57 protein-coding genes, 3 tRNA genes and 1 pseudogene (1 of these 61 only partly in view) are annotated in these 55,008 nt (G+C 69.0%); 36 read left to right on the forward strand and 25 right to left on the reverse strand.

All coding sequences use genetic code 11. From position 1 onward, the window contains the following. The 3 genes from NJ4_RS03815 to NJ4_RS03825 all read right to left on the reverse strand — a co-directional run. A partial coding sequence (locus NJ4_RS03815; protein ID WP_217996741.1) for a hypothetical protein occupies nt 1-332 on the reverse strand: 332 nt, incomplete at its 3' end. After that, nucleotides 329-922: an RNA polymerase sigma factor gene (locus NJ4_RS03820; protein WP_067430465.1), complete on the reverse strand. Its 594-nt coding sequence runs from the start codon at nt 920-922 to the stop codon at nt 329-331. The genes NJ4_RS03815 and NJ4_RS03820, both read right to left, overlap by 4 nt. A gap of 53 nt (nt 923-975) precedes the next feature. Continuing rightward, nucleotides 976-2,157: a benzoate/H(+) symporter BenE family transporter gene (locus tag NJ4_RS03825; RefSeq protein ID WP_067430642.1), complete on the reverse strand. Its 1,182-nt coding sequence runs from the start codon at nt 2,155-2,157 to the stop codon at nt 976-978. Nucleotides 2,158-2,232: 75 nt separating this feature from the next. Here NJ4_RS03825 and NJ4_RS03830 point away from each other — a divergent pair, with 75 nt between their 5' ends. Together NJ4_RS03830 and NJ4_RS03835 are read left to right on the forward strand one after the other, a co-directional pair. Continuing rightward, entirely contained in the window at nt 2,233-3,006 is a 774-nt protein-coding gene (locus NJ4_RS03830) for a glycerophosphodiester phosphodiesterase family protein (RefSeq protein WP_067430468.1), read from the forward strand. A gap of 10 nt (nt 3,007-3,016) precedes the next feature. After that, on the forward strand, nt 3,017-3,952 hold the full coding sequence (locus NJ4_RS03835) for a DUF5926 family protein (protein WP_067430470.1): 936 nt from the start codon (nt 3,017-3,019) through the stop codon (nt 3,950-3,952). A gap of 263 nt (nt 3,953-4,215) precedes the next feature. On the opposite strand, the gene NJ4_RS03840 is transcribed toward NJ4_RS03835, so the two are convergent. Continuing rightward, on the reverse strand, nt 4,216-5,451 hold the full coding sequence (locus tag NJ4_RS03840; RefSeq protein ID WP_067430473.1) for an arginine deiminase: 1,236 nt from the start codon (nt 5,449-5,451) through the stop codon (nt 4,216-4,218). Nucleotides 5,452-5,476: 25 nt separating this feature from the next. After that, a complete protein-coding gene (locus tag NJ4_RS03845) occupies nt 5,477-6,082 on the reverse strand; it encodes a TMEM165/GDT1 family protein (RefSeq protein WP_067430476.1) in 606 nt (201 codons plus the stop codon). A gap of 33 nt (nt 6,083-6,115) precedes the next feature. Between NJ4_RS03845 and pheA the strand changes: the two genes are divergently transcribed. Then, the gene (pheA, locus tag NJ4_RS03850; protein WP_067430479.1) at nt 6,116-7,051 is read left to right on the forward strand and encodes a prephenate dehydratase; all 936 of its coding nucleotides are present in this window, start codon (nt 6,116-6,118) and stop codon (nt 7,049-7,051) included. A 78-nt stretch (nt 7,052-7,129) separates the two neighbouring features. Beyond that, the gene (locus tag NJ4_RS03855) at nt 7,130-7,525 is read left to right on the forward strand and encodes a DUF4446 family protein (protein ID WP_067430481.1); all 396 of its coding nucleotides are present in this window, start codon (nt 7,130-7,132) and stop codon (nt 7,523-7,525) included. Between the two features lie 98 nt (nt 7,526-7,623). Here NJ4_RS03855 and NJ4_RS03860 read toward each other — a convergent pair whose 3' ends face one another. Both NJ4_RS03860 and NJ4_RS03865 read right to left on the reverse strand, forming a co-directional pair. After that, on the reverse strand, nt 7,624-8,109 hold the full coding sequence (locus NJ4_RS03860; protein ID WP_067430484.1) for a nitroreductase family deazaflavin-dependent oxidoreductase: 486 nt from the start codon (nt 8,107-8,109) through the stop codon (nt 7,624-7,626). A gap of 111 nt (nt 8,110-8,220) precedes the next feature. Next, nucleotides 8,221-9,804 carry a YegS/Rv2252/BmrU family lipid kinase gene (locus NJ4_RS03865; protein WP_067430486.1) on the reverse strand — a complete coding sequence of 528 codons (1,584 nt, stop codon included), beginning with the start codon at nt 9,802-9,804 and terminating at the stop codon, nt 8,221-8,223. A 114-nt stretch (nt 9,805-9,918) separates the two neighbouring features. Here NJ4_RS03865 and serS point away from each other — a divergent pair, with 114 nt between their 5' ends. The 5 genes from serS to NJ4_RS03890 are packed head-to-tail and all read left to right on the forward strand — an operon-like array spanning nt 9,919 to nt 14,153. Then, complete coding sequence (gene serS / locus NJ4_RS03870; RefSeq protein WP_067430489.1) at nt 9,919-11,196, forward strand: serine--tRNA ligase; 1,278 nt, start codon at nt 9,919-9,921, stop codon at nt 11,194-11,196. A gap of 55 nt (nt 11,197-11,251) precedes the next feature. Beyond that, nucleotides 11,252-12,055, forward strand: a complete 804-nt coding sequence (locus tag NJ4_RS03875) for an HAD family hydrolase (protein ID WP_407668042.1) — start codon at nt 11,252-11,254, stop codon at nt 12,053-12,055. Then, entirely contained in the window at nt 12,052-12,843 is a 792-nt protein-coding gene (locus NJ4_RS03880) for an HAD family hydrolase (protein WP_067430491.1), read from the forward strand. Before NJ4_RS03875 ends, NJ4_RS03880 begins: the two co-directional genes overlap by 4 nt. A 57-nt stretch (nt 12,844-12,900) precedes the next feature. Further along, nucleotides 12,901-13,494, forward strand: a complete 594-nt coding sequence (locus NJ4_RS03885; protein ID WP_067430493.1) for a hypothetical protein — start codon at nt 12,901-12,903, stop codon at nt 13,492-13,494. Continuing rightward, on the forward strand, nt 13,491-14,153 hold the full coding sequence (locus tag NJ4_RS03890; protein ID WP_067430496.1) for a hypothetical protein: 663 nt from the start codon (nt 13,491-13,493) through the stop codon (nt 14,151-14,153). The genes NJ4_RS03885 and NJ4_RS03890 overlap by 4 nt, the downstream gene beginning before the upstream one ends. Nucleotides 14,154-14,287: 134 nt before the next feature. On the opposite strand, the gene NJ4_RS03895 is transcribed toward NJ4_RS03890, so the two are convergent. The 4 genes from NJ4_RS03895 to mobA are packed head-to-tail and all read right to left on the reverse strand — an operon-like array spanning nt 14,288 to nt 16,876. Next, nucleotides 14,288-14,905, reverse strand: coding sequence for a bacterial proteasome activator family protein (locus NJ4_RS03895; protein WP_067430499.1), 618 nt, complete (start codon nt 14,903-14,905; stop codon nt 14,288-14,290). 23 nt (nt 14,906-14,928) lie between these two features. Next, on the reverse strand, nt 14,929-15,897 hold the full coding sequence (locus NJ4_RS03900) for an NAD(P)H-quinone oxidoreductase (RefSeq protein WP_067430502.1): 969 nt from the start codon (nt 15,895-15,897) through the stop codon (nt 14,929-14,931). A 17-nt stretch (nt 15,898-15,914) separates the two neighbouring features. Continuing rightward, nucleotides 15,915-16,247, reverse strand: a complete 333-nt coding sequence (locus NJ4_RS03905; protein ID WP_174524577.1) for a DUF6457 domain-containing protein — start codon at nt 16,245-16,247, stop codon at nt 15,915-15,917. A gap of 50 nt (nt 16,248-16,297) precedes the next feature. Then, nucleotides 16,298-16,876 carry a molybdenum cofactor guanylyltransferase gene (gene mobA / locus NJ4_RS03910; RefSeq protein ID WP_067430505.1) on the reverse strand — a complete coding sequence of 193 codons (579 nt, stop codon included), beginning with the start codon at nt 16,874-16,876 and terminating at the stop codon, nt 16,298-16,300. Nucleotides 16,877-16,915: 39 nt separating this feature from the next. Here mobA and NJ4_RS03915 point away from each other — a divergent pair, with 39 nt between their 5' ends. From NJ4_RS03915 to NJ4_RS03925, 3 genes are all read left to right on the forward strand, one after another. Continuing rightward, a complete protein-coding gene (locus tag NJ4_RS03915) occupies nt 16,916-17,701 on the forward strand; it encodes a carbon-nitrogen hydrolase family protein (RefSeq protein ID WP_067430509.1) in 786 nt (261 codons plus the stop codon). 10 nt (nt 17,702-17,711) lie between these two features. Then, the gene (locus NJ4_RS03920) at nt 17,712-18,752 is read left to right on the forward strand and encodes a hypothetical protein (protein WP_067430512.1); all 1,041 of its coding nucleotides are present in this window, start codon (nt 17,712-17,714) and stop codon (nt 18,750-18,752) included. A 67-nt stretch (nt 18,753-18,819) separates the two neighbouring features. Further along, complete coding sequence (locus NJ4_RS03925) at nt 18,820-19,056, forward strand: biotin/lipoyl-binding carrier protein (protein ID WP_067430515.1); 237 nt, start codon at nt 18,820-18,822, stop codon at nt 19,054-19,056. A gap of 53 nt (nt 19,057-19,109) precedes the next feature. Here NJ4_RS03925 and NJ4_RS03930 read toward each other — a convergent pair. Both NJ4_RS03930 and NJ4_RS03935 read right to left on the reverse strand, forming a co-directional pair. Next, nucleotides 19,110-19,197, reverse strand: a tRNA-Ser gene (locus NJ4_RS03930). A gap of 61 nt (nt 19,198-19,258) precedes the next feature. Next, complete coding sequence (locus NJ4_RS03935) at nt 19,259-19,633, reverse strand: hypothetical protein (protein ID WP_067430518.1); 375 nt, start codon at nt 19,631-19,633, stop codon at nt 19,259-19,261. A 101-nt stretch (nt 19,634-19,734) separates the two neighbouring features. Between NJ4_RS03935 and NJ4_RS03940 the strand changes: the two genes are divergently transcribed. The 3 genes from NJ4_RS03940 to NJ4_RS25505 all read left to right on the forward strand — a co-directional run bounded on the left by NJ4_RS03940 (nt 19,735) and on the right by NJ4_RS25505 (nt 20,721). Continuing rightward, nucleotides 19,735-20,181: a hypothetical protein gene (locus NJ4_RS03940; protein WP_245644438.1), complete on the forward strand. Its 447-nt coding sequence runs from the start codon at nt 19,735-19,737 to the stop codon at nt 20,179-20,181. Between the two features lie 61 nt (nt 20,182-20,242). Beyond that, nucleotides 20,243-20,333 (forward strand) — tRNA-Ser (locus NJ4_RS03945). Nucleotides 20,334-20,574: 241 nt separating this feature from the next. Next, complete coding sequence (locus NJ4_RS25505) at nt 20,575-20,721, forward strand: hypothetical protein (protein ID WP_157550677.1); 147 nt, start codon at nt 20,575-20,577, stop codon at nt 20,719-20,721. A 121-nt stretch (nt 20,722-20,842) separates the two neighbouring features. On the opposite strand, the gene NJ4_RS03950 is transcribed toward NJ4_RS25505, so the two are convergent. Further along, nucleotides 20,843-21,853, reverse strand: coding sequence for a helix-turn-helix domain-containing protein (locus tag NJ4_RS03950; protein ID WP_245644439.1), 1,011 nt, complete (start codon nt 21,851-21,853; stop codon nt 20,843-20,845). Nucleotides 21,854-21,942: 89 nt separating this feature from the next. Further along, nucleotides 21,943-23,778 carry a phosphoenolpyruvate carboxykinase (GTP) gene (locus NJ4_RS03955; RefSeq protein ID WP_067430524.1) on the reverse strand — a complete coding sequence of 612 codons (1,836 nt, stop codon included), beginning with the start codon at nt 23,776-23,778 and terminating at the stop codon, nt 21,943-21,945. A 143-nt stretch (nt 23,779-23,921) separates the two neighbouring features. Between NJ4_RS03955 and NJ4_RS03960 the strand changes: the two genes are divergently transcribed. The 4 genes and pseudogenes from NJ4_RS03960 to NJ4_RS03970 all read left to right on the forward strand — a co-directional run bounded on the left by NJ4_RS03960 (nt 23,922) and on the right by NJ4_RS03970 (nt 26,094). After that, nucleotides 23,922-24,257: an ArsR/SmtB family transcription factor gene (locus NJ4_RS03960; RefSeq protein ID WP_067430527.1), complete on the forward strand. Its 336-nt coding sequence runs from the start codon at nt 23,922-23,924 to the stop codon at nt 24,255-24,257. Between the two features lie 64 nt (nt 24,258-24,321). Beyond that, nucleotides 24,322-24,394, forward strand: a tRNA-Arg gene (locus NJ4_RS03965). Between the two features lie 238 nt (nt 24,395-24,632). Continuing rightward, nucleotides 24,633-24,818, forward strand: a pseudogene (locus NJ4_RS27125) (helix-turn-helix domain-containing protein); the annotation flags it as partial. A gap of 31 nt (nt 24,819-24,849) precedes the next feature. Then, nucleotides 24,850-26,094, forward strand: coding sequence for a tyrosine-type recombinase/integrase (locus NJ4_RS03970; RefSeq protein ID WP_067430530.1), 1,245 nt, complete (start codon nt 24,850-24,852; stop codon nt 26,092-26,094). Between the two features lie 72 nt (nt 26,095-26,166). Here NJ4_RS03970 and NJ4_RS03975 read toward each other — a convergent pair whose 3' ends face one another. From NJ4_RS03975 to NJ4_RS03990, 4 genes are all read right to left on the reverse strand, one after another. Then, nucleotides 26,167-27,432: an ATP-binding protein gene (locus NJ4_RS03975; protein WP_067430533.1), complete on the reverse strand. Its 1,266-nt coding sequence runs from the start codon at nt 27,430-27,432 to the stop codon at nt 26,167-26,169. Nucleotides 27,433-27,703: 271 nt separating this feature from the next. Continuing rightward, complete coding sequence (gene ppsA, locus NJ4_RS03980; RefSeq protein WP_067430538.1) at nt 27,704-30,079, reverse strand: phosphoenolpyruvate synthase; 2,376 nt, start codon at nt 30,077-30,079, stop codon at nt 27,704-27,706. Further along, entirely contained in the window at nt 30,076-30,966 is an 891-nt protein-coding gene (locus NJ4_RS03985; RefSeq protein WP_067430652.1) for a pyruvate, water dikinase regulatory protein, read from the reverse strand. The genes ppsA and NJ4_RS03985 overlap by 4 nt, the downstream gene beginning before the upstream one ends. Nucleotides 30,967-31,005: 39 nt before the next feature. Further along, a complete protein-coding gene (locus tag NJ4_RS03990; RefSeq protein WP_067430539.1) occupies nt 31,006-32,364 on the reverse strand; it encodes a TrpB-like pyridoxal phosphate-dependent enzyme in 1,359 nt (452 codons plus the stop codon). Between the two features lie 156 nt (nt 32,365-32,520). Here NJ4_RS03990 and NJ4_RS03995 point away from each other — a divergent pair, with 156 nt between their 5' ends. Beyond that, a complete protein-coding gene (locus NJ4_RS03995; RefSeq protein WP_067430541.1) occupies nt 32,521-32,958 on the forward strand; it encodes a universal stress protein in 438 nt (145 codons plus the stop codon). A 19-nt stretch (nt 32,959-32,977) separates the two neighbouring features. Here the strand turns inward: NJ4_RS03995 and NJ4_RS04000 are convergent, their stop codons facing one another. Continuing rightward, nucleotides 32,978-33,805 carry an SGNH/GDSL hydrolase family protein gene (locus NJ4_RS04000; protein WP_245644440.1) on the reverse strand — a complete coding sequence of 276 codons (828 nt, stop codon included), beginning with the start codon at nt 33,803-33,805 and terminating at the stop codon, nt 32,978-32,980. 282 nt (nt 33,806-34,087) lie between these two features. Here NJ4_RS04000 and NJ4_RS04005 point away from each other — a divergent pair, with 282 nt between their 5' ends. The 4 genes from NJ4_RS04005 to NJ4_RS04020 are packed head-to-tail and all read left to right on the forward strand — an operon-like array spanning nt 34,088 to nt 40,015. Continuing rightward, on the forward strand, nt 34,088-36,328 hold the full coding sequence (locus NJ4_RS04005; RefSeq protein ID WP_067430544.1) for a glycerol-3-phosphate 1-O-acyltransferase: 2,241 nt from the start codon (nt 34,088-34,090) through the stop codon (nt 36,326-36,328). Beyond that, entirely contained in the window at nt 36,328-37,785 is a 1,458-nt protein-coding gene (locus NJ4_RS04010; protein WP_157550680.1) for an HAD-IB family hydrolase, read from the forward strand. The genes NJ4_RS04005 and NJ4_RS04010 overlap by 1 nt, the downstream gene beginning before the upstream one ends. After that, nucleotides 37,782-39,215 (forward strand): wax ester/triacylglycerol synthase domain-containing protein, encoded by a 1,434-nt coding sequence (locus NJ4_RS04015; protein WP_217996742.1) that lies wholly within the window; start codon nt 37,782-37,784, stop codon nt 39,213-39,215. The genes NJ4_RS04010 and NJ4_RS04015 overlap by 4 nt, the downstream gene beginning before the upstream one ends. Then, on the forward strand, nt 39,203-40,015 hold the full coding sequence (locus NJ4_RS04020; RefSeq protein WP_082748153.1) for an alpha/beta fold hydrolase: 813 nt from the start codon (nt 39,203-39,205) through the stop codon (nt 40,013-40,015). Before NJ4_RS04015 ends, NJ4_RS04020 begins: the two co-directional genes overlap by 13 nt. Nucleotides 40,016-40,237: 222 nt before the next feature. Here NJ4_RS04020 and NJ4_RS04025 read toward each other — a convergent pair whose 3' ends face one another. The 5 genes from NJ4_RS04025 to NJ4_RS04040 form a co-directional block, all read right to left on the reverse strand. After that, nucleotides 40,238-40,612, reverse strand: coding sequence for a DMT family transporter (locus NJ4_RS04025; RefSeq protein ID WP_067430552.1), 375 nt, complete (start codon nt 40,610-40,612; stop codon nt 40,238-40,240). After that, nucleotides 40,609-40,773 (reverse strand): hypothetical protein, encoded by a 165-nt coding sequence (locus NJ4_RS25515; RefSeq protein WP_157550683.1) that lies wholly within the window; start codon nt 40,771-40,773, stop codon nt 40,609-40,611. Before NJ4_RS25515 ends, NJ4_RS04025 begins: the two co-directional genes overlap by 4 nt. After that, a complete protein-coding gene (locus NJ4_RS04030) occupies nt 40,770-40,979 on the reverse strand; it encodes a hypothetical protein (RefSeq protein ID WP_157550686.1) in 210 nt (69 codons plus the stop codon). The genes NJ4_RS25515 and NJ4_RS04030 overlap by 4 nt, the downstream gene beginning before the upstream one ends. 207 nt (nt 40,980-41,186) lie before the next feature. Continuing rightward, a complete protein-coding gene (locus NJ4_RS04035) occupies nt 41,187-42,422 on the reverse strand; it encodes an acyl-CoA dehydrogenase family protein (RefSeq protein ID WP_067430558.1) in 1,236 nt (411 codons plus the stop codon). A 47-nt stretch (nt 42,423-42,469) separates the two neighbouring features. Further along, nucleotides 42,470-42,883: an SCP2 sterol-binding domain-containing protein gene (locus tag NJ4_RS04040; protein WP_067430561.1), complete on the reverse strand. Its 414-nt coding sequence runs from the start codon at nt 42,881-42,883 to the stop codon at nt 42,470-42,472. A gap of 332 nt (nt 42,884-43,215) precedes the next feature. Here NJ4_RS04040 and NJ4_RS04045 point away from each other — a divergent pair, with 332 nt between their 5' ends. The 12 genes from NJ4_RS04045 to NJ4_RS04100 all read left to right on the forward strand — a co-directional run. Beyond that, entirely contained in the window at nt 43,216-43,677 is a 462-nt protein-coding gene (locus NJ4_RS04045; protein ID WP_056683609.1) for a nuclear transport factor 2 family protein, read from the forward strand. Between the two features lie 11 nt (nt 43,678-43,688). Continuing rightward, complete coding sequence (locus NJ4_RS04050; protein ID WP_067430564.1) at nt 43,689-44,174, forward strand: nuclear transport factor 2 family protein; 486 nt, start codon at nt 43,689-43,691, stop codon at nt 44,172-44,174. 122 nt (nt 44,175-44,296) lie between these two features. Further along, complete coding sequence (locus NJ4_RS04055) at nt 44,297-45,133, forward strand: hypothetical protein (protein ID WP_174524578.1); 837 nt, start codon at nt 44,297-44,299, stop codon at nt 45,131-45,133. A 175-nt stretch (nt 45,134-45,308) separates the two neighbouring features. Continuing rightward, nucleotides 45,309-46,856 carry an acyl-CoA synthetase gene (locus NJ4_RS04060; RefSeq protein WP_245644441.1) on the forward strand — a complete coding sequence of 516 codons (1,548 nt, stop codon included), beginning with the start codon at nt 45,309-45,311 and terminating at the stop codon, nt 46,854-46,856. A gap of 39 nt (nt 46,857-46,895) precedes the next feature. Next, nucleotides 46,896-48,401 carry an aldehyde dehydrogenase family protein gene (locus NJ4_RS04065; RefSeq protein ID WP_067430569.1) on the forward strand — a complete coding sequence of 502 codons (1,506 nt, stop codon included), beginning with the start codon at nt 46,896-46,898 and terminating at the stop codon, nt 48,399-48,401. A gap of 35 nt (nt 48,402-48,436) precedes the next feature. Beyond that, the gene (locus NJ4_RS04070; protein WP_067430571.1) at nt 48,437-49,693 is read left to right on the forward strand and encodes a bifunctional 3,4-dihydroxy-2-butanone-4-phosphate synthase/GTP cyclohydrolase II; all 1,257 of its coding nucleotides are present in this window, start codon (nt 48,437-48,439) and stop codon (nt 49,691-49,693) included. Next, nucleotides 49,690-50,205: a flavin reductase family protein gene (locus tag NJ4_RS04075; RefSeq protein ID WP_174524579.1), complete on the forward strand. Its 516-nt coding sequence runs from the start codon at nt 49,690-49,692 to the stop codon at nt 50,203-50,205. Before NJ4_RS04070 ends, NJ4_RS04075 begins: the two co-directional genes overlap by 4 nt. Continuing rightward, nucleotides 50,205-51,068, forward strand: a complete 864-nt coding sequence (locus NJ4_RS04080; protein WP_245644442.1) for an MlaE family ABC transporter permease — start codon at nt 50,205-50,207, stop codon at nt 51,066-51,068. Before NJ4_RS04075 ends, NJ4_RS04080 begins: the two co-directional genes overlap by 1 nt. Nucleotides 51,069-51,077: 9 nt before the next feature. After that, complete coding sequence (locus NJ4_RS04085; protein WP_067430573.1) at nt 51,078-51,944, forward strand: ABC transporter permease; 867 nt, start codon at nt 51,078-51,080, stop codon at nt 51,942-51,944. Nucleotides 51,945-51,981: 37 nt separating this feature from the next. After that, nucleotides 51,982-52,827, forward strand: coding sequence for an ABC transporter ATP-binding protein (locus tag NJ4_RS04090; protein WP_067430574.1), 846 nt, complete (start codon nt 51,982-51,984; stop codon nt 52,825-52,827). A gap of 5 nt (nt 52,828-52,832) precedes the next feature. After that, nucleotides 52,833-54,056 carry an MlaD family protein gene (locus NJ4_RS04095; RefSeq protein WP_067430577.1) on the forward strand — a complete coding sequence of 408 codons (1,224 nt, stop codon included), beginning with the start codon at nt 52,833-52,835 and terminating at the stop codon, nt 54,054-54,056. After that, on the forward strand, nt 54,053-55,008 hold the 5' portion of the coding sequence (locus NJ4_RS04100) for an MlaD family protein (protein WP_067430579.1). Its footprint extends 436 nt past the window's final position; only the first 956 of its 1,392 coding nucleotides appear in the window; it begins with the start codon at nt 54,053-54,055; its stop codon lies off the right edge, out of view. Before NJ4_RS04095 ends, NJ4_RS04100 begins: the two co-directional genes overlap by 4 nt.

Below are 55,008 nucleotides of genomic sequence, written 5' to 3' on the forward strand. Positions count from 1 at the left end.
GCTGCCGGGTTCGGCAGGTGACCGGTGGTCGCGGCGAGGGCGACCCCGCCCGCTCCGGAGACGGCGATGACGCCGATGGCGAGGGCCTTGGCGGTGAGCAGACGTGAGGTGGCGCGCTTCATGATCGTGAGTCTTCCCGTGGGGGTCGTGGACAGGAGACCAGCAGCGCGGAACGTCGCCAGGGCTGCAGCCTCGCCGGCGGCCTCGCCCGACGCGGGGGCGGCCGCGGCCCGCAGCAGGGCATCGAGCTGGGGAGCGCCGGTGCCGGCGTGCAGGTCGAGTGCCTTGTCGGCAGACCTGCGGCTGAGTCGGGATCCGTGTCGTGTGCTCATCTCACTCCATCAGCGTCGGGCGACTCAAAAGTGTTACTGGGCGTCTCGGTCAGCAGGTCCCGCAGCGTCTTCAGCCCCCGGTGGGCCGCCGTACGCACGGCGCCGGCTCGCCGGCCCAGCACCTCACCGGCGGTCCTCGCGTCGAGTCCCATCACGGCTCGCAGCATCACCGCCTCGGCCTGCTCGCGGGGCAGCTGCCTGATCAGGTGCAGTGCCGCGTCGGTCGACATCGCCTCCATCGCGCCGTGGTCAGCGTCGCCTCCGGGACGGGGTTCGGGCAGGTCCTCGTTGGGTGCGGAGATGGCCGGACGACGTCCCTGGGAGCGCAGGTGGTCGAGCGCCCGGTTGCGGGCGATGGTGGTGATCCAGCCACGGAAGCCGTCGATGCGTCCGTGGAACTTTCGCAGGTCGCGCACCGCCTGAGCCCAGCTCTCCGACGCGATGTCCTCCGCCTCGTCGAGGCCCACCAGCACGCCCAGATAGCGCAGCAGTGCCGGCTGCACGCTGCGGTAGACGAACCGGAATCCGTCATCGTCGCCGTCGAGCATCCGACCCAGGGCCGCCTCGAGCTCGTCCTCCGCGCTGGACATAGCCGGAGGTTCTATCAGATGCGTCCGAACTGCCCGGTCGGCCACCCGGGGACTCACCGCCCGATGCGGGCTCGCCACCCGGTGACCAGCAGGTACGCCGCCCCGGCGACCAGGCCCCAGAACGCGGCCCCGACACCGGCGATCGTCATCCCGGACGCGGCCACGACGATCGTCAACGCGGCCGCCTCCCGGTGCTCCGGGTCGCCCAGTGCAGCCGCTGCGGCACCGGCCAGGGTGCCCAGCAGGGCCAGCCCGGCAATCGTCTCGACGAGTCCGGCCGGAGCCGCCGAGGCGACCTCGGTCACCAGCGCTGAGAGCGGGCCGAAGGCCAGGTAGGTGAACCCGCAGGAGACCCCGGCGATCCAACGCCGGTCGGGGTCGGGGTGGGCCTCCGGGCCGGCCGCCAGAGCCGCTGAGATGGCGGCCAGGTTGATCGCGTGCCCGCCTCCCACGGCGCCGACGGTGGAGGCCGCGCCGGCGTACGCCAGCGGCGCTCGCATGTCGGGGCGGTAGCCGAACGAGGCCAGCACCGCGATCCCCGGGATGTTCTGCGAGGTCATCGTCACGATGAACAGCGGGACGGCGATCGCGATCAGGGCACCGCCGTGGAACGTGGGGGTGACCCACGTGATGGTCGGACTCGCGGCGCCGGCCGCGAGCTGGCCGAACACGCCGTCGACGGCCATCACCGCGATCGCCGCCACCAGGGCGCCCGGCACCGCCCACCGTCGGGCCCAGGCCGTCAACGCGAGCCAGACCAGCATCACCGGGAGGATGGCCGCGGGTTCGTCGACGACGGCCAGGAACGGGGCGGCGCACAGGGTGAGCAGCACCCCGGCCAGCATGCCGTTGGCCAGGGTCGGTGGAATCCGGGCGACCAGGTTGCCGAGTGGTCGGACCAGTCCGCACAGCGCGAGCAGCACCCCGCACACCATGAACGCGCCCACCGCGGCCGCGAAGCCCCCGTGCGGCACGGCGGCGGTGGCCAGCAGGGCCGCACCGGGCGTCGACCACGCCATCGTGATCGGGATCCGCAGCCGCCACGAGAACGCCACCGTGCCCAGACCCATGGCCAGGCACAGCACGAGCAGCGCCGAGGCCGCCTGGTCGGCCGACGCCCCGACCGCGTGCACGCCGGTCAGCACCACCGCGAACGAGCTGGTGAACCCGACGAAGCCGCAGATCACGCCGGCCAGCACTGCGTGCGTCGTACGGGCGGCCGATGTGGAGGTCACGACGCGCAGGCTATCGGCCGCGAAACGCTCGCCGAGGTGAATCGGCACGGCGGTGCGCACGAGTAGCGTCGACTCATGCAGGTCGTTGCCCACCGGGGCGCCAGCCACGAGATCGCCGAGCACACGCTCGGCGCCTACCTCGCCGCCATCGAGACAGGCGCCGACGGCCTCGAGTGCGACGTGCGCCTGACCGCCGACGGCCACCTGGTCTGCGTTCACGACCGCGACCTGCGGCGTACGGCGAGCAACCGCGGCGTGGTCTCGACCATGGACCTCGACGAGCTCAACGCCTTCGACTTCGCCTCGTGGAAGAAGCCGTGGTCGGAGCTCGACGACGAGGCGCCGGACATGGACCCCGAGCTGGGCAAGGTGCTCACGCTGCGCAAGCTGCTCGAGACCGTCGCCGACGCCGGTCGCCGCATCGAGGTGGCGATCGAGACCAAGCACCCCACGAGGTACGGCGGACTCGTGGAGCGACGACTCGTGGAGATGCTGGGAGAGTTCGGCTGGACCGCGCAGGACTCCCCGATCCGGGTGATGAGCTTCTCCTACACCGCGTTGCAGCGGGTGGAGCGCCTCGCCCCGGTCCTGCCGATCGTGATGCTCGTCGACCGGGCGCATCACTGGCCGATGCTGCGCCGTGTGGTCAGCAAGGAGTGGATCATCGGGCCGGGCATCGGAGAGCTGACCGACCACCCGGGCCTGGGTCGTCGCCTGCGCGAGGCCGGGCGGCGGATCCACGTGTGGACGGTGAACACCGACGAGCAGCTCGAGCTGTGCCGCCGGCTCGGCGTCGAAGCCATCATCACCGACCGGCCGGCGTACATGCTGGAGCGCGTGCGCGGGTAGCCTGCCCGCCATGGGAAAGAGCTCACGCAAGAAGACCCGCGACACCGCAGCCCCGGTCGACGGCGCCGTCGGTCCTCGTCAACCGTGCCCGTGTGGCTCGGGCCGTCGCTACAAGGCCTGTCACGGTGCCGCCGACGGTCCGCCGCAGGCCTTCGTGGCCCGGCCCTTCGAGGGCCTGGCCTCCGAGACCGATCTGATCGCGCTGCGTGAGCTGGTGCCCGCGGCCACTGCGCCGCTGAGGCTCAAGGACAGCGACCGCTCGGTGCGCCTGTGCACCCTGTTGCCCGGCGCCGCTCCCGCCATGGTGCGCGAGGACGGCGCGATCTGGCTCGGCCTCCAGGTGCAGCACAACTTCGGCGACCCGTCGCGCGACCTCGGTGCCGTGCTGGAGCAGGCCCTGACCGCCGAGGCCGGAGTGGTCGGCCTCACCGATGCCCCGGGTGAGGGCGCCCGCCTGCAGGACCTGCTCGACGACGCGCCGCTCGACATCACCGTGCACGACGGCTTCGGCTACTGGATCGATGACGTCGAGGAGCAGAGCCCGGCCATGCTGGCCGCGCTCGAGCAGGCCAACGGTGCGGTCAACCCGACCGCGCGACTGGCCGGCGTCGACGCGGCGTACTGGACCAACGTCGGCTCCAAGGAGCACCTGCGCTGGGCGATGCCCGAGCCCGAGGACGACCTGCTCTCCGCCCTGGCCAAGCTGCACGTGCAGGGCAAGGACGTGCTGGTCGAGGGTGCCCGCCTGGTCGGCATGTTCCGCGCGCACGGCCTGCTCGTCCCGGTCTGGGACCTGCCGGTCGGCACCGGACCCGAGGTGCTCGAGAAGCCGGCCGCCGCATTCGCGGCCGACCTCGCCGCCGCGCTCGACTCCGACCTCGAGCTGAGCGCCGAGGAGCGGTCGGCCCGATCGGGCCTCGCCAACCGGCAGGTCACCATCCGCTGAGAAGGCGTGACGAACAACACCGGACATTTCGTGCATCGAGTTGTGCGGTTGCAGTTGTGTTCCTGTCACTCTTGACGTAGGTTTTTCTTCGCCCGGTCGTTGTTGTATCCCCCGTCAACAGCGGCCGGGCTTTCACATTTCCTGACGCCGTCGCCCGTGCGTTGCCGCGTGTGAGGCGGGGTTGCGGTCGCTGAGCACGCGGTGTGACACCGCGCGAGCGACCACCGCACCGCACAAGTGCCGGAGTACGCCGCCCGTGCCCGTCAGTCGACCGGCAGCGGCTCACGCGTGATCGGGCACGACATGCAGCGCGGGCCACCGCGGCCGGAGCCGACCTCGGAACCCTCGATCGCGATGACCTCGATGCCGGACTCCTCGAGCCGGGCGTTGGTCTCGTCGTTGCGCACGTAGGCCACCGCCACCCGCGGCGCGATGGCCAGGGTGTTGTTGCCGTCGTCCCACTGCTCCCGCTCGGCGGTGACCGGGTCGAGTCCGGTGTCGATCTGGTGCAGCGTGTCGATCTCCATGGCCTTGGCGGCGGCGACCAGGAACGGCTCGGGCTCGGAGACGTGCAGTCGCAGGTCGGCGAAGTCCTCGGTCTCCGCGTGGTTGGAGGTCACCGTGAACGCCTGCAACGAGTCCGCGACGTTCGGGTACATCACGATCTTGTCGACATCGACCATCGTGCACACCGTGTCGAGGTGCATGGTGGCCCGCTCCTGCGCGATCGGGACGGCGAGGACCGTGTGCGCCAGGCCGGCGTGGAACACCTGGCGCGAGAGTCGCTCGACCCCCGCGGGCGTCGTACGCTCCCCGACGCCGACGGCGATGACGCCGGGAGCCAGAAGCAGCACGTCGCCGCCCTCGACGTGCTCGTGGTGCCACCCGTGGATCTTGCGGGTGCCGCCGGGGACGTCGCGGAAGCGCGGGTGCTCGGTGTAGATGAGCTCGGTCAGCTGGGTCTCGCGGGTGCGAGCCGGCATTGCGAGCGAGGTGATGGCGACCCGGTCCTTGATCCACACGCTCGAGTCACGGGTGAACAGCAGGTTCGGCAGTGGGTCGATCAGGAACTCGTCCTGGGGGAGCAGCGAGGTGACCAGACCGTGGCCGCCGCGCACCTCGTCGTTGCGGATACCGGCGGTGAGGTACTCGGTGAGCTGCACCGGCGTGCACTCGCGCAACGCGACGGCCAGGTAGTCGCGCAGGGTGTCGCCGAGATGCAGCCCCGAGAGCGCGGTGGTGATGGCATGGTTGCGAGCGTCCTCGCTGGCGAGCGTCTCGGTGAGAAGGTCGGTCAGGTAGAGCACCTCGACGCCGCGGTTGCGCAGAGCATCGGCGAACGCGTCGTGCTCCTCCTGGGCCCGGCTGACCCAGGGGATCCCGTCGAAGAGGAGCCGGTCATTGTTGCGCGGGGTGAGCCGCTTCAACTCCGGTCCGGGCCGGTGGAGCATGACTGTCTTGAGGGTTCCGACCTCGCTGTCGGCGCCGTGCGTGAACATGCCACGCACTCTAGTCCCGCCCGGGTCAGCGCAGCAGTTCGTAGATCGTCAGCCCAGCCAGCAGCAGGCAGACCGTGCCGCCGAGCAGGTGGAGCGCCTTGAGCGAGATGTACTTCATCAGCACCCGGCCGAGCAGCACGGCCAGGCCGCTGACCGCGAGCAACGCGCCCCAGGCACCCACGAACACGCTGACCGGGTCGTCGTACTTCGCGACCAACGAGAGGGTGAGCAGCTGTGACAGGTCGCCCCACTCGGCGGCGAACAGCACCAGGAAGCTGGCGCCGACCGCGGCCAGGCCCTGCTTGGGGGCGGTGCCGGCCTTCTCGGCGAACTCCTGCTCGGTCTCGTCCTCCTCGGCGTCGGCCTTGGCGGCCTCCCGATAGAGCAGTGTGGCCCCGATCAGGAACATCACCGCCGCCCCGATGTGTACGGCGTCCGTGGGCAACAGGCCGGCAGCCTTGCCCAGGAGTACGGCGATCAGGGTCTGCACGAGGAACGCCAGGCCGACCCCGATCCACACCAGCAGCGGCCGGAACTTCGTGCTGAGCACGAGGGTGGCGATGAAGGTCTTGTCGGGCAGCTCGACGACGAAGATGGCGCCGAAGGCGAGTGCGGCGACCACGAAGTCCATGCCCGAAATCTATCTGCTGTCTAGTCTTGGCCCATGCCCGGTGTGCCCCCTGCCCGTTTTGCCTACCTCGGCCCGGAGGGGACGTTCACCGAGCAGGCCGCCCGGTCGCTGCCGGCCGCCGACCGTTCCGAGCTGATCCCGTGCACCACCGTCACGGTCGCCCTCGACGCGGTGCGGGAGGGCGAGGCCGCGGGCGCCGTCGTACCGATCGAGAACTCCGTGGAGGGGTCGGTGCCGGTCACCCTCGACGAGTTGGCGACCGGTGATCCGCTGATGATCACCCGCGAGGTGACAGTGCCGATCGAGTTCTCCCTGCTGGCCGCCCGCGGCACCGCCGTCGAGGCGATCCGGCGGGTCGCGACACACCCGCACGCCGCGGCGCAGACCCGGCGATGGGTGGCCACGCACCTGCCCGGGGCCGAGGTGGTGCACACGACCTCCACTGCCGCGGCCGCGGCGGGGCTCGTGGAGGGTGCGGAGTGGGACGCGGCGATCACCGCTCCCTTGGCGGCCGCGCACTACCCGTTGGCCGTGCTGGCCACGCGGATCGCCGACACCGCCGATGCGGAGACCCGTTTCGTGCTGGTCACGCGGCCCGGCGCCCCTGCGCCGCCGACCGGTGCGGACAAGTCGTCGCTGGTCGCGTTCATCCGCGACGACCACCCCGGCGTGCTCCTCGAGCTGCTCGAGGAGTTCTCGTTGCGCGGCGTGAACCTCTCGCGCATCGAGTCGCGTCCGACCGGCCAGGGGCTGGGGCGCTACTGCTTCTCGATCGACTGCGAGGGACACATCGCCGAGGCCCGCGTCGGGGAGGCGTTGATGGGCCTGCACCGCATGTGTGACGACGTGCGCTTCCTCGGGTCCTACGCCCGGGTGGACGGCGTACGACCGGAGATCGTTGACGGCACCGGCGATGCGGACTTCCGGGACGCCGAGCGCTGGCTCGCCCGCCTGCGCGACGGCTACTGATCGTCGTCACCGGACGACATCGACGAACGGCCGTCGTGGCCCCGACGAACCTGTGTCGCTGACCACTAGGCTGCGCCCATGGAGATTGCCCTTGCGTGTCTAGCGATCGCTCTCGGCGCGATCGCACTTGCCGTGTCCCTGACGACCCGGAGTCGCGTGGCCGGTCATGGCGAGGGTGAGGCGGCTCTCCCGGAGGACGTGCACGGGCTCCGGCGCGAGGTTGCGGCCCTGCGACGCGAGGCCGCCGACGCGCTCAAGCACCTGGCCGTGGTGCGCTACGACGCGTTCGGTGACATGGGCGGTCACCTGAGCTGGTCGCTGGCGCTGCTCGACGACGGCGGACACGGCGTCGTGGTCACCTCGATCCACGGCCGCAGCGAGGCCCGCACCTACGCGAAGAGCATCGCGTCGTGGAAGTGCGAGCAGCAGCTCTCCCCGGAGGAAGTGGAAGCGATCGGGCACGCCCGCCCCTGACCTCCCTCGTTGCGAGGCGGGGTCACCGCCGCTCGACACGCGTTCTGTGACGGGTGCAAACCGTCACCACCACGCACAAGTCCCGGTGTGCGGTGAGGTCAGGCGACCGGGCGCAGGTGGAAGACCCGGATCGTGCGATCGGTGCGCTGCTCGTACTTTGCGTAGTTGGGCCAGGCGCGGTTCATCACCGTCCACAGCTCGTCGCGCTCGGGACCGATGGCCTCGCGCGGCACGACGGCGTACGAGCGGCCCTCGAAGTTGACCGACGCCTCGGATGCGGCGGCGATGTTGCCGACCCAGGCCGGCGGCTCGGGGGCGCCCCAGTTGGATCCGGCGATCAGCCACCCGCCGTCGTGGGGCACGCACAGCAAGGGCGTACGGCGGGTCACTCCGCTCTTCGCGCCGACGACCGTCACCATCAGCCCGGTGAGCCCGCCGAGCTTGACCAGCCCGATCCGGCCACGGGTGATCCGCTGGATGAACCGGTCGACCGCGACGATCTGCGTGTTGATGCGGGGCAGCCACGGCTGACTGCCCAGCAGGATCGTGAGCGGCCGGACCAGCCGGGCGTAGGCGTCGTACATGGCGGGCAGCCTAGTGCGGGGGTCACTTGTGCGGTGGCGGTGACGGTGTGTACGCGTCGCAGAACGTGTGGAGCGACCGTGACCTCGCGTTGCTCACGAGTGTGCGGGAGGTCAGCGGGGGACGCGAACCAGCAGGCGACCGTGGATGCACTCCATGACCAGCTCGCGACCCGGGCCGATGGAGTCGCCGTCGAGCTGGCGGGGGGTGTCGGTGGCCGCGCGGACCACGACCTTGCGGCCGGTGAAGCGCTCGATCGTCTCGTCGGTCTTGGAGCGCTTCGTCAGCACCCGGATCGCCAGCGGGATCCAGGAGAGGAACTTCTTCGGGTGCAGCAGTACGACGTCCAGCACGCCGTCGTCGATCAGTGCGTCGGGCAGCAACGGCATACCGGCCTGCAGGAAGCCCACGTTGCCGACCAGGATGGTGCGGGCACGGTGTACGGTGGCCGGCTGGTCGTCGACCGAGACCTCCACCTTCACGGCGGGGAACATCAGCGACTTCAAGGCGGACAGCACGTAGGCCAGCCAGCCGACCTTCTTCTTGATGTCCTCGTTGACGCCCTCCATGATCGCGGCGTCGAAGCCCATGCCGGCCATCACCATGAAGTGGGTGGTGCCGTCGAGGCCGTCGCCGGACACCTCGACCATGTCGATCGCCCGGTCCTGCCCGTTCAGGGCGACGTCGATCGCTGAGCGGATGTAGAGCGGGATGGCGAGGTTGCGGGCCAGCAGGTTGCCGGTGCCGGCCGGGATGATGCCGACCGGGATGCCGGTGCCGGCGAGCTCGGCGCAGACCTCGCGGACCGTGCCGTCGCCGCCGCACACGATCACCAGGTCGGCGCCGCTGACCGAGGCGGCGTGGGCCATGCCGGTGCCCGGGTCCTCGACGGTGGTGTAGTGCCACGACGGTTCCGACCAGCCGGCCTCACGTGCCATCGCGGAGACGATCGACCGGAACTGGCCGACGTCCTCGACCTTGATCGGGTTCAGCACGACGTGCAGGTCCCGGCTCGACGCCGGCACCGTGGTCACCAGTGGAGCGGTGGTCAGCACCGTGCTCCGGGGCAGGGGGGAGTAGAAGGCCAGGCCGAGCAGGACGAAACCCACTCCCAGCAGCAGCCCGGCGAGGAGGTCGGTCGGGAAGTGACGGCCGAGCAGGATCCGGTCGGCACAGATCACCAGGAACGCCAGCACCAGCAGCCAGCAGACCAGGTGCCGCAGCCCTCGACGACGCAGCAGCATGACCGAGACGACCAGCAGCACGCCGCCGAGCGCGGCGGCGTACGACGCGTGGCCGGACGGGAAGGAGCCGTTGGTCAGCTGCTCCTCGGGCACCCACCAGCGCGGGCGGTCCCGGTCGACGGCCCACTTGAGCAGGTGCACCGAAGCCATGGTCGCGACGACGACGCCGACCACGAAGACGGCCGCCCGCTGATACCCCTTTGCCCACAGCAGCACCCCGGTCAGCAGGGTGGCCGCCGCAGAGGCGATCGTGCCGGTGGCCAGCTCGAGTGCGTGGAGCGCGTCGGGCAGCCACCCGCGTTCGCGGGTCCACTCGGCCGCCGACCGGGTGACGTCGTGGTCGAAGTCGTGCAGGGGCCCCCAGGCGTTGGTGACCAGCACCGTGAGCAGCACGAACAGGGCGAAGCAGAGCGCGGACCAGCTCAGGACGATGGCGCGGGGGCGGTCGATCACAGGCAGGCCGTTTCGTGGGGTTACTGGGCGGTCAGCCCCAAAGTATGCCGTCCTGTCGTCGCCAACGGGGTAATCGACGCGACCGGTGGATCATGCGGCAGATAGCCTTGCCGCATGATCGATCCCCGCATCCTCCGAGACGAACCCGACCGCGTCCGAGCCGCCCAGGCCAAGCGCGGACTCTCCGACGACGTCGTGGATCGCGCCCTCTCCGCCGACACGGCCCGCCGTGAGGCGATCGCCTCGTTCGAGGCCAAGCGTGGTGAGCAGAAGAAGCTCGGAAAGCTGATCCCCCAGGCCCAGGGCGACGAGAAGCAGCAGCTCCTCGCTCAGACCAAGACGCTGGCCGCCGAGGTGAAGGCCGCCGAGGCCGCCCAGAGCGCGGCCGAGGCGGAGTGGCAGCTGGCCCTGCTCAGCATCCCGAACCTGGCCGCCGACGAGGCGCCGGCCGGTGGCGAGGACGACTTCGTCGTGCTCGAGACCATCGGCACCCCGCGCGACTTCGGCGCGGAGGGCTTCGAGCCGCGCGACCACATCGAGCTCGGCCGCCTGCTGGGCGCGATCGACCTCGAACGCGGCGCCAAGGTGTCGGGCAGCCGGTTCTACTTCCTCACCGGTGTCGGCGCCGAGCTCGAGTTCGCGCTGATCAACCTGGCCATGGAGCAGGCCCGGGAGGCCGGCTTCACCCAGATGATCGCCCCGGCCCTGGTCAAGCCCCGCGCGATGGAGGGCACCGGCTTCCTCGGCCAGGCCGCCGATGACGTCTATCAGATCGAGGGCGAGGAGATGTATCTCGTCGGCACCTCGGAGGTCGCCATGGCGGCGTACCACTCCGACGAGATCCTCGACGGCGAGACTTTGCCCCGGCGCTACGCCGCGTTCAGCCCCTGCTTCCGCAAGGAGGCAGGCTCGCACGGCAAGGACACGAAGGGCATCATCCGGGTGCACTGGTTCGACAAGGTGGAGATGTTCGTCTACACGACCCCCGACCAGGCCGAGGCCGAGCACCAACGGCTGCTCGACTGGGAGAAGCAGTTCCTCGACAAGCTCGAGCTGGCCTATCAGGTGATCGACACCGCCGCCGGCGACCTCGGCCTGAGCGCCAAGCGCAAGTTCGACTGCGAGGCGTGGATTCCCACCCAGGGCAAGTACCGAGAGCTCACCTCGACCTCGAACTGCACCGAGTTCCAGACTCGCCGCCTCGACATCCGTGGCCGGTACGACACGAAGATCGGGCCGGTGGCGACGTTGAACGGCACCCTGTGCGCGATCCCACGCACGATCGTGGCGATCCTCGAGACCCACCAGCAGGCTGACGGATCGGTGCGCGTGCCCAAGGCCCTGCAGCCGTTCCTGCAGGGCCGCGAAGTGCTGGAGCCAACCGGTGGTTGAGGAAGGCGCGCAGCGCCTGCCCCGAAACCACCCGCGCGACGGATGGACGCCGAAGCTGGTCGCCCTCGACATCGACGGCACGTTGCTGCGCTGGGTCGAGGGCTCCGGCACGGTGCACGGTGAGGTGAGTCCGACGGTCGTCGAGGCCGTACGCCGGGCAGCCGAGGCGGGCGCCCACGTGGTCCTGGCCAGTGGGCGGTCCCTGCACGGCATGACGCCGATCGCCGACCAGCTCGGCCTACCCCTCGAGGGCGGCGACCGCACCTGGATCGTGGCCTCCAACGGCGCGGTCGTCCTGCGCTACCCGCCGGCCGAGGTGGTCCACGAGGAGACCTTCGACGCCTCGGGCGCCGTGGCCGCGGTTCTCGAGCACCACCCGACCGCCCTCGTGGGCGTGGAGGAGCGCGGGGTGGGCTATCGCGTCAACCGGCTCTTTCCCGACGGGGAGCTGTCGGGGCAGATGACCATCACCGACGTCGCCGATCTCGTCGGTGAGCCGGTCAGTCGCGTGATCATCCGCGACCCCGACGCCACCGTCGACGACTTCCAGGAGCTGGCGAAGAAGCTCGGCCTGCACGGCACCGACTACGTGATCGGCTGGACGGCCTGGATGGACCTCGCCCCCCAGGGGATCTCCAAGGCCTCCGGCCTCGCCCATGTGGCCTCCGACCTCGGCATCGACGCGGCCGACACCCTCGCCATCGGCGACGGCCGCAACGATCTCGAGATGTTCGCCTGGGCCGGTCGCGCGGTCGCGATGGGGCAGGCCGTGCCCGAGGTGCAGGCCGCGGCAGACCACGTGACGCTGCCGGTCGACCAGGACGGTGCCGCGACCGAGCTCGACCTCTATTTCGGATGACGCCACGCCTGGTCGCCACCGATCTCGACGGCACGCTGCTCGGCCCGGACGGCACGGTCAGCGACCGCACGCGCGAGGTGCTGCTGGCCGTCGAGGCGCTCGGGGTGCCGGTCGTCTTCGTCACCGGTCGCCCGATCCGCTGGATGGACGACCTGTGGATCGACGTGGGCGGTCACGGCCTGGCCGTCTGCTCCAACGGCGGCATCGTCTACGACGTCGCGACCCACACGGTCCGCACCGCACTGACCGTGCCTCGAGACACCGCGCTGGCGGTGGCCACCACCCTGCGCAAGGCCGTGCCCGGCACGTTCTTCGCGCTCGAGAAGACCGGCGGTTTCGCTCGTGAGGAGGGGTTCATGGGCCGTCACCGGGAGCCCCTCGGCATCGAGATCGGTCCGCTGGAGGCGATCTTCGACGACACCGTGGTCAAGCTGCTGGCGCTCCACCACGAGATCGGCCCCGAGACCTACTGGCGGCAGGCCGAGGAGCTGGTCGGCACCCAGCTCGAGGTGACCTGGTCCTCGACGTTCTCCCTGCTGGAGATGTCGGCCCGTGGGGTCACCAAGGCGACCACGCTGGCCCGACTCTGCGACGAGCTCGCCATCGATGCCGTCGACGTCGTGGCCTTCGGCGACATGCCCAACGACGTGCCCATGCTCGCGTGGGCCGGCACGTCCTACGCGATGGCCAACGCGCATCCGGCCGTACGCCGGGTCGCGGACCACGTGGCACCGGGCAACGCCGAGGACGGTGTGGCTCACACGCTCGCCGACCTGTTCGGTCTGTGACCCGATGCCCACTACTCTGAGACGCTGGAGCAACCGACCCGACCTCTGGAGGTGGCCATGCGGCGCTTGATGGTGCTCGTCCTGCTCGCACTCGGGTGGGTGGCGCTCAGCCCCGCGACCGCCTACGCCTGCGAGACCCCTGCCGCACCCCGGGTCAAGCAGCTGACCAACGCCGAGGCGGTCTTCACCGGCACGGTCGCGCAGGTGACCGCGAATCCTGCCGACGCCGGCGTGACCACGCTGTACGTCGTCACGGTCGACCGGGTCTACAAGGGCACCCGGGTCAAGAGCCAGGTCACGGTCAGCTCACCCGCCAAGCGCGACCGCTGCGGACTGGTCGGGGTGAAGCAGGGCAACCGGTATCTCTTCGTTGCCGGCTCGGTGACCAAGGACGCCTACCAGGCGCGCAGCTTCCAGGGCACCCAGGCGATCTCACCGGAGGTTCGCGCCGACGTCGAGGGTGTGCTGGGCAAGGGCTCCGCCCCGGCCGATCAGCAGCCCGCCGACGACCTGTCCGTCGAGACCGAGCGGGTCGATGACTCCGCGCCGCCGAACGCGACCAAGGCGATTGCACCCGGCCTGCTGTTGGCCCTGGTCGGCGGACTCGTGCTGATCCTGGCCCGTTTCCTCGGCCGCACCCGACAAGCGTGAGCCTCACGGGGCTGGCCTCGTCCGTGGCCCGGCTCGTGGCCGTCATCGTCGCGGTCGGCGGCTCGATCGTCTTCTTCGGACCTCCCGCGCAGGCGTGCTCGTGCGCGATGCTCCCGACAGCACGACTCGTGCAGGGCGCCGATCAGGTGTTCACCGGAAGCGTCACCTCGGTCGACGAGTCGACGGAGTCCCAGCAGCGCGTGTTCAGGGTCCAGGTCGACCGGGCATTCAAGGGCGACGTGGCGCCGATGATGCAGGTGGCCACGGACGCGTCGTCCTCCTCGTGCGGCCTCGACGTCCCTCCGGAGACGCCGTGGGTGTTCCTGACCACCTCGCGAGCGACGTACGACGGCCGCGAGGCCGACGGTGCGCCCGGTGACGACGAGCTGGTGTTCACCGGACTGTGCAGCGGCTCCGCGCCCGCGGGAGCGCGGTTGGTCGCGAAGGTCGAGGCGACAGCGGGGCCGGGTCGGGCGCCGACGGTGCCGGACAGCTCCGAGCCGACCAGCGCCGGTCCCGACAGCGCCGATCCGGACAGCACCGACGCCGATCGTCAGGACGTCGAGAACGGGGACGGGGTGCCGGTCTGGCCGTTCGTCGGGGGCCTGCTGGTGATCGCGTCGATCGCCGCGGTCCGGACCGCCCGGCGCACGACCTGACCCTTCGCGCTGAGTGCACGATCCATGTCGTCCACGGCGTCGGAATCAGCAGGAACCGTGCACTCGACGACTCGAGACGCTCCCGGGGTGGAGCGCCGCCCGGCCGACACTCGCTCTGTCCGTGGATCCGAGGCTCAGAGATACATGCCGGACTGCGGGCCCTCGCCTTGCTGCTCCGGAGCGCCCTGGCCGGGCTGACCGTCGTCCTGGCCGGCAGCCTGCTGGAGCATGCCGGGCGGCAGGGCCCGGCGCATCTGCTCGAGCTGGGCGCGCGAGGCGACCTGCTGGGCGTAAATCGCGGTCTGGATGCCGTGGAAGAGGCCTTCGAGCCAGCCGACCAGCTGGGCCTGCGCGATGCGCAGCTCGCTCTCGCTGGGCGTGCCCTCGGCGAACGGGAGGGAGAGTCGCTCGAGCTCGTCGATCAGCTCGGGGGCGAGGCCGGCCTCCAGCTCCTTGATCGAGGACTGGTGGATCTCCTTGAGCCGGTTGCGACTGGCCTCGTCGAGGGGAGCCGACTTCACCTCCTCGAGAAGCTGACGGATCATGCTGCCGATGCGCATCACCTTGGCCGGCTGCTCGACCAGCTCGGTGATGTGGCGCTCGTCGTCCTCGTCGCCCTGCTCCTCGGCGGGGGCCTTGCCCGCGCTCTGGCTCATGGCCTCGGGGTTCAGGGCGTCGGCGGGGATGGAGCCGATCGGCTGGCCGTCCGGTCCGATCACGATGACGTGGTCCTCAGGCTGGTTCGCACTCATGACCCCAGCCTAGTAGGAGGGGGTTACAAGGTGATCAGGATCTTGCCGACGTGACTGCTGTCCTCCATCAGCTGGTGCGCCTCCACGATGCTCTCCAGCGGCAGCGTGGTGTGCACGATCGGCCGCACCTGCTCGTCCTCGATGAGGGGCCACACGTGCTCGACCACCGAGGCGCAGATGGCCGACTTCTCCTCGGTCGGACGGGCCCGCAGTGAGGTGGCGATCACCGCACCGCGCTTGCCCAGGAGCCGGGCGATGTCGAGCTCGCCCTTGACCCCGCCCTGCATGCCGATGATCACCAGGCGTCCCTCGGTGGCCAGCGCCTTGACGTTGTCCGGGAGGTATTTCGCGCCCATGTTGTCGAGGATCACGTCGGCGCCGCCGGCCTCGGTGAGCACGTCGAGGAAGCTCTCCTCGCGGTAGTTGATCGTCACGTCGGCGCCGAGCTCGGCGCAGACCGCGAGCTTCTCCCTCGAGCCGGCGGTGGTGAACACCTTCGCCGACATGGCCGAGGCGAGCTGGATCGCGAACGTGCCGATGCCACCGCCTCCGCCGTGCACCAGGAACTTCTCACCCGGCTGCAGGCCGGCGATCATGAACACGTTGGACCACACCGTGCAGGCCACCTCAGGGATGGCCGCGGCCTCGACGAGGGAGACCCCTTCAGGCACGGGCATCAACTGGCCGGCGGGGACGGCCACGAGCTCGGCGTACCCGCCGCCGGCGAGCAGGGCGCAGACCTGGTCGCCGACCTGCCAGTCGGTGACCCCTTCACCGAGCCCGGCAACGGTGCCGCTGCACTCGAGGCCGAGCACGTCGGAGGCACCGGGCGGCGGTGGGTAGAACCCCTGCCGCTGCAGGGTGTCGGCCCGGTTGATCGCCGTGGCGGCGACCTTCACCAGCACCTCGCCCGGGCCGGGCTCGGGGTCCGGCAGGTCGACGACGGTCAGGGCTTCGGGGCCACCTGGATCGGTGACGACAACGGCACGCATGGGGCCAGCCTAGGAGGTCAGTCCTCGAACTCCTCGATGCTGTCGCCGGTGTGGTCGACGGCGCTGTCGTCGGGGATGGGATCGTCGATGTCCACGGGGTCGGGAGCGTCGGCCGGACGCTCCCAGCTGGTGGCCAGCGTGCTGGCCTGACCAGCCAGCTGCTCGACCTTGCTCGGGTCGGCGCCGTGCACGGCCGCGGCATAGCCGAGCAGGTAGGTCGTGATCGGCGCGGCGGGGCGCTGCACGTTGTGCGCTGCGTCGCGGGCGAGGTCGAGCACCAACGCCTCGTCGACTTCATGCTCGATGTCGAGGACATCGCACAGTTCATCGATCCAGTCGTGGAGGTTCACCCCACCAGATTCGTGCCCCGGGGGCTTCAGCGCAAGCCCTTTCGGATACTTCAGGACCCTCCCAGGTCGCGCAGGTCCGCCCAACTGTCGATGTCACGCGCCTCGTCCTCCAGTGCCGGGACGTCGACGAGGTCGAGCCCGTCCAACAGGCGGTGCAGCGGCATGCCGAACTCGTCGCCGTACGGCGGACGCACGGCACGCAGCCGATCCGCGTCCACGACCATGGCAAGCTGTCGTCGCCCGGTCAGGTCGCACAGCACGGCGCCGTCGCGCCGGCCGACGCGCGATCGCAGGCGTGCGATCGTCGCCATCGACACCCGGGGCATGTCCACGGCCAGGATGACGACGTGGCGCGGTGACCGGGCGAAGGCATCGAGTCCGGTCAGGATCCCGGCCGCCGGCCCGCCCTGGTGGGGGTCCTCCCGGGTGAAGGTCACCGGGCGGTTGGTGGCCACCCAGTCTCCGAGTACGACGACCTCGCCGGCATCGATCACCGCATCGAGCGCATGGGTGAGCAGGGTGCGGCCGTGCAGCTCGATCGACGCCTTGTCGACTCCGCCCATGCGGGCCGCCGTCCCTCCGGCCAGGATGATCGCGCCGAGCGCGAGCGGGGGCATGGTCGTGGTCATGGCTGCATCCTTCCACCCGCGTCTGGCACGCTGGAGAGCATGGATGAGTTGACGGTGGCCCTGGTGCAGGAGATGGCGCTGCTCGATCCCGCGGCGAACCGGGCTGTCGTGGAGGCACTCGACGTGCAGGCCGACCTCGTCGTCCTGCCCGAGGCCTTCGCCCGCGACTTCGGCTCGCCGGGGGAGGACATCTCGGCCTTCGCCGAGTCCGTGGACGGGCCGTTCGGCACGGCCGTGTCGAAGGCGGCGTCGGCGCAACGCACGATCGTTGCCGGGATGTTCGAGACCGCCCCCGACCCGGGCCGCCCGTTCAACACACTGATCGTGCGGGGTGCGGTGAGTGCGGAGTACCGCAAGATCCATCTCTACGACTCCTTCGGCTACCAGGAGTCGGAGCGGCTGACTGCCGGCGAGTGGACGCCCACCGTGATTGACGTCCGAGGCTTCCGGGTCGGCCTGATGACCTGCTACGACCTCCGCTTCCCCGAGCTGGCGCGAGCCCTGGTCGACGAGGGGGCCGATGTCCTCGTGGTTCCGGCGGCCTGGGTGCCGGGACGCAGCGAGGCGGAGCACGCCCGCAAGATCGATCACTGGCAGACCCTGGTCCGGGCCCGCGCGATCGAGAACACGACGTACGTCCTCGCCGTCGGGCAGGCGGCGCCTCGCTACACCGGCCACTCGCTGGTCGTGGACCCCTTCGGAGACGTCGTGGCGTCCGCGGGGGCGGATCCGGCGTTGGTGACCGCGACCCTGCGCCGGCAGGTGATCGCCGACGCCCGCAAGACCAACCCCTCTCTGGCAAACCGTCGACACCTCGCGGGATAACCTGTGCGCCGTGTCCAGCCCACATGCCACCGGTCGCCGGGTCGCCCAGCGTATCCAGACCCGACCCGCGGTCTCCCGCGAGCGGGGGCGCACGACGGTGATCGCGGCCGCCGTCACGGCGGTCGTGCTGGCGGTCGCCGCCGCCCTGTGCTCGGTTCTCGGCGTCGGCCCCACCTGGCTCGACCAGGCCGCCGCGGTCACCTTGGCCTGCGTCTACACGGTGGCGCTGGCCGCGCGCACCGGGGGCCGGCCGGTCGTCTTCGGGGTTCTCGCGCTGGCCCTGGCGCTGGCCGCCGTCCTCTCGGACATGGAGCGGCTGCGCACCGGCGCCGCGACCCTGACCGCTGTCGTCGCCGCGGTGCTCGCGGTGATGGCCACCGTGCCGGCGCGCCGGTTCCGACTGGCCGCACGTGAGATCGCCATCGCCGTCGCGGTCTCGGCGATCGGGGCGCTGGGCGTGGTCGGCTTCCGGCCCACGGTGTCCCTCGAGCGCTACGACTACGTGTCCCTCGCCCTCTCGTTCCTTCTCGTCGGCGCGCTGGTCTACCGTCTCGGAGCCGGCCTTCACGGTTTGGGCCGCCGTGGCTTCGTGGTGGTGCTGGTCGGCGTGGTCGCCCTCACCGTGGCGCTGGCGTACGCCGAGCTGATCAAACGCTACGGCTCCCAAGAGTTCGTGGACGACATCCTCGACGGTGTGCGATGGATGCGGGCCAACCTGCGGGGAGTGCCCCGACCGATCCAGGTGCTGGTGGGGGTGCCGGCCCTGGTCTACGGCACGCACCTGCGTGCCCGGCGTCGTCAGGGCTGGTGGGTGTGCGCCTTCGGTGTCGCGTCGACCTGCTCGGTGGCCGGCATCCTGATGAACCCGATGACCGGCTGGCTCGAGGCCGCGTTGATCGTCACCTACTCCACGGTCCTGGGACTGGGTCTGGGCTACGTGGTGATCCGAGTCGACCTGGCCCTGACCGGCCCCCGCGGCAGCCGGGCCCGCCGCGAGGAGGAGCAGACCGCATCACGCCCGGAGTCGAGCCGGCTCCGGCCACTCCTCTGAGCCGCCTCGGGCTGACCCGAACCGGGGTACTTTCGGGTAACCCGAGCGGGCGAGTAGGTTCGCCGACATGACACGGGAGCAGACCACGGATGTCGTGGCCGAGATGGTGGCCAACGTGATGACGGTGTCGGTCGCGGTGGGTGACCCGGTGTCCACCGGCGACACGCTGCTGATGCTGGAGTCGATGAAGATGGAGATCCCCGTGCTCGCCGAGCGCGACGGCACGGTGACCCACGTGCGCGTCACGGACGGTGACGTCGTGCAGGAGGGCGACATCCTGATCACGCTCCGCGACGGCGCCTGACGAGCGCCGGTCCCGCGGAGCGCCGACGTGTTCGACGAGCTCGGCTCCCAACCTGGCAGAGGGGGCGGGATTCGAACCCGCGGTAGGTCTCCCTACGACCGCTTTCAAGGCGGTTCCGATAGGCCACTCCGGCACCCCTCCGTGCGCTCTCCGGAGAGAGTGCACGGGGAAGTCTAACGGGGAGACTGCTGACGCTCGCCGCCTACTCCGAACCGCCGAGCTCGAGCTCGACCTCGTCGTAGGCCAGGTCGTGCAGGCGCTGCCGGTGATGGCTGATGTCGGCGACCACGCGGCGCAGCTCGGCGCGGACGGCCGAGACGTCGGCGGACTCCAGGACGGCGGGCCCCAGAGCGGACAGTCGGGTCATCAGGGCACTGCGCTCGCGCAGCACCGACACCTCCCGGGCGACCAGCCAGCCGTCGGCCGCCTGCGCCGACTCCAGGGACAGCCCGTCGCGGACGGCGACCAGCCGCTGGCGAACCGTCCATCGCCAGTTGCCCAGTGCCGTGCCGCTCGCTTCGGGGGCGTCGAGCATCTGGGCGAGTGCCGCGAGTGCATGCTGCACCTGATCTCTCATGACCGACCTCCTGGGAGCCGAGACTTCGAGTGTGACCTGCATCACCCCCACAGACAAGGCCGGATTCGCCCCCGTCCGGCGCGTCGGGGAGAATTGGCGTCGTGTCGTCCGACTATCGCCTTGCCCCGCAGATCGCCGCCCGATTGTTGGGCGTTGCCCTGCTCGTCCTGGGCGGGCTCGTCTTCGTCACGACCGCGGTCGTGGTCCTGTTCGCGGCGCCGGTCGGGCTGCTCTCGGTTGCCGTGGTGCTGTGCCTGGTCGGGGTCTTCGGGATCGGCTGGCTGCTCAACCGGCGGGCGTGGATCCTGCGGTTGACCGCCGACGGCTACCGCATCCGGTTCGTGCGCGGTGCAGGCACTCGCCAGGCGCGCTGGAGCGATGTCGAGAAGGCGGTCACCGACACGATCGCCGGAGCGCCGTGCGTGGTGCTGCGGCTGCGCAACGGTCAGGCCACCACCATCCCTGTGGAACTGCTTGCCGTCGACCGGGAGCAGTTGGTGCGTGAGCTCCAGGACCACCTCGACGGGCGCCCCGGCGTACGCCGCTGAGGTGTGGCGTGACCCGATTCTGTGACCGGCACCCTCTTTGGGTACCCTAGGTGCGCATCTTGGAGGCGTCGCCTAGTCCGGTCTATGGCGCCCGCCTGCTAAGCGGGTTTGGAGCTAAAACTCCATCGAGGGTTCAAATCCCTCCGCCTCCGCGTTGTGATCTCGCACGAGATCGGAAAGATCCGGACCCGACGCGGTCCGGATCTTTCGTCATTTCGGGGACTCCCGGCAGCATCACCGCAGGTCATCCCCCATTTCGGGGACCCTGGACAGGGAAACATTTGCAAGTAGTTGCAATACCGATTTGTGCAGTTCGATTTGGTGGAGTTATGCAGTGAGGGTGGCGCACACTTGAGGAGCGGGGAAAAAGAAGACAGAAGTGGGGACATCGACATGAAGACTCTCGCTCGCCGACTGGCAGCGACAGTGATGGCAGCCGGGCTCGTGCTCGGGGCCAGCGCCGTCGCGACACCAGCGCAGGCCACCTCGGGTGACACCGGTTGGGGCACCATCGTGGCCCCCTCCTCGGTGCAGAAGTAGGCCGCCCCCTAGATCCTGAGACGAGGACCAACCAACCCCCCACATGTTCGGTCCCTCAGCCATCCCCCCGGCTCGTCTCAGAGCGAGGACAACGACTTAGGTCGTTGTCCTCGCTGCCATTTCAGGACTTCTTGCGCCGGCTCCCCTGCACGTCCTGCTGGCCCATGCGGTAGCCCAGCTGGTAGCGGGTCTGGGCGTCGTAGGCTTCCTTCAGCTCGGCGATGTAGCCGGCGTACGTGCGCGGACTGACGCCGAGTCGCTTGGCGCACGTGGCGTCGGAGTGGCCCTCCTTGAGCATCCGGATCGCCATCGCCCGCTGCTCCTCGGCGATGCTGGTGACCACACCGGCCTCGCTGCTGCTGAACGGGCGGCCCCGCTCCCAGAAGCGTTCGAAGATGTCGACCAGGTAGGCCACCAGGTCGGTGTCGCGGATCGCCAGGGCCACATTGAGGTCGTCCCCGGAGGGGATGATCGCCACCTGCCGGTCGACGACGATGAGCCGGTTGAAGAACTCGTCGAGTGTGCGGACCTCGCCCCCGGCGCCGGTGACACGGTCGACGTACGCCCGGGCGGCCCGGCTGCGTCGCGCCGCATGCTGATAGATCGTGCGCATGGACACGCCGCGTTGGAGGGCGGCCACGTCACGGTTGCCGGCGGCCTTCTGCGCGGCCAGGGAGTGCCCGGCCTGCGGCTGGGCGGTGAGCAGCTCGGACTGTGCGCTGGGCACCACGTCGGCGAGGAACAGCTCGATCTGGTCGCCACGGAGCCGGGTGATCGGCCCGTCGACGGTCGAGGAGGAGCGCCGGTAGGCCTGACCCAGCGCGCTGAAGGCCTGGGCCCAGTGGCTGGACTCCGCGATCATCTGGGCGCCCTGCTGGCCCAGGGGAGCGACGACAGCGGCCTGGGCGGAATGCGGGTCGACCACGACGTAGCGGGTGCCCTCGAGGCTGAGCAGACCGAGCTCGATCAGCAGGTCGGTGGCCGCGCGGTCACGTGAGAGCAGGGGGTCGTCGACCTGCACGCCGCCGGCCCCGGCAATGTCCTCGAACAACTTGCTCGCCGCGGTCTCGAAGAGTTCCCGGCGCTGTCGTCCACCATGTTGTTCCACGATCCAGCCCTCCACTCGATCCACGTGTGATTATGCAGGAGTTCGGGCCCGGCACGCAGAACGGCCCAGGACTCGCGATGAGTCCGGGGCCGTCCGTGACGTGCAGAAGGAGGTCAGGCCTCTTCGTTCTCCAGGTCGGCAGCCACGCGACGGTGGGCCTCCCAGATCGCCTCCGGCATGTTGTCGAACTGCTTGAGGTGCTCCTCGCGGTTGGCCATCTCTTCCTGCCAACGCGCCTTGTCGATCGACAGGATCGTCTTGAGGTCCTCGGGCTTGGTGTTCATGCCCTCGAGCTGGAGCTCCTCCTCGAGCGGGATGATGCCGACTGCGGTCTGGCGACCCTTCACCTCACCGTTCTTGAGCTGCAGGAGCCACAGCAGTGGACGCAGGTTGTCGCGGTAGCCGTTCCACAGGAAGTGGCCGTCTTCGGGGTCGCGCTGGAACCAGTTGACGTGCGCGAAGATCGGCTGCTCCTTGGCGGCACCGACGATGTCGAGGTAGTGCTGCGCGTAGTCGCCCTCGCCGTACGCCATGAACGGGCGGTTGGACATCGGGTCGTAGCGGAGCACGCCCTCCTTGCCCTCGGCCGCGGCGGTCGCCTCGGCGCCCAGGGTCAGGCCGTCGTAGACGCCCTCGGCGAGGTCGGTGATCGCGCGGATCAGCGGCTCGCGGTCACGGGTGCGGCCACCGAAGATGATCGCGTCGATCGGGACGCCGGTCGAGGCGTTGTAGTCCGCAGCGATGTTCGGGACGTTGTCGAGCGTCGTGGTGAAGCGGCTGTTCGGGTGGGCCCACGGCGAGGAGTCGCTGTCCTTGCGATCGGCGATCGGCGAGCCGGTCCAGTCGAGCCAGCCGTGCACGTCCTCGGGCGGGTTGGGCGTGCGGCCCTCCCACCAGACCTCTTCCGTGTTCGGGTTGTAGGCGACATTGGTGAAGATCGTGCCGGTGCCCGGGTCGACGGAGTGCAGGGCCGTGGGGTTGGTCTTCTCGTTCGTGTCCTTGGCGACACCGAAGACGCCGTACTCCGGGTTCATCCCGTAGAGCTTGCCGTCCTCCTCGTTCACCCAGAGCCACGCGATGTCGTCGCCGTAGAAGGACACGTGGTAGCGCTCGCCGAGGGAGTCGGGGGCCAGCATCATCGCGAGGTTGGTCTTGCCCGAGGCACTCGGGAAGCCACCGCAGATGTGGTAGTCCTTGCCGGTCTCCTTGTCGTGGATCCCGATCAGCATGTACTGCTCGGCGAGGAACTTCTTGCTCGCCCAGCCGTCGTACGCGCCCTGGCGCAGGCCGTGGGCGATCTTGCCCAGCAGCGCGTTGCCGCCGTACGACGAACCGAAGTGGAGGATGGTGCGCTCGTCGCCCACGGTCACGAAGTAGCGCATGTCGTCGTCGGTGCCCTGGCCGAGGTTCTCCAGGTCGCCGGTGACGTGGACGGCGCGGACGAAGTTGTCGCCGGCCTCGTTGACGTGCTCGATGCCGACGCGGGCCATGCGGATCATGTGCAGCACGACGGTGCGGGTGTCGGTGACCTGGACGCCGGTCGCCCACGGGGCGAGGTCGTTGCCGGGAGGCGACATCAGGTAGGGGATGACGTACATCGTCTTGCCGGCCGAGGCGCCACGCATGCGGTCCTCGAGCAGCGGCTTCATCTCCGAGGCGGGCTTCCAGTTGTTGTAGACGCCGCGGTCCTTCTCGTCGTTGGTCGCGACGATGGTGCGCTCCTCGGAGCGGGCGGTGTCCTTGTGGTAGCTGCGGGAGTAGTAGCGCCCCTCGCCGGCCGGGAACAGCTCGCCGGCGTCCAGGGCCTCCTGGATCAGGCGGGCGTCGTCTGCGGCGGTGACGACCTCGACGCGCTCCGCGCCGGTGAGCTCCGCGTAGTAACGGACATACTCACGAACGGCGGGGTTGGTGACCCCCGCCGCATCCAGTGTTGCCTCAACGTCAGCCATCGTGTGCCTTGACCCTCTCGGTGGAAGTGTCGGTATCGGTGGAGCTGCGTAAGCCCCACCCCGGTGCCATGCAGGGTGACATGGGTTGAAGACTTTTTCAACTCATGTAATCTTCATCTTCAGTCGAGCTCAGGGAGGTGAAGATGACGACCAGTATCCCCATCAATCAGGCTAAGGCAGACCTCTTCCGCACCTTGGGACACCCCGTGCGGATCCGGGTGCTCGAGATGTTGGTGGCGCGGCCCACGTCGGTGCGCGACCTGCTCGCCGAGATCGGCATCGAGTCCTCGAGCCTTTCCCAGCAGCTGGCGGTCCTTCGCCGCGCCGGGCTGGTCACCTCGTCCCGCGAGGGCTCCCTGGTGGTCTACGCGGTCACCACGAACGCCGTCGCGGACCTCCTCGTGGCGGGCCGCGGCATTCTCGACTCGTTGTGGAGCGACACCGAGGGTCTGCTCGCCGAACTGCGCGGCTCCTCCTGATTTCGCCGAACCCGATCGGGTCGGCTATTCTCTTCCAGTCCTCGCGCACCACGGCGAGAGATGGGCGCCTGTAGCTCAACGGATAGAGCATCTGACTACGGATCAGAAGGTTTGGGGTTCGAATCCCTACAGGCGCACAGATCGGATTCACCGCATGACCTGCGCAAACGCGTGGACGAGGGCCGCTTCCCACCAGGGGGTCGGCCCTTTTCCGTCTCAAAAACCGGCCCAAAAACTCCCGGCGGGCTGGCTGTCGCCCGGGGTCGTCTGTGGGCGTGATCGAGAGCAGCGTCCCCCCGAAATCGGGCCACGTCCCCCCCCACGTCCCCCCTTTTCGGTGATCGCACCGGCACCGTGACCGTCCCTTGGTGCCACATGGAGACCATCACACACACCAGCACCCCCACCACGCCCGAAGCCGACACCTTGCTGCTCACCCTGGACGAGGCCGCACGCGAGATGCGCTGCGCCCGACGCAGCGTCGAGCGCCAGATCGCCCGACACCGCCTGACCGTGGTCCACATCGGTCGCGCCGTCCGGGTGGAACGCCGCGAGCTCGAGCGCTTCATCGCCCTGATGCGGGACCCGCACGATGGGTATGCCACGGAAGACTGCAGAGCAGACCACCTCGACGACGTACCGCGGAGCCGACGGCAACTGGCACGCCCGGGTCACGATGGGACGACGGCCGGACGGCACGACCGAGCGCAAGCACGTCCAACGCCGCACCAAGACCGAGCTCCGCGAGGCGGTGCGAGAACTGGAGCGCAGCCGGGATGCCGGCACCTACGTCTGGACCCAGGACGACCTCACGCTCGACGACTGGCTCTCGCACTGGCTCGACAACGTGCTCCCGATGACGGCCCGGTGGAAGACGCTGTCCACCTACCGAAGCCAGATGAGTCGCCACGTCCTCCCGAGCCTCGGCAACTGGGGTATGAGCGAGATCCAGCCCGAGCACCTCGAATCGCACTACCGTCGGCTGCAGTCCGACGGGCATTCGGTTCACACCATCCGCGCCGTGCACCGGGTTCTGCGCTCCGCTCTCAACGAAGCGGTACGCCGCCGCCGGCTCGCATCCAACCCGGCCCTCATCGCGCGTCCCCCCAGAGCAGAGGACGTCGAGGTCGAACCCCTCTCGATCGAGGAGAGTCGCCGCATCCTCACCGCTGCCCAGACCAGCACCAGTCCCGCACGCTGGTCGATCGCCCTATCCCTCGGGCTGCGACAGGGCGAGGCGCTCGGGCTCGTGTGGGATGACGTCGATCTCGACGACGGCGTGCTGCGGGTGCGCCGGTCGGTGCAACGACGGACCTGGGAGCACGGCTGTCCCGTCGTCGACGGAGCGCCCTCGTGTGGTCGCAAACGAGGCGCGGAGTGCGACCATCGCACCAATGGCGGGCTGCTCCTCGTCGAGCCGAAGACGAAGGCATCCAAGCGGACCATCGTGCTGCCCCAGCCCCTGGTGGAGGAGCTGCGCTCCCACCGCGCCGGAGTGAACCGCCGCCGGCTGGCGGCCGGTGAGGCCTGGGACAACACGCACGACCTGGTCTTCCCGGCCGCAAGCGGAGGCTTGATCGACCCCGCGCGGGACCACGCTGAATGGAAGACCCTGCTGAAGCGGGCTGGCGTGCGCGACGCACGTCTGCACGACGCCATGCACACCGCCGCGACCCTGCTGCTCCTGCAGAACGTCGACATCCGCACCGTCATGTCCATCATGGGCTGGACCGAGATGGCCACCGCCCAGCGCTACACCCACGCCGTCGACGAGCTACGCCGGCGCGCAGCCCGCCAGATGGGGGCGCTGCTGTGGGACGAGCAGGTCGGCGGTTGATCGAAGTGATCCTTCTCCCTGGCGCGCAGGGAGATGTCCAGACGTCGCCCATGTCGCTGATCGCGCGGCGGGTCAGGGGCCGAGAGTGCCGATGGGAAGCACGGTGACGCCGTCGGGTCGGCGGTAGGCGAACCCGGTGGAGGTGACGACGCCCAACGCCGTCGGTGGCCCAACCTTGCTCTGGTCGACCTTCTCAGAGAAGGACAACAGTGCTGCCGCCGCTTTGTCCGTGTCGGCGGGGTTCAACTTGACCTCGAGCGCGCCCCATCGGCCGTCGGGCAAGGTGACGACGACGTCGACTTCGTTCTGGTTCTGGTCTCGCCAGTGTTGGACCCGACCCCCGAGTTTCTGGGCATAGACGCGTACGTCGCGTACCACCAGGTTCTCGAAGAAGAAGCCGGTGGCGTTGAGATCTCCCAGGAGCTGGGCGGGTCCTTGTCCGAGTGCTGCAATGGCGATGGACGGATCGACGAAGTAGCGGGTGGGTGACGACTGCAGCGGGGTGGCGGAGCGCATGTGCGGCGCCCACGCGGGCGAGTTCTCGATCAGACGCAACCGGGACAGCGAATCGAGGTATCCGTCGACGGTGGCCCGCGCAATCGGTCCCTCTGCTCCGCCGACGTCCTTGGCCAGCGCGGTGACCTTCGCGGAGGTGCCGACGTTACGGGCCAGTGAGTGCAGCAGCCGACGGAGGTTGTCAGGATCGCGTCGCCGTGCGCCAAGCTGTTGGATGTCGACCAGGACGATCTGGTCCAGGTAGTCGCGCAGCCACCGGCCGGCATCCTGGGGACTGGCATCCAGCAGGGCCGGCCAACCCCCGATGCAGAGCCGGTCGATGACGTCAGGAACTGTGAGGCCCGAGTCCTGCGCGGTGATCTTGTCGCCGGCCAGCACGGCTTTCAGTGACGCCTGCCCGGTGGAGTGCCCGGACTCCATCAGCGACATGGGGCGCATCTGGATCACCGCGATGCGGCCGGCCCCGGAGTGCCGGTTGATGTCCTCTCTGGGCGTCGCCGACCCGGTCAGGATGTACAGCCCCTTGGCAGGGGCGCGGTCGTCGACGGCGCGGCGGACCCGGTCCCACAAGGTGGGGACGACCTGCCATTCATCGAACAGCACCGGGCTGGGGTTATCGAGCAGCACGTCAGGAGCGACGCTGGCCGCGTTGCGGGCGTCCTGGTCCACGTCAAACCGGTAGGCAGTTGTTGCCTTCTGGCTCGCGGTCTCGGTCTTGCCGCACGCCTTCGGGCCCTCGATCAGGACAGCGCCGATTGCGCTCAGCCGTTCAGCGAGCTCGCCGTCCAGGACGCGCTGGCGGTACCTCTCGTCTGCTCCCATCACTTACGCTCCCTTCTCCCGGGGGAAGTCACGCACCGCTGGTGACTTCGTTTGGCAGAAACCCCAGCGTTAACTTTGCAGAAACCATAGCGCCGACATTGCAAAATCAATAACGTAAGGCTTTCGGTGGTGGCCAGCCAGCCACCGTGGATGCTGTGCTGTAACGCACGGTGCAGGTCCCGATCCGCTGAAGCTCGCAGTTCCCTCCAGAGTCAGACACGCCATGCAGGCGGCGAAGCGCCTTGAGGTGCGCGGCCCGGACCTCTCCGTGTCAGCCCATGTCCACCTTGGCGAGCGCCAGCCAGGTGTCGACGACGGTGTCCGGGTTCAACGACATCGACTCGATGCCCTGCTTGAGCAGCCACTCGGCGAGGTCGGGGTGGTCGCTCGGACCCTGACCGCAGATGCCGACGTACTTGCCGGCGGCCCGGCAGGCCGTGATCGCCCGCTCGAGCATGAAGAGCACGGCGGGATCGCGCTCGTCGAAGGAGCCCGCGACCAGTGAGGAGTCGCGGTCCAGGCCCAGGGTCAGCTGGGTCATGTCGTTGGAGCCGATGGAGAAGCCGTCGAAGTGCTCGAGGAACTGCTCGGCCAGGATCGCGTTGGACGGCACCTCGCACATCATCACGACCTGGAGGTCGTTCTCGGCGCGGACCAGGCCGTGCTCGCCGAGCAGGGAGATGACACCTTCGGCCTCGGCCACCGTGCGCACGAACGGGATCATGATCTTGACGTTGGTCAGCCCCATCTCGTCGCGCACGAACTTCAGCGCCTCGGCCTCCATCGCGAAGCACTCCGCGAAGTCCTCCGAGAGATACCGCGACGCACCGCGGTAGCCGATCATCGGGTTCTCCTCGTGCGGCTCGTAGAGGTCGCCGCCGACGAGGTTGGCGTACTCGTTGGACTTGAAGTCGCTCATCCGGACGATCACCGGCTCCGGCGCGAACGCGGCGGCCAGCATCGAGATGCCCTCGGCGACCCGCTGCACGAAGAACTCGCGGGGGCTGGCGTAGGCCTTCACGGTCTCGGCGATCTGTGAGCGCAGCGGCTCGTCCAAGGTGTCGAGGTCGAGCAGTGCCTTGGGGTGGATGCCGATCTGGCGGTTGATGATGAACTCGAGCCGGGCCAGGCCGACGCCGGCGTTGGGCAGTTGCGCGAACGCGAACGCCTGCTCCGGGGTGCCGACGTTCATCATGATCTTGGTGGGGATCTCGGGCATCGAGGCCAGCTCGGTCTCCTCGATGCTGAAGTCGAGCGTGCCGTCGTACACCAGGCCGGTGTCGCCCTCGGCGCACGAGACGGTGACCTCGCGCCCGTCGGCCAGCTCGCGGGTGCCGTGGCCGGTGCCCACGACGGCAGGGATGCCGAGCTCGCGGGCGATGATCGCCGCGTGGCAGGTGCGGCCGCCGCGGTTGGTGACGATCGCCGAGGCCCGCTTCATGATCGGCTCCCAGTCGGGGTCGGTCATGTCGGCGACGAGAACCTCGCCCTGGACGAACTCGTGCATCTGGTCGATCGAGGTCATCACCCGCACGGCACCGGCGCCGATCTTCTGGCCGATCGCGCGTCCCTCGACGACGACCGTGCCGTTCTTGGCGTTCATCTTGAAGCGCTGCTGCACACCGGCGCGAGACATCACCGTCTCCGGCCGGGCCTGGAGGATGTAGAGCTCACCGTCGAGGCCGTCCTTGCCCCACTCGATGTCCATCGGCCGGCCGTAGTGCTCCTCGATGGTCAGCGCGTGCCGGGCCAACTGCTCGACCTCGGCATCGGTCAGACTCAGCAGCCCGCGCTCGGCGGGATCGGTGTCGACGAACTCGGTGGTCCGCCCCACAGCCGGGTCATCGGTGTAGACCATCTTCGTGGCCTTGGACCCCACGCCGCGCTTGAGCACGGCCGGTCGGCCGGCGCGCAACGCCGGCTTGTAGACGTAGAACTCGTCGGGGTTCACCGCACCCTGCACCACGGCCTCGCCCAGGCCGTACGACGACGTCACGAACACCGCGTCGTCGAACCCGGACTCGGTGTCCATCGTGAACATGACCCCCGAGGCGCCGATGTCGGAGCGCACCATCTGTTGCACGCCGGCCGAGAGGGCGACGGCGTCGTGGTCGAAGTCGTGGTGCACACGGTAGGCGATGGCGCGGTCGTTGTAGAGCGAGGCGAACACCTCGCGGATCGCCTGCAGCACACCGTCGATGCCGACGATGTTGAGGAACGTCTCCTGCTGGCCGGCGAAGGAGGCGTCGGGAAGGTCCTCGGCGGTCGCACTGGAGCGCACCGCGAACGAGACGTCGTCGCGCGCGGCGACCAACGTCTCGTACGCCGTACGGATGTCGGCCTCGAGGTCGGAGGGGAACGGTCGGCTCGCGACCGCCTCACGGAGCGACCGGCCGACCTCGGCGAGCTTCTGGGTGTCGTCGGTGTCGAGGTCGCGCAGGGCCGCGGAGATCTCCTCGGCCAACCCGGTGTCACCGATGAAGCGCCGGAACGCGTCAGCGGTGGTCGCGAAGCCGTCGGGCACCCTGACCCCCAGTGACGCGAGGTTGCTCACCATCTCGCCCAGGGACGAGTTCTTGCCGCCGACCTGCTCGAGGTCGCTCAGGCCGAGCTCGGCGAAGGGACGGACGTTGGTGGACTCGCTCATCGTGTGCTCCTGGGGCGGACGTTCAGGTTGCGGGAAAGCAGGGGTGCATCGACTTCATCCTTCTTGAGCCGTTGCAGGATGATCGTCGAGATCTCCTCCACCGAGATGGTGGAGGAGTCGACGACCGGCAGGCCATACCGTGCGAACATCGCGGCGGTGCGACGCAGCTCGAAGGTGCACTGTTCCAGAGAGGCGTACGTCGACCCGGGCCGACGTTCCTCGCGGACGGCGGCGAGACGCTTGGGCGAGGTGGTCATGCCGAAGCACTTCTCCCTCAGATGACGGACCGGTCGTGGCAGCTCCTCCCCCTCGAGATCGTCCTCCACGATCGGGTAGTTGGCCACGAACAGGCCGTGCTGGAGCGCGAGGTACATCGACGTCGGCGTCTTCCCGCAGCGTGACGGAGCCAGCAGGATGACGTCGGCCTTCTCCAGGCCGCGAACGCTCTGGCCGTCGTCGTGCTCGATCGTGTACTCGATCGCCTGCATGCGGCTGTTGTAGCGCTTGATGTCGCCGAGACCGTGCAGTCGCGCCGGTATCCGGACACCACGGGTCTGCAGGATCGACTCCACCGGCCCCATGTGCAGCTCGAAGAAGTCGATCACCGGGCAGCGGGTGCGCTGCAGCTCATGGCGTACCTCGTCGCTGGCGGCGGTGATGAAGACCAGTGGCGTCCGGGCGCTCTGGTCCAGTGCCTCGTCCAGGCGGGCGACCACCTCGCGGGCCTCGTCGACGGAGGCGATGAACGGGATCACCGTGCGGTCGAAACGGAGGTCCGGGAACTGGATCAGCAGTGCGTTGCCCATCGTCTCCGCGCTGATGCCGGTGCTGTCGGACAGGAAGAAGACCGGCACCACGCCGTCGTTGTCGTCGTTCACCTCGTGCATCCCTCCTGTGGTCTCGGGGACCAGCATCGCGTACCGACGTCAGTCGGCCACCACGGGGACGGCGGCCAGCGCGGCCTGCAGCTCCTCCTCGGAGAGCGCGTCGTCCGACAGTCCGTCGCCGAGGAACGACGCGTAGGCGCCGAGCTCGAGCAGGCCGTGGCCGGAGAGCTGGATGACGATCACCTTCTCCTCGCCACTCTCCTTCGCGGCCATCGCCTCGCGCCGGGCCTGGGCCAGGGCGTGCGAGGACTCGGGCGCCGGCACGATGCCCTCGGTGCGGGCGAACTCGACGCCGGCCTCGAAGCACTCGTTCTGGTGCAGTGCGACCGCGTCGATCAGGCCCTCGTGGACCGCGTGCGAGACCAGCGGTGCCATGCCGTGGTAGCGCAGACCGCCGGCGTGGATCGGCGAGGGCACGAAGTCGTGGCCCAAGGTGTACATCTTGAACAACGGGGTGAGTCCGGCGGTGTCGCCGAAGTCGTAGCGGTACTCGCCGCGGGTCAGCGTCGGGCACGAGGTCGGCTCGACGGCCACGATCCTGGGCGACTGGTTGCCGGCCAGCTTCTCGCGCAGGAACGGGAAGGCCAGCCCGGCGAAGTTGGACCCGCCGCCGGCGCAGCCGATCACCAGGTCGACGTCGGTCTCACCGGCCTTCGCGAGCTGCTTGAGGGTCTCCTCGCCGGAGATGGTCTGGTGCAGCAGCACGTGGTTGAGCACCGACCCGAGCGCATACTTGGCGTTCGGGTCCTGGGCGGCCAGCTCGACCGCCTCCGAGATCGCGATGCCCAGCGAGCCCGGGTGACCCTCCTCGAACGCCCTGCCCGACTCAGTGAGCCGGCTGGGCGAGCGGTGCACGGTGCCGCCGAAGACCTCGATCAGGGTGCGTCGCTGCGGCTTCGAGTCGTACGACGCCCCGACCTGCCAGACCTCGCACGTCACGTCGAACAACGAGCACGCGTAGGCCAGCGCGGTCCCCCATTGGCCGGCACCGGTCTCGGTGGTGAGCCTCGTGATGCCGTTGAGCTGGTTGTAGTAGACCTGCGGCACCGACGTGTTCACCTTGTGCGAACCCGCGGGGGAGACCCCCTCGTACTTGTAGTAGATCCGGGCCGGCGTGCCGAGCTTCCTCTCCCACGTGTGCGCGCGGTACAGAGGGGCGGGGCGGTAGTGCCGGTAGACGTCGCGCACCGGCTCCGGGATCTCGACGTAGCGCTCGGTGGTCACCTCCTGGGCGATCAGCTCGGGCGGGAACAGCGGAGCCAGGTCTTCCGGGCCGACGGGTTGGTGGGTGCCCGGGTGCAGTGGCGGCGGGGGAGGAGTGGGCAGGTCGGCGACGATGTTGTACCAGTGCGTCGGCATCTCGGACTCGTCCAGCAGGAACGTGCGCGGTTCACTCATGGGATCTCCCGGAGGCAGTCAGGTCTGGGTCGGCTCTCCACATCCAACACCAGCCGCCGCCCTGCCGTCCCTGAATCCTGGAGGCTGTGGAGGCGCTGGTTCGAGACGCGGCCCTACGCTCGGGCATATGCTCTCGGCAGCGAAGGAGCGTGACCCATGACCAAGACCATCGTCACCGGCGTCGACGAGAGCGAGACCGCGGCTGCGGCCGCGACCAAGGCGGCCGAGCTCGCGCAGCTGATGGGCGCCTCCCTGCACGTGCTCTCGGCGTACGGCGAGTTCGAGTCGGAGCGGATCAGTCTCGGCAACGAGCAGATCCTGGTCAGCAACGAGCAGCTGGCCCAGAAGGGCGTGGAGGACCTGGTCTTCGGTCTCCGCAAGCGGTTCCCCGACCTCGAGATCACCCTGCAGGTCATGGAGGGACGGCCCGGCGATGCGCTGGTCAAGGCGGCGGAGACGCTGGGCGCCGAGCTGATCGTGGTGGGCAACAAGCGGGTCCAGGGCGTCGCCCGGGTGCTGGGCAGCATCGCCCGTGACGTCGCGGCACACGCGCCCTGCGACCTCTACGTCGTGAACACGCACCAGCGTCGCTGACCCGCCGGCTCGGTCCGCCTCAGGCCGCGAGCTGCCGCACCTCGTGCGGACTCACCGCACGGCGGGCTGTCGTCCGGGCGAGCGCACTCGAGACCGCCAGGCGCAGCGCCCACGGACCGAGGTCGCGGGCCCGTCGACCCAGCCATGGACCACCCTCGGTGAGCAGCCAACGGACCTCGCTGCGCCGTGTGGGCGCCGGCTCGCTGCAGAACGGCGACGGAGCCGGACACGGCAACCCGTGTTGGGTGAGCAGCGCTGCGAACGTGCGTGCCAGCAGGCGATGTCCCCGCTCGGAGGGATGCAGCCGGTCCACCGACCAGAAGGAACGCTCCTGGACCTCAGGGCGGTCGGACAGATCGATGCGCAGGCCCCCGAAGCTGGCATGCAGCTCGTCGTAGGCAGCGTTGAGCTCCTCGATGCGGCGGGTCATCGGGCGTGCCAGAGGGCCGGGGAGGCCGAGGACTGCGCCGTGGTCGTGGAAGCGCACGGTCATCAAGGTGGCTCCCTGCGCGGAGAGGGTCTCGCCACAGTGCAGCAGGTCATCGCGCACGCGTCGGGCATCCCATGACGATCGCAGGGTGTCGTTGAGTCCGACGATCAGTGACGCCACGTGGGGCCTGAGGGCGAGAGCGGAGTCGAGCTGGAGCCGGCGTACGTCCGAGACGGTGGCGCCGGGAACCGCCAGGTTGTCGAACTGGATCTGGTGACGATCGGCCAGCGAATCGGCCAGGATTCGTGCCCAGCCTCGCCACGTTCCGCCCACCTGGTCACCGACCCCGTGGGTGGCGGAGTCGCCCAGGGTGACGAAGCGGACCGGGGTCCTGTCGAGGTCGAACACGGTGCTCACCGCCTTGGTGAATCGTCGGAGCAACGACGCTACGCAGCATGGAGGTGATCCGAATCACCCCGAAGAGGGCTCTTCGACCTCCGATCGGGGATAGAAGCGGTGCGCAGCCACGCCCGACCGGAGGAGCGATCCTGTTCTGAGGGGTGATTCGGCGGACCTCCCGGTTGCGGAAGTCTGGCTGTGCTGCACCTGCCGGGAGGTTGCACGCGTCCGCTCTCCTCCGGCAGAACCGAGAGCGCCTGCCGGAGGAGAAGACGTGCACCCGAGAAGTTGGCTCCAGCCATGGTGACGCCCCAGCCGGTTGTCGTTCTCCACGACGTGCGCTCACGCACCGAACGACGCCTTGTCACCACGTGGGCGAGAGAGACGCATCCCGGTTCCTGCGTCCGCGGGGTTGACGACGGGTGGCTGGCGGACCAGTTCGACGACGACGCACTGCTGGTCCCCGCGAGAGTCGCCTGGGTGGCCGCACCCAGGAGCGACGGGACTCGCACCACCGACATGCTCGGCCACCTCACTCCGCGGCGCCCGTGGCCCCTTGCCCAGCCCCTGCTGGCCCGCCGCGCTCCCGGCGCGGTGACCATCGTCGTCGGCGAGGCGGCAACGCTGGCCGAGCTGCGGAGTCGGTTCGAGAAGGAGCCACCGGGCGGCGACTCCCTGGAGGAGTTCATCAGGCACGCGGCGATCCTGGCCAGTGACCGTGCCGAACGCCGCCTGGTCGGTGACCGCTACAAGGTGCCGCGCCGGGTGGCGGAGCAGATCGCCTCCTCGGCGCGCCTCCGCGACAAGGTCCGCGCCCTCGCAGCCGACACGGGTGCGACGTACGACGAGGTCTTCGGCGAGGTGCAGGACTGCCTCACCGAGCTGACCGCGGTCCAGAGCCCGGCCGTCATCGACGCCTACCGTGCGGTGCTCTCGCCGATGCATGCCCGCGCATGGAAGGTCAACGTCGACGAGAGCGGGCTCGAGTCACTACGGGCACTCAACAAGCACAGCGCGCTGGTCTTCCTGCCGGCGCACCGGTCGTACGCCGACCCGCTGGTGCTGGGGGAGGTGCTGCACACCCACGACTTCCCCCGCAACCACACGTTGGGGGGCTCGAACATGGCGATCTGGCCGATCGGCCCTCTCGGGAAGCGAGCCGGCATGGTCTTCATCCGCCGGGCCAACGCCGACGACCGCGCCTACAAGCTGGCCCTGCGGGAGTACCTTGCGCACCTGGCGGCCAAGCGGTTCAACCTCGAGTGGTACATCGAGGGAGGGCGCACCCGCACCGGGAAGCTGCGGCCGCCGAAGTTCGGCCTGCTCTCCTACCTGACCCGTGCCCTGCAGGAGAAGCGGACCGACGACGTCCAGCTGGTGCCGGTCTCGATCGTCTACGACCACATGCACGAGGTGCATGCCCTCTCCGACGAGCAGGGCGGCGCCACGAAGGCGGCCGAGGGCAGTCGGTGGTTGGCCCGCTACGTGCGCGGCCAGCTCAGCAACAGGGGCAATGCCTGGGTCCAGTTCGGTGAGCCCTTCTCGCTGCGCCAGGCGCTGGCGGATGCTGGGGAGGGCAGCACCCAGCTGGAGAAGGTCGCCTTCCAGATCTGCGACGGCATCAACCGGGCGACGCCGGTGACCCCGACCGCCCTGGTCACCTTCGCCCTGCTGGGAACTCACCACCGTGCCCTGACCCTGGCAGAGATCCGCCGGGTCTCCCACGCGCTGCTCGACTACCTGGACTCGCGGGGCATCACGGGACCGGCCGACGTACTGCGGTCGGACGACGCACTGGTCGCCACCCTCGAGCAGCTCGTGGCCTCCGGGGTCACCAGCCTCTGGTCCGGCGGACCCGAGCCGGTCTGGGCAGTCTCACCCGGCCAGCACCGGGTGGCGGCGTTCTATCGCAACGGTGCGATCCACCATCTCGTGACGAGGGCGATCGTCGAGCTCGCACTGCTCCACGTCGCCGACCGGGACGCCGACACGACTCCGCTCGACGCCGCGTACGCCGAGGCGCTGCGACTGCGCGACCTGCTGAAGTTCGAGTTCTTCTTCCCCACCACCCAGCAGTTCCGTGCCGACGTCGTCGCGGAGTGTGAGCTCATCGATCCCGACTGGTTCGACCGGGCACACACTGAGAGTGGACTGACCGATCTGCTCGCCTCCTCGACGATGCTGGTCGCCCACCGCGCGTTCCGGTCGTTCTTCGACGCCCAGCTCGTGGTGGCCGAAGCCCTGCGCGACAAGGAGCCCGGGAGGGAGCTGGACGAGGAGGCGCTGCTCGGAGAGTGCCTGGGCCTCGGCCAGCAGATGTGGCTGCAGGGACGACTGCACCGCGCGGACTCGGTCTCACGCGAGCTCTACGCGACGGCGTTGAAACTGGCTCGCCACCGCGGCCTCGTCGACGGTGACGGTGACGCGGCCACGGTGCGCAGGGCCCGGGCAGAGTTCGCCGAGACCGTGGTGGACGTGCTCGCCCGGATGAGCCGGATCGCCGAGCTGGAGGAAGCGATCCTCAGCGAAGGCGCGGTGTGATGAGCCTCGAGACGCTCCTCCACGAGATCTACGCCGGACCCAGCGGGCCGGAGATCGGAGCCTTCTTCGACTACGACGGCACCGTGATCACCGGATTCTCGGCGTCGTCGTTCTACGGACACCGGATCCGGGGCGGCGAGATGGGCTTGGGCGAGCTCGCGCACACGCTGTGGGCGGGCGTGCGTGGGGTGAACACGGCCGAGGACTATCGCGAGCTCCTCGACCTCAGCTGCCAGGCATGGGCGGGCAAGACTCAGCAAGCGCTGGGTGACCTCGGCAGACGACTCTTCAAGGACAGCATCGCCGGCCGGCTCCACCTCGAGGTGTGGGAGCTGGTCAAGGCTCATCACGACATGGGCCACACGGTCGTCCTCGCCTCGTCCGCGACCGCGTTCCAGGTCGAGCCGATGGCCGACGCCCTCGATGCGCAGCACCTCCTGTGCACCGATCTCGAGGTCGTGGACGGCGTCCTGACCGGGCGCGTCATCGGCACGCCCTTGTGGGGCCCCGGCAAGGCCGACGCTGTGACGGAGCTGGCGGCCCGAGAAGGCATCGACCTGGGCCGCTCCTACGGCTACAGCAACGGCACGGAGGACGTCCCCTTCCTCTCCACGGTCGGCACCGCCGTCGCCGTCTCGCCGGAACCCGGCCTGCGCGCCGAGGCCGGGGAGCGCGACTGGCGGGTCCTGGAGTGCGTGCCGCGCACCGGGCGCCCGAGCCTGGGGGACGTGGCGCGGACGGCCGGGTTCTACGGCGCCTTCGCCACTGCCTTCGGGACCGGTCTCGGGCTGGGGCTGCTGAACCGGAACCGGGCGCAGGTCTTCGACATCACGGGCAGCGTCGGCTCCGACGTCGGCCTCGCGCTGGCCGGCGTGACCGTGGAGGTGGTCGAGGGTCAGGAGCACCTGTGGAGCGGCCGACCCTGCGTCTTCGTCTTCAACCACCAGAGCAAGATCGACCCGGTCGTCGTGATGAAGCTGCTCCGCCAGCGTTGGACCGGTGTGGCCAAGGCGGAGGCGAAGAAGATCCCGGGCTTCGGGCAGCTCTTCCAGATCGCCGGCGTCGCGTTCGTCGGGCGCACGGGGAACGTCGAGGAGGCCAGGCAGGCCCTGGCCCCGGCCATTGCCAAGGTGCGCGACCAGGGCTTCTCGCTGGCCCTGTCGCCCGAAGGCACCAGGTCGCCGACGCCACGGCTGGGGGCATTCAAGAAGGGTGCCTTCCACATCGCCATGCAAGCCGGAGTGCCGATGGTGCCGATCGTGATCCGGAATGCCGGCGACGTCATGTGGCGCGGTGCCCAGACCCTGCGCCCCGGCGTCGTCGAAGTCGTCGTCCTCCCGCCGGTGGACACGACCGACTGGAGGGTCGAGTCGATCGACCGCCACGTCACCGACGTGCGCGACCAGTTCGTGCGCACCCTCGCTCATTGGCCGGGCCGACCGCGGAGGACACCGTGAACACAGCAGACACCACCCAGCAGGGCTGGGGCCAGGAACCGACGATGAACGCCATCGAGACCGTCATGTGGCGTGCCGAGACCGATCCGACACTCAAGTCCACGATGATCGCCCTCGAGGTGCTCGACCGCGCGCCGGAGTGGGCCGACTTCGTGGCCACTCACGAGCGCGCGGTCGGCGCGGTGCCACGGCTGCGGCAACGAGTGGTGGAGCCGCCGTTGGGTCTGGCCGCACCGCACTGGTCGACGGACCCGCAGTTCGACCTGCACTTCCACCTGCGCCGGTCGACTCTCCCGGCCGGTGCCACCTGGCAGGGCCTCTTCTCCGCGGCCGAGCAGATCGCGATGACCCCGTTCGACCGCGCCCGACCGCCCTGGGAGGCCACCCTCGTCGAAGGTCTGCCGGGCGGCCGCGCGGCGTACGTCCTGAAGCTGCACCACGCCTCCACCGACGGTGCCGGAACCCTCCAGCTGATGCAGGTGCTGCACGCGGCGGCGCCGGTCGCCGGACGTGACGGAGCCGACGACGCGCTTCCGCCGGCGGCTCCCGTGACGGCGTGGAAGGCCCTCGGGGCGCAGGCGCTCGACGCGGCCCGGTCGACTCCTTCCGCGGCGCGTCGGGGCGGGGACGTGGCCAGTCGGGTCGCCGCCTCCCCAGGGAAGGCGCTGCGCGACGGTCTCCGCTACGGCCTGTCTCTGCGCCGGGTCCTCTCGCCGCCACCCGCCGCTCCCTCACCACTCCTCGTCAAGCGCAGTGTGAACTGGCGCTATGCAGCCCTGGACGTCGACCTGGCCTCACTGCGTGCGGCCGCCAAGGTGGCCGGGGGGTCGTTGAACGATGCCTACATCGCCGCCCTGCTCGGCGGGTACCGCCGCTACCACGAGGCCCTCGGCCGACCGGTCCGGGCGATCCCGATGGCCATCCCCATCTCGGTGCGCCGTGACGGTGAGGGCGGGGGTGGCAACCGCTTCGCCACCGCCCGGCTGGCCGGACCGGTTGGGGTCATCGACGCCCGGGAGCGGATCGTGGCGATCGGTGACCTGGTCCGGACGGCGCGCGCCGAGCCCGCGCTCGACAACATCGCGGTGCTGGCCCCCGTTCTCGCCCGGCTGCCCGCCCCGGCGATCGCGCAGATTGCCGGTGGCATGGGCCGAAGCAGTGACCTCCAGGCCAGCAACGTGCCGGGCTCTCGCGAGGAGGTCCATCTCGCCGGGGCCCGGGTCGAGCGGCTCTATCCCTTCGCACCGCTGCCGGGTTGTCCCGCGATGATCACCCTGGTCTCCCATCTGGACACCTGCTGCATCGGAGTGAACTACGACGCGGCAGCCTTCACCGAGGGCGAGCTGTTCCTGTCCTGCCTCGAGGCCGGCTTCACCGAGGTGCTGGCGCTGGCCGGTCCGGACGCCGGAGCCGCCACATGGCTGAGATGACTGCCCAGCCGGATCTTCACACCGGCGGCAGCGGCAGCCCGCTCGTGCTCCTGCACGGCATCAACATGTCGTGGAAGATCTGGCGGCCCGTGCTCCCCGCACTGGAGGAGCACCACGCCGTGCTCGCACCGACGCTGGCCGGGCACCTCGGGGGACCCGGCATCACCGAGGGCGCCCTTGGAATCGCCCCGGTGGCCGACGCGGTGGAGGCGATGCTCGACGCGCAGGGAGTCGAGCGCGCGCACCTCGTGGGCAACTCCCTCGGCGGATGGCTGGCCTGCGAGCTGGCTCAGCGCGGTCGGGCCACGTCGGTCGTGGCGTTCTCCCCGGCGGGAGCATGGGACACCAGGTCCGCCCAGGACCGCATCGTTCGACTGATGCGGTTCGCCGGCCGAAGCGCGCAGTGGTCGTTGACCCCGCGCCTCCTGTCGAACCCCCGTCTGCGCCGCGCAGCCATGCGGGTCGCCCTCGAGCGCGGCGACCTCGTCTCCGACACGGTCGCGCTGGAGATGGTCGATGAGATGCGGGCCTGCGTGCTCCTCGAGGGGCTGCTCGGCTGGATCGACGAGCACGGGTCGATCGCCGACTTCGACATCGACGAGACCTGCCCGGTGCGACTGGCCTGGCCGGTGACCGACCGGACGATTCCCTGGATCCCCTACGGCCGCGCCTATCGGGCGCTGATCCCCCATGCCGAGGTCGTTCCCCTGCGCGGTGTCGGACACGTGCCGATGTTCGACGACCCCGGGCTGGTGAGTCGCACGATCCTCGACTTCACCACCCGCGCTCACGCCCAGTGAGCCCTCGTCCCCCGGGAGGCGCATCTCATGGTGAGCAAGTTTCGCGTTCTGCGGACACGCACCCCACGGATCGGGCACGATTCCTGCTGCCGGGCGTGGGGACCCGAGACTCCGCGTCCGGCACTCTTTGACGAGGTCCGCGCCGTTCCCCCGCGAGCGCGGGCCTCGTCGTCCCCCTGATCCCTCTCGATCGGTGATTCCGGGCTGAGGGGATCGGACGGCTCAGGGGCTGGTCTCGGCCTGCACCGGCTCGGGTGCCGAGGCATCCACACTGGTGGCCCCGAACTGGAGGGCGACGATGCCCACCACGATGAGGGTGAGTCCACCTATCTGGGTGGGGGAGAGCGGTTCCTTGAGGAACATGGTGCCGATCGCGGCGATGGCGAACATGCCCATCCCGGACCACACGGCGTACGCCGTTGCGACGGTCATGCCGTGGGTGAGTGCCTTGGACAGGGCGTAGAAGGCCATCGCGTAGCCGACGGTGACGAAGACCGAGGGGACCAGCCGCGTGAAGGACTCCGAGGCCCGCAGCGACAACGTCGCCGCCACCTCGGTGCCGATCGCGACGGCCAGCCACCACCACATGGCGCTCATGCCACGTAGGTGAGGACGTAGTGGTCCGCCGTACGGCGGCTGCCGGTGATCACGGCGCCAGTCGCCCGCAGGTGCTCCACCTCGCGGGCCAGCTCCTCGTCAGCGACGCTGACCGTGTGCCAGGAACAGGGCGCGGTGTGCGGGACGACTGGGGTGGTCATGCGGCGCTCCCGTCGAGTTGTTCCGCGTTCTTGCGGAGCAGGTCCGCTGCGAAGCGGTGGGCGACCGCGGAGACCGGGGACGGCTCCCAGTAGTGCACCTTGGCCGACTCGGCGAGCGCTGTCTGCTCCTCGGCCTTGGCCAAGCGGAGCAGCTCACCACGGAGCCGATCGAGCAGGGCCTCCGAAGAAACTGTTGACTCCATCATGATCACCATCTCGTGGGAAAACCTGGTTGGGAGTACGACGCTACGGAGGTGTGAACGGCGCCACATCGTCCCCGGGAAGTAGGTGTCTCCTCCCTTGGGGGCGTCGTGGCGCCGCGCGTTCGTCGTGCCTGCTCCGGACGTGAATACACCCGGCCGCCGCGAAGTCGGGAGCGGTGCGGCGACCGGGTGATCTGTGGGGGAGCGCGATCAGTCAGCGAGCTCCTCGGGGGCGAGCAGGTGCTCGCCGATGAAGGTGCGCGACTGGTCGGCGTTCAGCGGCTGGAACATGGAGGCGGCCGAGTCGCGGTAGAGACGCTCGAAGATGGCGCCCTTCTTGAACGACGAGCCACCGACCATGCTCATGGCGTGCCGGCTCATGTGCATGACGTTGTCCGCGATGAAGGTCTTGGCCAGCCCGATGTAGGGGAACCGGAGCTCCATGGGCCAGTTGTCGTCGTAGCCCTCGGTGACCTCGGTGCAGGTGCGGTAGAGCACCCGGCGGGACAGCTCGTAGCGCGAGGCCATGTCGCCGATGCCGTCGATGATGTGCCCGACACCGGACACCTTGACGTCCGCGGCAACCGTGGCGCCGAAGACGGCACCCAGCGTCTTCTTGGACAGGACCGCGCGGGACTCCTCGAGGATGCGCGACTGCATGCCGAGGTAGATGCTGGCGAACATCAGCGACGCCCATTCGAGTACGCCGAACGCACCCGAGCGCCACTCGCAGATGAAGCCGTCCTCGGGCACGTAGTAGCCGTCGAACACGATCGTCTGGGTGCCGGTGGCGTGCATGCCGAGGGCGTCCCAGGTCTTCACGATGCTGATGCCGTCGCCCTGGCCGTTCTCGTCGACCTTGAACTCACCGATGAAGAAGGACTCGGCGTTGACGCGGTCCTCGAAGTTCTCCGGGAGGTTGCCGTCGGCGTCGGTGATGGTGGCGTTGGTGGTGATGATGTCGGCGGCCTCGCACAGCGTGCCCCAGACCTTCTTGCCGTAGAGCTTCCAGCCGCCCCCCTCCTGGGGGATCGCCTTCATGTCGGCCAAGCCGCTGAAGCCGGCGCGCTGCTCGGAGAACGGACCGAACATGATGTCACCGTCGGCGACCCGACCCAGCCAGTACTTGTTCTGGGTCTCGCTCATCAGGCCCATCGTCATGCCGACCATGATGTAGTGCATGTTGTAGGCGAGGGTGATCGCGGAGTCGCCCTTGGACAGCTCGCTCACCACCTTCGACGTGGCGAGCAGATCGCCGCCCAGGCCGCCGTACTGCTTGGGCACGGGGAGGGCTCCGAGTCCGCTCTTCTTGAAGGCCTCGATGGACGGGTAGGCGAACGTGTTCTCGGTGTCGTACTTCGGGCCGATCTCACGGAAGTACTCCGAGAGCTCCTCGGCCTTGGCGAAGACCTTGTCGAACTCGCCCTCGGTGATTGTGTCAGTCATGGTGGCTCCAGTCGTGGTTTCCGGTGGTAGGTGTGGGGTCCGGGTGGTCAGTCGATGAGCAGGTCGTCGCGGCCGGCCTCGGCGAGGATGGCCTTGTAGGCGTCGAAGATCGGGCCGGTCAGGGGCAGCAGGCCGAGTGCAGTGGTGCGCTTGCCCTCGAGCTTGACCTTGCGCTGCGCCATGGCGAGCGTGAAGTTCAACTTGCCCTGCCAGAACCGGTTGGCGTTGTCCGAGCTCATCCGCAGCTGCACGGTCGAGGGCGCCGACGCGGCGGCATCCCCGGTCAGTACCTTCTGCCCGGGGAAGTCGACCAGGATCGATGCTGCGGGATCGGTCTGGGTGATCAGGACGACGAGTGAGCCGTCCTTGGTCGCCTCGACGAACTTCGGGTCGGTGACACAGGCTTCCATGGCCTTGCCGATGTAGGCATAGACCTCGTCAGCGTCCTTGAACGTGCTCACGTCGTACCTCCAGGTGTGGGCCCCAGCCGTTCCGCTCGGGCGATGCCGGTGGGTCTGGTCACGACCCGTGTCGACGCTAGGACCGTGCCGGTGTGCGGCGCGTCACCCGCAAGTGGGTTCTTGCACGTCCCATGGGGTGCTCTCGATCAGGCGGGGCGGGGACGGTCGCCGCTCCGTGCCGAGTGCTCGCCCGTCGCCGGCCCCTCGGACGAGCGGTAGGGATCCTCCCGCGGGGGGAAGTTCGGCGGCGCAGTCGCTCCTACGGTCGATGTCGTGTGGTTCGTCTCACATGGACCGACGGACCCAGCAGCTGGACCAGACAAGGAGAAACCATGAACTACGCATTTGCCGTCAAGTGGTTGAAGGCGTTCCGTGACAGCTCGGAGGCGATCTGTGCGATGTACGCCGACGACTTCGTGTTCGAGGACCCGATCCTCGACCAGTACCAGATCCGTGACAAGGGCGACCTCGGCCGGATCTTCACGCTGTACGCCAACAAGGACCGCACGAACGGTCTCGGTGTGCACAACTTCCGCATCCGCGGCTACATCGGTGACCACAAGAGCGGCCTGATCCGGTGGGAGTGGTCCCCGGAGGACTGCACCAACTTCATCGGCTTCGATGTCGAGGACAAGCCCTTCTTCGCCCAGGGCCACACCTTCCACCAGTACGACGACGACGGACGCATCGTCCGTGAGTCGTCGTGGTGGGACTCCGGTTCGATCCTGGCCGATGTCGGCGTACCGGGTGCGAGCAAGGTCGCATTCGCCGCCAAGACCCCCGCGAACGTCTGAGAGGCGCTGACATGACGAACCTTGAATTCGCCAAGAAGTGGGCCGAGACCCGCCACAACGACCTGAGCGCCCACCGCGAGCTGTACGCCGGCGCCGAGGAGTTCTGCATCGAGACCCGGATGGTCGTCGACCACCTGGGCGACACGATCTCCACGGACTCGGAGTTCACCGAGCAACTGGCGATCTTCACCAACAAGGACCCCGAGAACGGCCTGGGCGTGCAGTCCGTCACCGTGACCGAGGCCTTCGAGGGCAACGGCCACCTGTTCTTCCACTGGGACTGGCAGGTCGAAGGCGCTGACACCTACCGGGGCTTCCCCGTCGAGGGCAAGACGCTGGTCAGCAAGGGCTCCACGTTCTTGGAGTTCAACGACGACGGCAAGATCATCCTCGACTCGTCGTTCGTGAACGAGAACCCGGTCTTCCAGCAGCTGGGTCTCCCGCTGATCACCCCGCACTACTGGGAAGAGGGCTTCGACCCCGCTTCCCTCGGCTGACGTCGAGGGAAGAGGGCTTCGCCCCTGCTTCCCTCGACGCCGGCGCGACCGGACGGCCGGAGACCCTCGGGCTCCGGCCGTTTCCGTTGCCTCGACTCCGGTTCTCTGACAAGGAAAGACTCGTGCTCCTCTCCGTCACCGTTCCCCAGCCCCCGTCCCCGCCGTACGACCTGCCGCTGAACACGACGATGCAGACGGTCGCCACGCTCGTCCTGTGGGGCGGCACCGCGCTGCTCCTGGCCTACGCGGTCAAGATCGCGCGCGACGAGCGGTCGATCCTTCCGGTCGTCCTCGTGCTCGCGGCCGCCACGGGCAGCCTCATCGAGCCGATGTACGACATCGCCTATCACCTGCACTGGCTGGACAACGGAGAGCAGTGGACCCTCTTCACCAGCTTCGGCCTGCCACAACCCGTCTGGGTCATGCCGGCCTACGTGATGGTCTTCGGCTTGCCGGCGCTCGTGCTCTACCGCTCCCTGAGCCGGGGCGCGACCCGGGCGCGGATCTTCAAGATCGCGGCGTTGACCACCTGCACGACCGCTGCCTTCGAGATCACCGCGATCAATCTGGACCTCTACGTCTACTACGGCGAATCCCCGTGGCGGGTGCTGGACTACCCGCTCTTCATCGCCTTCATGGAGGGCACTCAGATCACCGGATACGCGGTGCTGGCAGCCGTGTTGTCGCTCAAGGCCACGCGCCAGGTGCACTGCCTGGCCCTGTTCGCGCTCTTCCCGTGCAACTTCGCCTTCGACGTGCTCGGAGCGGGCTTCCCGACCGTGATCTTGCAGAACTCCTCCGCGAACCCGAACGACGCCGTGCTCTTCCTCAGCGCCTTCGCCAGTGTCGGGCTGGCGGCGACGGCCCTGTGGTGGACGTCCCAGTTGCTGGTGACCCAGACCCAGGAGCCGGGCGCGGAGAAGGCAGACGTCACCGGGCAGCTCAGCCGCCCCGTTTGAGCCGGGGGAGGGCTGTCACCCCAAGGGGGCAGGGGCTTCATCCTCGGGGATGTCGTGGGGGTGGCAGCGGCCGAATTACGTTCGTGGCACACATCACAAACCCGTGGAGATTCGACACCGGACATCGGTCGGACACCGCGACTCGCAGGAAAGCAGGAATCCAATGTGGGGCACCATGCCGGACGTCCTTGACCGGGCGTGCACGTACTACCAGGACCAGGTCGCGATCGTCGACGGCGACCGCTCCCTCACCTACTCAGAGCTGCGCGATCTCTCCGACAAGGTCGGTTCGGCGCTGCTCTCGCTCGGCCTTGAGAAGGGCGATCGGGTGGGGCTCCTGCTTCCCAACTCCCTGGAGTTCATCCCGACCCAGCACGGGATCTGGAAGTCCGGTGCCGTGCTGGTGCAGATGCCCACCCGGGCATCCGCGTCGACCCAGGTGGCGAACCTGAACCAGACCGAGGCGAAGGCCCTCATCTACCACGCATCCTTCGACGACGTGGTGGCTCAGATGCGCGGTGAGCTGACCCACGTCACGACGTACATCCGGGTCGGTGGAGAGACCAGTGCGTCCGGTGACCATGATCTCACCACGCTCGTGGAGAAGCAGGCCGCGGGGCGGCCCGACGTGGTGATCGACGAGCACGACGAGTGCTACGTGCTGTTCACCTCGGGCAGCACCGGCGAGCCGAAGGGCGTCGTGCAGTCGCACTTCACCTGGGGCCACTACAGCATCACTTCTGGCCTCGACATCGGTGACACCCGCTACGGCGAGGTGTTCGCCCATGGCGCGCCCCTGACCCACTTCACCCAGATCTTCGTGATGCCGACCTTCCTGCGCGGTGGCACCAACGTGATGCTGCCCGGCCTCGAGGTCGACACCCTGCTGAAGTCGATCGCCAAGCACGGGGTCACCGCCACGGCCGTGGTGCCGACGATCATCTACCTCATGCTGGACCACCCGAGCCGGGACAGCTACGACCTGTCGTCGCTGAACACGATGATCTACGCCGGCTCGCCGATCGCCCCCGAGAAGCTCAAGAGGGCGCTCGAGGTGTTCGGCCAGATCTTCATCCAGACCTATGCCGGCACCGAGCCCGGCTACGTCGGCTGTCTGCGCAAGGTCGACCACCGGGTCGACAGCGAAGAGGCCATTGGTCGTCTCGCCTCCGGTGGACGACCGATCCCGTTCGTCGAGGTCAGCATCCAGGACGAGGAGGACAACCAGCTGCCCGTCGGCGAGGTGGGCGAGATCTGCTCGCGTCAGCTCGGTCAGATGCTCGGGTACGTCGACTCCTCCCGCAACGCCGAGGCGCTGCGTGGCGGCTGGGTGCACACCGGCGACATCGGCAAACTCGACGAGGACGGCTTCCTCTACGTGGTCGACCGCAAGAAGGACCTGGTCGTCAGCGGCGGGTTCAACGTCTTCCCCCGTCAGGTCGAGGACGTCCTCGCGGTCCACCCCGCCGTGGCCCAGTGCGCGGTGATCGGTGTCCCCCACGAGAAGTGGGGCGAGGCGGTGCACGCGTTCGTCGTCGTCGCGTCCGGCTCGTCGGTGACGGTCGAGGAGATCCAGGCCCACGTCAAGGCCGAGCTCGGCTCGATCCCCTCACCCAAGACGGTCGACTTCCTCGCCGAGCTGCCGGTGAATCCCGCCGGCAAGGTCGACAAGAAGACCTTGCGCATCCCGTTCTGGGAGGGCCAGGCCCGCCAGGTCGGCTGAACCCACCCGCCCCGCAACCTCGAACCCAGGAGCAATTCCATGAGCACTCCGCACTACACCCTCCACATCAACGGCGAGTGGGTCGACACTGCCGACAAGTACGAGATCCGCAGCCCCGCCACCGGTGAGCTGGTGGCCACGGTCGCCAAGGGAGGCGTCGCCGAGATCGACGCCGCCGTCGCGGCCGCCAAGGCCGCTCACATCGAGGGCACCTGGCGCAACACCCCGCCGGCCGAGCGTGCCGCACTGGTCAACACGGTCGCCGAGCGGATGGGTGCCCGACTCGAGGAGCTCGCCGCGCTGCAGACCCGTGAGAACGGCGCCACCATCCGGATCACCGGTGCGCTGCACATCGGTCTGTCCGTCGCACAGATGCAGTACATCGCGGCCCAGGCGGCCGAGTACGAGTTCGAGAAGTCCGGCCCGGCCATCGGCCCGGTCCCTGCCGAAGGCATCCTGCGTCGCGAGCCGCTCGGTGTGGTCGGCGCGATCGTGCCGTGGAACATCCCGATGCTGACCATCGTCTGGAAGGTGGCCCCGGCGCTGTTGGCCGGCAACACCGTGGTGCTCAAGCCCGACGAGCACGCGCCGCTGATCGCGCTCGAGCTGATGAAGGAGTTCGAGGCGGCCGGCCTGCCCAAGGGCGTCCTCAACGTGGTCGTGGGTGACGGCGAGGACGCCGGTGCCCGGCTGAGCGCGCACCCCGACGTCCGCAAGGTCGCCTTCACCGGCTCGACCTCCGTGGGCCAGAGCATCCTGGCCGCCTCGGCCGACTCGGTGAAGCAGGTGACCCTCGAGCTCGGCGGCAAGGGCCCCAACATCATCCTCGAGGACGCCGACCTCTCCGTCGCCATCGACGGCGCGATCTACGCCTGCATGGCCAACAACGGACAGGCCTGCGAGGCAGGAACCCGCCTGCTGGTGCCGGCCTCGAGGCGCGACGAGATCGTGGATCGCCTGGTCGCCCGCGTCAACACGATGAAGCTCGGCGACCCCATCGACCTGGCCACCGACATCGGCCCGCTGATCACCGCCGACCAACGCGACCGCGTGTTGGCGCACATCCGGGCAGCCGAGGCCGAGGGTGCCAAGGTGGCCACCGGTGGCGCCGCACCCAGTGCACCGGAGTTCGCCAACGGCAACTACGTGGAGCCGACCGTGGTCGTCGACGTCACGAACGACATGAAGATCGCCCGCCAGGAGGTCTTCGGCCCGGTGCTCTCCGTGATCACCTATGACTCCGTCGAGGAGGCGATCGCGATCGCCAACGACACCGAGTACGGCCTGTCCGCAGGCGTGTGGGGCAGCAACGAGGAGCAGACCCTCGACGTTGCCCGCCGGCTCGAGGCCGGGATGGTCTTCGTCAACGACTGGCACGTCCTCCACCCGGCCTACCCGTTCGGTGGCTACAAGCAGAGCGGCCTCGGGCGCGAAGGCGGCCCGGACGCACTCGACGAGTACACCGAGCAGAAGTACATCTCCGTCGACCGCTCCGGCGGCGTGGAGAACAAGGCCTACGCCATCGTCCTCGGCACTCCGGCCTGACTCCCTTCCCTGAAGAGCAACGAGGCGAGAATCCCATGAACCCCCACGCAGACGAGCACAGCGACGGTCAGGCGCGAGTCGAAGCTGCGCTGGACGAGCTCCGGAACGGACGCGGCGTCGTCGTCTTCGACGACAGCGAACGTGAGAACGAAGGCGACCTCATCTACGCGGCCGAGCACATGACGGCCGAGTCGATGGCCTTTGTGATCCGGCACACCAGCGGGCTCGTCTGTGTGGGCATGGACGGCGACAGACTCGACGAGCTGGACCTCCCGCCGATGGTGGAGGCGGCCACTGACCCCCGCGGCACCGCCTTCAGCGTCTCGGTGGACCTCAAGGGCGTGACCACCACCGGGATCTCCGCGGCGGATCGCGCGATCACCTCGCGGGCCCTGGCCACCCCGTTCGTCAGCGGTGACCAGTTCAGCAAGCCCGGCCACGTGTTCCCGCTCCGGGCCCGGCCCGGTGGCGTCCTCCAGCGGGCGGGCCACACCGAGGCAGCCGTCGACCTGTGCCGACTGGCCGGCCTGCAACCCGCCGGCGTGCTCGCCGAGATCACCAACGCCGATGGGACGATGGCGCGGATGCCGGAGCTCGTGGAGTTCGCCAGGGAGCACGGCATGGTGCTGCTCTCCGTGGGCGACCTGGTCCGGTTCCGGATGAGTCGCGAACGCCTGGTCAGCCGCACCGCGACCGCGGTGGTGCCTACGCCGTACGGCGTGTTCCGGGCCAGCACCTATCGCTCCGACGTCGACGGGACCGAGCACGTGGCGTTCGTCCACGGCAACCCCGACGGCCAACCTGATGTGCTGGTGCGGGTCCACTCCGAGTGCCTGACCGGAGACGTGTTCGGCGCCCGGCGCTGTGACTGCGGGGAGCAGCTCAACCTCGCGCTCAAGCGGATCGGCGACCAGGGCACCGGTGCCGTGATCTACCTGCGCGGTCACGAGGGTCGCGGCATCGGCCTGAGCCACAAGCTGCAGGCCTACCAACTGCAGGACGAGGAAGGCCTCGACACCCTCGACGCGAACCTGGCCCTCGGGCTCCCGGTGGACAGCCGGGAGTACGGCGTGGGCGCCCAGATCCTGCGCGACCTCGGGATCACCTCGGTTCGCCTGATGACCAACAACCCCGCCAAGTTCACCGGACTCGCGGACTACGGGCTGACGATCACGGAACGGGTTCCGCTCCGGATCGCCCCCAACTCGCACAACGCCGACTACCTGGCAACGAAGGCAGCTCGGCTCGACCACGACCTCGGCGCTCGGGCGCCGGAACGGAGCGCATCGTGACCACCACGGCCACCAACCCCAACCGCATCCCCGACAAGTTCCGGGAAGCGATGTCGGCCTTCCCCAGCGGCGTCACCCTGATGACGACGACCGGCGCGGACGGAGAGCCCCGCGGCTTCGCTGCGAGCTCCTTCTGCTCGGTCTCGATCGACCCGGCCCTGGTCCTGGTGTGCATCGGGAAGACGGCCCAGTGCCACGACGCCTTCGTGGAGAACGACCAGTGGTCGATCCAGATCGCGGGCGCGGCCCACGTCGATCTGATCAACCGGTTCTCCACCAAGGGAGCCGACAAGTTCGGGGGTGGTGAGTTCGTGCCCGACCACCGTGGCGTGCCGATTCTGCCCGATGCCGCCGTCCTCATCGAGTGTGAGGCGCACGCGCGCTACGACGGCGGCGACCACACCATCCTGGTCGCCCGGGTGATCGAGATCGATCTCGACGACCGCCCCGCCCTCCTCTACTTCCAGCGTGAGTTCCGCCACCTCGACCATCACGATGCCGGGGCGTTCTGATGGCTGTCGACACCGAGGCCCCCGAGGCCCAGGACGAGAACACACGGCCGCTCACCCCGAGCGGTCGGATGATGAACCGTTCGCCCTCGTTCGTCCAGCGGATGGTCATCGACGTCGGTGGGGCCGGGCAGCTGCTCGGCTACCTGGTCAAGACTGCGGTCAAGGAGCCCCGTGGCTACTGGGGCGCCACCCGCGACGAGATGTACCACATGCTGCGCTTCTGCTGGCTCCCGGTGACGCTGGCGGTCGGTGGCTTCTCGTTCCTGATCGCCAACTACGCCTACGACCTGGTCAGCCTGCTGGGCGCCGGCAACCGGCTCGGCACCTACTTCGTGTTCGCCAGCCTCCGCGAGATCTCACCGTTTGCCACCGGCATGGCCGTCGCGGGCGTGATGGGGACGGCGATGACCGCCGACCTCGGCGCCCGGCGGATCCGCGAGGAGCTCGACGCGTTCACCGTGCTCGGGATCGACGCGATCCGGACCCTGGTGCTGCCGCGGGTCATCGCGATCACGGTGATGATGGTCGGCTTCAACGTGCTCGGCAGCCTCCTGGGCATGTCGATGGCGATGATCTCGGCCACCTGGTTGGGAACCACCTCGCCGGGCGCGTTCCTCGGCAACCTGCTCGGCTCGATGACCGTTCCCGAGCTGGTCGGCACCACGGTCAAGTGCACCTTGATCGGCCTGTTCATCGGCATCGTCTCGGCCCAGAAGGGGCTCAACGCCAAGGGCGGCGCCGAGGGCGTCGGTCGGGCAGTCAACGAGGCCGTCGTGCTCTCGTTCGCGGCCGTGTGGGTCATCAACTTCATCGTCAACGCGACCATGCTCGGGCTCAACCCCGAGATGCTGATCAGCAGGTAGGGGCCTTCCATGACCACGACGACACACGACGAAGCGCTCAGCCCCGACGAGGAGGAGCAGGAGAAGCCCAGCGCCAACGCTGCCGGCGGCATGGGCGGCTACAGCGACGGCACCTCCCTGATCGAGGACCTCGGCGGCATCGCGAGGTTCGGCTTCGACGTGCTCAAGAGCCTGCCGGACGTGCGTCACTACGGCACCGAGGTGCTCCGCCAGGCCGGCATCATCATCCTCAAGTCCACGTTCATCATCTGGTTCATGATGTGCATGCTCGGTGCGGAGATCGCGCTCGAGGCGCACTACCTGCTGGCCCAGCTCGGAGCCGGCGGCTACACCGCCGTCTTCAGCTCCACCGGCGACTACACGGTGGCACCCGAGATGTGGGGCTGGATCCTCGCCGCGAAGGTCGGCTGCGGCCTGGTCGCGGAGCTCGGGTCCATGCGGATCAGCGAGGAGATCGACGCCCTGGAGGTGATGGGCCTCGACTCCCGTGCCTACCTGGTCACCACTCGCATCCTGGCGATCATCATCGTCACCCCGTTCATGTTCGTCACCGGAACCGGGCTCATGTACATCCTGGGCTACTTCCTCAACGTGCACGTCTTCGACAGTGTCTCCGCCGGTGGCTACCTGTCGGTGTTCTGGTCGTTCACCACCCAGCAGGACCTCATCCTCTCGCTGTTGCAAGGCTCGATCATGGGCCTGCTGATCGTCCTGGTGGCCTGTTACTACGGCTACAACGCCAGCGGTGGACCGGTCGGGGTCGGCAAGGCCACCGCGAAGTCGATGGTGATCAACCTCGTCATCGTCAGCGTCCTCGGCGCCGTCTTCCAGCAATTGTTCTTCGGCGCCCTCTCCCGCGCCCCCATCAGCTTCTAGCGAAGTTCCGCTTCCGGATCCACGAAAGGAACCACGCATGTCCCACGCACAGCTCACGCGCGACGATGAGACCCGCTCCTACGAGGACATCTACGCCAACGGCATCATCGCCGACCACGACCCCGGTGTGACACACAGCGTCAACATCAAGAACGTCAAGAAGTCGTTCGGCTCGTTCGACGTGCTGACCGGGCTGAACATCGACTTCGCCGACGACTCGATCACCACGGTCCTCGGCCCGTCGGGCACCGGCAAGAGCGTGCTTCTCAAGCACATCGTCGGCCTGCTCGAGCCCGACTCGGGCGTGGTCGAGGTGTTCGGACAGGACATCTGGCGGGTCTCGCCCAAGGAGCGCCAGGAGATCCGGAAGCGGTTCGGGGTGCTCTTCCAGGACGGCGCGCTGTTCGGGTCGATGAACATCTACGACAACGTCGCCTTCCCGCTGCGCAAGCACACCGACAAGCGTGAGAGCGAGATCCGGCAGATCGTCATGGACCGCCTCGAGGAGGTGGGACTGACCCGAGCCGTCAGCAAGTTCCCCGGTGAGGTCTCCGGCGGCATGAAGAAGCGCGCGGGCTTCGCCCGCGCGCTGGTGCTCAATCCCAGCGTCGTCATGTTCGACGAGCCCGACTCGGGGCTCGACCCGGTGCGCACCAGCCTGCTCAACGACCTGATCCTGAAGGTGCACGCCGAGCACGGAGGCACCTACGTCCTGGTCACCCACGACATCCGCACCGCCCGCAAGGTCAGCGACTACGTCGGCGTGGTGTGGAAGGGCAAGCTGATCCACTACGGAGAGACCGAGGAAGCGTTCAACTCGGACATGCCGTTCGTGCGCCAGTTCCTCTCCGGTGACTCCGTCGGACCGCTGGGGATGGACTGATCGCCATGGCGAAGAAGCTTCTCTTGGGGGCACTGGCGGCAGCAGTCGTCGTGGCCGGTGGCGTGAGCCTGATCGACGGCGACGACTACGAGGTCAAGATGGTGATGCCTTCGGCTGCCCAGATGTCAGAGCGCACACCGGTCTGGATCAACGGCCACCATGCCGGCCAGATCAAGGACATCGGTGTCAAGGACGGCAAGGCCGTCGTCACCATCTCGCTCGACGACGACTTCGGTCCGCTTCACTCAGGCACGACGTCGCGCGTGGAATGGGTCTCTGCCGTCGGAGAGCGTGTGCTGACGCTCTATCCGGGTGAGGAGAAGAACGCGAAGATCCCCGACGGCGCCATGATCGAGGCGAAGTCGAGCCAGGTCGAGGTCGACCAGGTCCTCTCTGCGCTGGACGAGCCGACCCGCAAGCACCTGACCTCGTTGATCAAACAGCTCAACGAGTCCGTCGGTGGGCGCGAGGCCGACCTGCGCAAGACGATCCGCGGGGCCGCGGGGACAGTCGATGCGCTCGGCCAGGTCCTGAGCGCGGTCGGCAAGGACGGCCCGGCGATCAGGTCGCTGGTGTCGCAGCTGAGCACGATGACCGACGTCGCCGCCTCCCGCCGCGCTTCGGTGGCCTCCACGGTCGCGAACCTGGACCGGGCGACCGGTGCCATCGCGGGGAACCAGGAGGACCTCTCGGCCACGCTCGAACAGCTGCCGGGCACGTTGCGCACTGCGAACAAGACCCTGGGCAAGGTCCCGGCGGCGTCGACCTCGACGGTGGCGCTCCTCAATGACCTGGCTCCCGCGGTCAGCAAATTGCCGTCGGTGAGCAAGGATCTCGCACCCACCCTGGTGGATCTGCGTCCCACGGTCGCCGAGCTCCGGCCCCTGCTCTCCTCCGCCGACACGCTGCTCGACCAGACCCCCGAGCTGCTCGACCTGAGCCACGCCGTGCTCCCCACCGCCAACGACCTGCTCGACGACCTGGGGCCGGCGATCTCTTTCCTGCGGCCCTACACCCCTGAGGCAGTGGGTGGCCTCTTCAACTGGGGCCAGGCCTTCGCGCCGTACGACGGCGCGGGCCACACCTGGGCCGGCCTGCTCGCCCCCGGGACGAGCGCCCTGAACGAGACACCGGTTCCGCTGCCGTTGGCGCGCCAGAACCCGAGGCCGGCACCGGGACAGCCCGTCTCCCAGCCGTGGACCGACGCGACCGGAAGTGAGATCCGATGAAGACCCCCAGCAAGCTCCTGATCGGCGTGGCCGCCGGCGTGGTGGGCGTCGCCGCGGTCGGCACCCAGGTGATGGGTGACGACGTGAACGACGACCAGGTGCGCGTGGTCGCGATGTTCTCCGACGCCAGCCCACTGGTGCCCGGCAACGTCGTGAAGGCCGCCGGTGTCACCGTCGGCAGCATCACTGACATCGACCTCGAGGGCGGCCGCGCCGAGGTCGAGATGGTCGTGGACCGCGACGTGCTCCCGCTGCACGAGGACGTCACGGCCACCATCACGACCCAGGACCTCCTCGGCGAGCGCTTCGTGGACCTCGACCGCGGCAGCCCGGACGCTCCGGAGCTCAGCGGCAAGATGGTCATCGACGAGAAGCACACCTCACGCGTGGTCGACCTCCAGGACGTGCTCGGTTCGCTCGACACCCCGACGTCCACGGCGCTCGCCGCGCTCCTCACCGAGTCCGGGGAGGCCCTCAAGGGACGGGGCAAGGCAGCCGACCGCGCGATCGCGGCTCTGGGGCCGGCGATGACGCAGACCCGTGACCTGGCCGCGATCCTCTCGGACCAGAACGACCTGCTCGGCCAACTGGTCGACAACGCGCAGCCCGTCGCCTCCGCGCTGGCCACCGACAAGGGACGCAGCCTCGACCACCTGGTCGGCTCCGCCGCGGAGTCACTCGACATCGTCGCCTCCGAGCGGGAGATGCTGCGAAGCGCCCTGGAGGAGCTGCCCGGCACGATCACCAGTGCTCGATCAGCCCTGGCCGAGCTGGCCGGTGTCGCCGACCCCGCAACCCGGACCCTGGCCTCCCTGAGGCCCGTGACCGACGACCTGGAGACCATCAGCGGTGAGCTGCAGCGCTTCGCCGATGCGGCCGACCCGGCGCTCGCCTCGCTCCCGCCGGTGTTGCGCAAGGCCGACCAGCTGCTCGCCCAGGCCGCACCCGTGGT

The sequence above is a fragment of the Nocardioides jensenii JCM 1364 = NBRC 14755 genome, from assembly GCF_001552535.1.
Taxonomy (GTDB): Bacteria; Actinomycetota; Actinomycetes; order Propionibacteriales; family Nocardioidaceae; genus Nocardioides; species Nocardioides jensenii.

What these genes read in the sequence shown, in the direction of transcription:
- NJ4_RS25505 (WP_157550677.1), top strand. Translation starts at nt 20,575, where the DNA reads ATGAAGACTCTCGCTCGCCGACTGGCAGCGACAGTGATGGCAGCCGGG.
- NJ4_RS03915 (WP_067430509.1), top strand. Translation starts at nt 16,916, where the DNA reads ATGGATGAGTTGACGGTGGCCCTGGTGCAGGAGATGGCGCTGCTCGAT.
- NJ4_RS04030 (WP_157550686.1), bottom strand. Translation starts at nt 40,979, where the DNA reads ATGATGGAGTCAACAGTTTCTTCGGAGGCCCTGCTCGATCGGCTCCGT.
- NJ4_RS03995 (WP_067430541.1), top strand. Translation starts at nt 32,521, where the DNA reads ATGACCAAGACCATCGTCACCGGCGTCGACGAGAGCGAGACCGCGGCT.
- NJ4_RS03840 (WP_067430473.1), bottom strand. Translation starts at nt 5,451, where the DNA reads ATGTTCACGCACGGCGCCGACAGCGAGGTCGGAACCCTCAAGACAGTC.
- mobA (WP_067430505.1), bottom strand. Translation starts at nt 16,876, where the DNA reads ATGACCACGACCATGCCCCCGCTCGCGCTCGGCGCGATCATCCTGGCC.
- NJ4_RS04060 (WP_245644441.1), top strand. Translation starts at nt 45,309, where the DNA reads ATGCCGGACGTCCTTGACCGGGCGTGCACGTACTACCAGGACCAGGTC.
- NJ4_RS03985 (WP_067430652.1), bottom strand. Translation starts at nt 30,966, where the DNA reads ATGCACGAGGTGAACGACGACAACGACGGCGTGGTGCCGGTCTTCTTC.
- NJ4_RS03955 (WP_067430524.1), bottom strand. Translation starts at nt 23,778, where the DNA reads ATGGCTGACGTTGAGGCAACACTGGATGCGGCGGGGGTCACCAACCCC.
- NJ4_RS03960 (WP_067430527.1), top strand. Translation starts at nt 23,922, where the DNA reads ATGACGACCAGTATCCCCATCAATCAGGCTAAGGCAGACCTCTTCCGC.
- NJ4_RS03900 (WP_067430502.1), bottom strand. Translation starts at nt 15,897, where the DNA reads ATGCGTGCCGTTGTCGTCACCGATCCAGGTGGCCCCGAAGCCCTGACC.
- NJ4_RS04005 (WP_067430544.1), top strand. Translation starts at nt 34,088, where the DNA reads ATGGTGACGCCCCAGCCGGTTGTCGTTCTCCACGACGTGCGCTCACGC.
- NJ4_RS03820 (WP_067430465.1), bottom strand. Translation starts at nt 922, where the DNA reads ATGTCCAGCGCGGAGGACGAGCTCGAGGCGGCCCTGGGTCGGATGCTC.
- pheA (WP_067430479.1), top strand. Translation starts at nt 6,116, where the DNA reads ATGCCCGGTGTGCCCCCTGCCCGTTTTGCCTACCTCGGCCCGGAGGGG.
- NJ4_RS04045 (WP_056683609.1), top strand. Translation starts at nt 43,216, where the DNA reads ATGAACTACGCATTTGCCGTCAAGTGGTTGAAGGCGTTCCGTGACAGC.
- NJ4_RS03975 (WP_067430533.1), bottom strand. Translation starts at nt 27,432, where the DNA reads ATGGGAGCAGACGAGAGGTACCGCCAGCGCGTCCTGGACGGCGAGCTC.
- NJ4_RS03835 (WP_067430470.1), top strand. Translation starts at nt 3,017, where the DNA reads ATGGGAAAGAGCTCACGCAAGAAGACCCGCGACACCGCAGCCCCGGTC.
- NJ4_RS03885 (WP_067430493.1), top strand. Translation starts at nt 12,901, where the DNA reads ATGCGGCGCTTGATGGTGCTCGTCCTGCTCGCACTCGGGTGGGTGGCG.
- NJ4_RS03830 (WP_067430468.1), top strand. Translation starts at nt 2,233, where the DNA reads ATGCAGGTCGTTGCCCACCGGGGCGCCAGCCACGAGATCGCCGAGCAC.
- NJ4_RS04025 (WP_067430552.1), bottom strand. Translation starts at nt 40,612, where the DNA reads ATGAGCGCCATGTGGTGGTGGCTGGCCGTCGCGATCGGCACCGAGGTG.
- NJ4_RS03855 (WP_067430481.1), top strand. Translation starts at nt 7,130, where the DNA reads ATGGAGATTGCCCTTGCGTGTCTAGCGATCGCTCTCGGCGCGATCGCA.
- NJ4_RS03845 (WP_067430476.1), bottom strand. Translation starts at nt 6,082, where the DNA reads ATGGACTTCGTGGTCGCCGCACTCGCCTTCGGCGCCATCTTCGTCGTC.
- NJ4_RS04085 (WP_067430573.1), top strand. Translation starts at nt 51,078, where the DNA reads ATGACCACGACGACACACGACGAAGCGCTCAGCCCCGACGAGGAGGAG.
- NJ4_RS03925 (WP_067430515.1), top strand. Translation starts at nt 18,820, where the DNA reads ATGACACGGGAGCAGACCACGGATGTCGTGGCCGAGATGGTGGCCAAC.
- NJ4_RS03990 (WP_067430539.1), bottom strand. Translation starts at nt 32,364, where the DNA reads ATGAGTGAACCGCGCACGTTCCTGCTGGACGAGTCCGAGATGCCGACG.
- NJ4_RS04065 (WP_067430569.1), top strand. Translation starts at nt 46,896, where the DNA reads ATGAGCACTCCGCACTACACCCTCCACATCAACGGCGAGTGGGTCGAC.
- NJ4_RS03970 (WP_067430530.1), top strand. Translation starts at nt 24,850, where the DNA reads ATGGGTATGCCACGGAAGACTGCAGAGCAGACCACCTCGACGACGTAC.
- NJ4_RS04080 (WP_245644442.1), top strand. Translation starts at nt 50,205, where the DNA reads ATGGCTGTCGACACCGAGGCCCCCGAGGCCCAGGACGAGAACACACGG.
- NJ4_RS03935 (WP_067430518.1), bottom strand. Translation starts at nt 19,633, where the DNA reads ATGAGAGATCAGGTGCAGCATGCACTCGCGGCACTCGCCCAGATGCTC.
- NJ4_RS03860 (WP_067430484.1), bottom strand. Translation starts at nt 8,109, where the DNA reads ATGTACGACGCCTACGCCCGGCTGGTCCGGCCGCTCACGATCCTGCTG.
- NJ4_RS04020 (WP_082748153.1), top strand. Translation starts at nt 39,203, where the DNA reads ATGGCTGAGATGACTGCCCAGCCGGATCTTCACACCGGCGGCAGCGGC.
- NJ4_RS25515 (WP_157550683.1), bottom strand. Translation starts at nt 40,773, where the DNA reads ATGACCACCCCAGTCGTCCCGCACACCGCGCCCTGTTCCTGGCACACG.
- serS (WP_067430489.1), top strand. Translation starts at nt 9,919, where the DNA reads ATGATCGATCCCCGCATCCTCCGAGACGAACCCGACCGCGTCCGAGCC.
- NJ4_RS03895 (WP_067430499.1), bottom strand. Translation starts at nt 14,905, where the DNA reads ATGAGTGCGAACCAGCCTGAGGACCACGTCATCGTGATCGGACCGGAC.
- NJ4_RS04095 (WP_067430577.1), top strand. Translation starts at nt 52,833, where the DNA reads ATGGCGAAGAAGCTTCTCTTGGGGGCACTGGCGGCAGCAGTCGTCGTG.
- NJ4_RS04050 (WP_067430564.1), top strand. Translation starts at nt 43,689, where the DNA reads ATGACGAACCTTGAATTCGCCAAGAAGTGGGCCGAGACCCGCCACAAC.
- NJ4_RS04035 (WP_067430558.1), bottom strand. Translation starts at nt 42,422, where the DNA reads ATGACTGACACAATCACCGAGGGCGAGTTCGACAAGGTCTTCGCCAAG.
- NJ4_RS04070 (WP_067430571.1), top strand. Translation starts at nt 48,437, where the DNA reads ATGAACCCCCACGCAGACGAGCACAGCGACGGTCAGGCGCGAGTCGAA.
- NJ4_RS04090 (WP_067430574.1), top strand. Translation starts at nt 51,982, where the DNA reads ATGTCCCACGCACAGCTCACGCGCGACGATGAGACCCGCTCCTACGAG.
- NJ4_RS04010 (WP_157550680.1), top strand. Translation starts at nt 36,328, where the DNA reads ATGAGCCTCGAGACGCTCCTCCACGAGATCTACGCCGGACCCAGCGGG.
- NJ4_RS03880 (WP_067430491.1), top strand. Translation starts at nt 12,052, where the DNA reads ATGACGCCACGCCTGGTCGCCACCGATCTCGACGGCACGCTGCTCGGC.
- ppsA (WP_067430538.1), bottom strand. Translation starts at nt 30,079, where the DNA reads ATGAGCGAGTCCACCAACGTCCGTCCCTTCGCCGAGCTCGGCCTGAGC.